General features: G+C 58.6%; 54 protein-coding genes, 1 tRNA gene and 2 pseudogenes (2 of these 57 cut by a window edge). 37 read left to right on the top strand and 20 right to left on the bottom strand.

Annotated features, from left to right (window positions below; genetic code table 11):
- From EKM04_RS19780 to EKM04_RS19765, 4 genes are all read left to right on the top strand, one after another.
- Positions 1 to 230, top strand: the 3' end of a protein-coding gene (locus EKM04_RS19780) for a tripartite tricarboxylate transporter TctB family protein (protein WP_174151715.1). It extends 232 nt beyond the left edge of the window; 230 of the gene's 462 nt are visible here — the last part of the coding sequence; its start codon lies beyond the left edge, outside the window; it ends in the stop codon at positions 228 to 230.
- Positions 231 to 238: 8 nt separating this feature from the next.
- Positions 239 to 1,744 (top strand): tripartite tricarboxylate transporter permease, encoded by a 1,506-nt coding sequence (locus tag EKM04_RS19775; protein ID WP_183896775.1) that lies wholly within the window; start codon positions 239 to 241, stop codon positions 1,742 to 1,744.
- A gap of 106 nt (positions 1,745 to 1,850) precedes the next feature.
- Entirely contained in the window at positions 1,851 to 2,063 is a 213-nt protein-coding gene (locus EKM04_RS19770; protein ID WP_042616170.1) for a SlyX family protein, read from the top strand.
- Between the two features lie 31 nt (positions 2,064 to 2,094).
- On the top strand, positions 2,095 to 2,628 hold the full coding sequence (locus tag EKM04_RS19765; protein WP_183896815.1) for a DUF924 family protein: 534 nt from the start codon (positions 2,095 to 2,097) through the stop codon (positions 2,626 to 2,628).
- Positions 2,629 to 2,704: 76 nt separating this feature from the next.
- Here the strand turns inward: EKM04_RS19765 and dnaJ are convergent, their stop codons facing one another.
- Both dnaJ and dnaK read right to left on the bottom strand, forming a co-directional pair.
- Positions 2,705 to 3,838, bottom strand: a complete 1,134-nt coding sequence (gene dnaJ / locus EKM04_RS19760) for a molecular chaperone DnaJ (RefSeq protein WP_183896774.1) — start codon at positions 3,836 to 3,838, stop codon at positions 2,705 to 2,707.
- A 133-nt stretch (positions 3,839 to 3,971) separates the two neighbouring features.
- A complete protein-coding gene (gene dnaK, locus EKM04_RS19755; RefSeq protein ID WP_174151719.1) occupies positions 3,972 to 5,876 on the bottom strand; it encodes a molecular chaperone DnaK in 1,905 nt (634 codons plus the stop codon).
- Between the two features lie 316 nt (positions 5,877 to 6,192).
- Between dnaK and EKM04_RS19750 the strand changes: the two are divergent.
- Positions 6,193 to 7,163 (top strand): annotated as a pseudogene (locus tag EKM04_RS19750) (alkaline phosphatase); the annotation flags it as partial.
- A pseudogene (locus tag EKM04_RS19745) lies at positions 7,153 to 7,422 on the top strand (FtsX-like permease family protein); the annotation flags it as partial. The pseudogenes EKM04_RS19750 and EKM04_RS19745, both read left to right, overlap by 11 nt.
- 17 nt (positions 7,423 to 7,439) lie before the next feature.
- On the opposite strand, the gene EKM04_RS19740 reads toward EKM04_RS19745, so the two are convergent.
- Positions 7,440 to 9,068, bottom strand: a complete 1,629-nt coding sequence (locus tag EKM04_RS19740) for an MFS transporter (protein WP_183896773.1) — start codon at positions 9,066 to 9,068, stop codon at positions 7,440 to 7,442.
- Between the two features lie 282 nt (positions 9,069 to 9,350).
- On the opposite strand from EKM04_RS19740, the gene rimP reads away from it, so the two are divergent.
- The 9 genes from rimP to EKM04_RS19695 all read left to right on the top strand — a co-directional run bounded on the left by rimP (position 9,351) and on the right by EKM04_RS19695 (position 20,625).
- A complete protein-coding gene (gene rimP / locus EKM04_RS19735) occupies positions 9,351 to 9,935 on the top strand; it encodes a ribosome maturation factor RimP (RefSeq protein ID WP_174151722.1) in 585 nt (194 codons plus the stop codon).
- A gap of 54 nt (positions 9,936 to 9,989) precedes the next feature.
- Positions 9,990 to 11,600, top strand: coding sequence for a transcription termination factor NusA (nusA, locus tag EKM04_RS19730; RefSeq protein ID WP_174151723.1), 1,611 nt, complete (start codon positions 9,990 to 9,992; stop codon positions 11,598 to 11,600).
- The gene (locus EKM04_RS19725) at positions 11,597 to 12,292 is read left to right on the top strand and encodes an RNA-binding protein (RefSeq protein ID WP_174151724.1); all 696 of its coding nucleotides are present in this window, start codon (positions 11,597 to 11,599) and stop codon (positions 12,290 to 12,292) included. Before nusA ends, EKM04_RS19725 begins: the two co-directional genes overlap by 4 nt.
- 102 nt (positions 12,293 to 12,394) lie before the next feature.
- The gene (gene infB, locus EKM04_RS19720) at positions 12,395 to 15,115 is read left to right on the top strand and encodes a translation initiation factor IF-2 (protein WP_183896772.1); all 2,721 of its coding nucleotides are present in this window, start codon (positions 12,395 to 12,397) and stop codon (positions 15,113 to 15,115) included.
- Between the two features lie 73 nt (positions 15,116 to 15,188).
- Entirely contained in the window at positions 15,189 to 15,605 is a 417-nt protein-coding gene (rbfA, locus tag EKM04_RS19715) for a 30S ribosome-binding factor RbfA (protein ID WP_183896771.1), read from the top strand.
- A gap of 3 nt (positions 15,606 to 15,608) precedes the next feature.
- Positions 15,609 to 16,556 (top strand): tRNA pseudouridine(55) synthase TruB, encoded by a 948-nt coding sequence (truB, locus tag EKM04_RS19710; protein WP_174151727.1) that lies wholly within the window; start codon positions 15,609 to 15,611, stop codon positions 16,554 to 16,556.
- Positions 16,557 to 16,732: 176 nt separating this feature from the next.
- Positions 16,733 to 17,002, top strand: coding sequence for a 30S ribosomal protein S15 (rpsO, locus tag EKM04_RS19705; RefSeq protein WP_067649741.1), 270 nt, complete (start codon positions 16,733 to 16,735; stop codon positions 17,000 to 17,002).
- 282 nt (positions 17,003 to 17,284) lie between these two features.
- Positions 17,285 to 19,426 carry a polyribonucleotide nucleotidyltransferase gene (gene pnp / locus EKM04_RS19700; RefSeq protein WP_183896770.1) on the top strand — a complete coding sequence of 714 codons (2,142 nt, stop codon included), beginning with the start codon at positions 17,285 to 17,287 and terminating at the stop codon, positions 19,424 to 19,426.
- A 179-nt stretch (positions 19,427 to 19,605) separates the two neighbouring features.
- Positions 19,606 to 20,625, top strand: a complete 1,020-nt coding sequence (locus tag EKM04_RS19695) for a class I SAM-dependent methyltransferase (protein ID WP_183896769.1) — start codon at positions 19,606 to 19,608, stop codon at positions 20,623 to 20,625.
- Here the strand turns inward: EKM04_RS19695 and EKM04_RS19690 are convergent, their stop codons facing one another.
- Entirely contained in the window at positions 20,626 to 21,570 is a 945-nt protein-coding gene (locus EKM04_RS19690; RefSeq protein ID WP_183896768.1) for an AEC family transporter, read from the bottom strand.
- 318 nt (positions 21,571 to 21,888) lie between these two features.
- Here EKM04_RS19690 and EKM04_RS19685 point away from each other — a divergent pair, with 318 nt between their 5' ends.
- Positions 21,889 to 22,881 carry an adenosine kinase gene (locus EKM04_RS19685; RefSeq protein ID WP_183896767.1) on the top strand — a complete coding sequence of 331 codons (993 nt, stop codon included), beginning with the start codon at positions 21,889 to 21,891 and terminating at the stop codon, positions 22,879 to 22,881.
- Between the two features lie 10 nt (positions 22,882 to 22,891).
- On the opposite strand, the gene EKM04_RS19680 is transcribed toward EKM04_RS19685, so the two are convergent.
- Entirely contained in the window at positions 22,892 to 23,428 is a 537-nt protein-coding gene (locus EKM04_RS19680) for an SH3 domain-containing protein (RefSeq protein WP_183896766.1), read from the bottom strand.
- 184 nt (positions 23,429 to 23,612) lie between these two features.
- Between EKM04_RS19680 and EKM04_RS19675 the strand changes: the two genes are divergently transcribed.
- Complete coding sequence (locus EKM04_RS19675) at positions 23,613 to 24,617, top strand: 2-hydroxyacid dehydrogenase (protein ID WP_183896765.1); 1,005 nt, start codon at positions 23,613 to 23,615, stop codon at positions 24,615 to 24,617.
- Positions 24,618 to 24,623: 6 nt separating this feature from the next.
- Here EKM04_RS19675 and EKM04_RS19670 read toward each other — a convergent pair whose 3' ends face one another.
- The 7 genes from EKM04_RS19670 to EKM04_RS19640 all read right to left on the bottom strand — a co-directional run bounded on the left by EKM04_RS19670 (position 24,624) and on the right by EKM04_RS19640 (position 30,765).
- On the bottom strand, positions 24,624 to 25,097 hold the full coding sequence (locus tag EKM04_RS19670) for a GNAT family N-acetyltransferase (protein ID WP_183896764.1): 474 nt from the start codon (positions 25,095 to 25,097) through the stop codon (positions 24,624 to 24,626).
- Entirely contained in the window at positions 25,094 to 25,855 is a 762-nt protein-coding gene (locus EKM04_RS19665) for a molybdopterin-synthase adenylyltransferase MoeB (protein WP_183896763.1), read from the bottom strand. Before EKM04_RS19665 ends, EKM04_RS19670 begins: the two co-directional genes overlap by 4 nt.
- A 40-nt stretch (positions 25,856 to 25,895) precedes the next feature.
- Positions 25,896 to 27,020: a DNA replication/repair protein RecF gene (recF, locus tag EKM04_RS19660; protein ID WP_183896762.1), complete on the bottom strand. Its 1,125-nt coding sequence runs from the start codon at positions 27,018 to 27,020 to the stop codon at positions 25,896 to 25,898.
- Between the two features lie 99 nt (positions 27,021 to 27,119).
- On the bottom strand, positions 27,120 to 27,749 hold the full coding sequence (locus EKM04_RS19655) for a nucleoside triphosphate hydrolase (protein ID WP_183896761.1): 630 nt from the start codon (positions 27,747 to 27,749) through the stop codon (positions 27,120 to 27,122).
- Positions 27,746 to 28,540 carry an ATP-binding cassette domain-containing protein gene (locus tag EKM04_RS19650; protein ID WP_234900134.1) on the bottom strand — a complete coding sequence of 265 codons (795 nt, stop codon included), beginning with the start codon at positions 28,538 to 28,540 and terminating at the stop codon, positions 27,746 to 27,748. Before EKM04_RS19650 ends, EKM04_RS19655 begins: the two co-directional genes overlap by 4 nt.
- Positions 28,540 to 29,604 (bottom strand): ABC transporter permease, encoded by a 1,065-nt coding sequence (locus tag EKM04_RS19645; protein WP_183896760.1) that lies wholly within the window; start codon positions 29,602 to 29,604, stop codon positions 28,540 to 28,542. Before EKM04_RS19645 ends, EKM04_RS19650 begins: the two co-directional genes overlap by 1 nt.
- A 138-nt stretch (positions 29,605 to 29,742) precedes the next feature.
- Positions 29,743 to 30,765, bottom strand: coding sequence for a sugar ABC transporter substrate-binding protein (locus EKM04_RS19640; protein WP_183896759.1), 1,023 nt, complete (start codon positions 30,763 to 30,765; stop codon positions 29,743 to 29,745).
- A 271-nt stretch (positions 30,766 to 31,036) separates the two neighbouring features.
- Here EKM04_RS19640 and EKM04_RS19635 point away from each other — a divergent pair, with 271 nt between their 5' ends.
- On the top strand, positions 31,037 to 32,269 hold the full coding sequence (locus tag EKM04_RS19635) for an ROK family transcriptional regulator (RefSeq protein ID WP_183896758.1): 1,233 nt from the start codon (positions 31,037 to 31,039) through the stop codon (positions 32,267 to 32,269).
- A 36-nt stretch (positions 32,270 to 32,305) separates the two neighbouring features.
- Here the strand turns inward: EKM04_RS19635 and EKM04_RS19630 are convergent.
- Positions 32,306 to 32,395, bottom strand: a tRNA-Ser gene (locus tag EKM04_RS19630).
- 240 nt (positions 32,396 to 32,635) lie between these two features.
- Between EKM04_RS19630 and EKM04_RS19625 the strand changes: the two genes are divergently transcribed.
- From EKM04_RS19625 to EKM04_RS19565, 13 genes are all read left to right on the top strand, one after another.
- Positions 32,636 to 32,953 carry a hypothetical protein gene (locus EKM04_RS19625; RefSeq protein WP_183896757.1) on the top strand — a complete coding sequence of 106 codons (318 nt, stop codon included), beginning with the start codon at positions 32,636 to 32,638 and terminating at the stop codon, positions 32,951 to 32,953.
- Between the two features lie 69 nt (positions 32,954 to 33,022).
- Positions 33,023 to 33,673 (top strand): peptide-methionine (S)-S-oxide reductase MsrA, encoded by a 651-nt coding sequence (msrA, locus tag EKM04_RS19620; RefSeq protein WP_183896756.1) that lies wholly within the window; start codon positions 33,023 to 33,025, stop codon positions 33,671 to 33,673.
- 272 nt (positions 33,674 to 33,945) lie between these two features.
- Positions 33,946 to 34,938, top strand: a complete 993-nt coding sequence (locus EKM04_RS19615; protein ID WP_174151744.1) for a BMP family lipoprotein — start codon at positions 33,946 to 33,948, stop codon at positions 34,936 to 34,938.
- An 83-nt stretch (positions 34,939 to 35,021) separates the two neighbouring features.
- Positions 35,022 to 36,527 carry an ABC transporter ATP-binding protein gene (locus tag EKM04_RS19610; RefSeq protein WP_183896814.1) on the top strand — a complete coding sequence of 502 codons (1,506 nt, stop codon included), beginning with the start codon at positions 35,022 to 35,024 and terminating at the stop codon, positions 36,525 to 36,527.
- Between the two features lie 19 nt (positions 36,528 to 36,546).
- Positions 36,547 to 37,650: an ABC transporter permease gene (locus EKM04_RS19605; RefSeq protein ID WP_183896755.1), complete on the top strand. Its 1,104-nt coding sequence runs from the start codon at positions 36,547 to 36,549 to the stop codon at positions 37,648 to 37,650.
- 5 nt (positions 37,651 to 37,655) lie between these two features.
- Complete coding sequence (locus EKM04_RS19600) at positions 37,656 to 38,627, top strand: ABC transporter permease (RefSeq protein ID WP_183896754.1); 972 nt, start codon at positions 37,656 to 37,658, stop codon at positions 38,625 to 38,627.
- A 3-nt stretch (positions 38,628 to 38,630) separates the two neighbouring features.
- Positions 38,631 to 39,020: a cytidine deaminase gene (locus EKM04_RS19595; RefSeq protein WP_174151747.1), complete on the top strand. Its 390-nt coding sequence runs from the start codon at positions 38,631 to 38,633 to the stop codon at positions 39,018 to 39,020.
- Positions 39,020 to 39,820 (top strand): purine-nucleoside phosphorylase, encoded by an 801-nt coding sequence (locus tag EKM04_RS19590; protein ID WP_174151748.1) that lies wholly within the window; start codon positions 39,020 to 39,022, stop codon positions 39,818 to 39,820. Before EKM04_RS19595 ends, EKM04_RS19590 begins: the two co-directional genes overlap by 1 nt.
- Positions 39,821 to 39,822: 2 nt before the next feature.
- Positions 39,823 to 40,596: a deoxyribose-phosphate aldolase gene (gene deoC / locus EKM04_RS19585; protein ID WP_174151749.1), complete on the top strand. Its 774-nt coding sequence runs from the start codon at positions 39,823 to 39,825 to the stop codon at positions 40,594 to 40,596.
- A gap of 6 nt (positions 40,597 to 40,602) precedes the next feature.
- Entirely contained in the window at positions 40,603 to 41,913 is a 1,311-nt protein-coding gene (gene deoA, locus EKM04_RS19580; protein WP_183896753.1) for a thymidine phosphorylase, read from the top strand.
- Between the two features lie 196 nt (positions 41,914 to 42,109).
- Complete coding sequence (locus EKM04_RS19575) at positions 42,110 to 42,421, top strand: hypothetical protein (protein ID WP_183896752.1); 312 nt, start codon at positions 42,110 to 42,112, stop codon at positions 42,419 to 42,421.
- A 47-nt stretch (positions 42,422 to 42,468) separates the two neighbouring features.
- A complete protein-coding gene (gene coaBC, locus EKM04_RS19570; protein WP_183896751.1) occupies positions 42,469 to 43,674 on the top strand; it encodes a bifunctional phosphopantothenoylcysteine decarboxylase/phosphopantothenate--cysteine ligase CoaBC in 1,206 nt (401 codons plus the stop codon).
- Complete coding sequence (locus EKM04_RS19565; protein ID WP_183896750.1) at positions 43,671 to 44,030, top strand: MmcQ/YjbR family DNA-binding protein; 360 nt, start codon at positions 43,671 to 43,673, stop codon at positions 44,028 to 44,030. The genes coaBC and EKM04_RS19565 overlap by 4 nt, the downstream gene beginning before the upstream one ends.
- 15 nt (positions 44,031 to 44,045) lie before the next feature.
- On the opposite strand, the gene ubiB is transcribed toward EKM04_RS19565, so the two are convergent.
- Positions 44,046 to 45,620 (bottom strand): 2-polyprenylphenol 6-hydroxylase, encoded by a 1,575-nt coding sequence (gene ubiB / locus EKM04_RS19560; protein WP_174151754.1) that lies wholly within the window; start codon positions 45,618 to 45,620, stop codon positions 44,046 to 44,048.
- A 37-nt stretch (positions 45,621 to 45,657) separates the two neighbouring features.
- On the bottom strand, positions 45,658 to 46,434 hold the full coding sequence (gene ubiE / locus EKM04_RS19555) for a bifunctional demethylmenaquinone methyltransferase/2-methoxy-6-polyprenyl-1,4-benzoquinol methylase UbiE (RefSeq protein WP_174151755.1): 777 nt from the start codon (positions 46,432 to 46,434) through the stop codon (positions 45,658 to 45,660).
- A gap of 143 nt (positions 46,435 to 46,577) precedes the next feature.
- Between ubiE and mutM the strand changes: the two genes are divergently transcribed.
- The 4 genes from mutM to dnaA all read left to right on the top strand — a co-directional run bounded on the left by mutM (position 46,578) and on the right by dnaA (position 51,156).
- A complete protein-coding gene (gene mutM, locus EKM04_RS19550; protein ID WP_174151756.1) occupies positions 46,578 to 47,474 on the top strand; it encodes a bifunctional DNA-formamidopyrimidine glycosylase/DNA-(apurinic or apyrimidinic site) lyase in 897 nt (298 codons plus the stop codon).
- A gap of 17 nt (positions 47,475 to 47,491) precedes the next feature.
- Positions 47,492 to 48,265 (top strand): enoyl-CoA hydratase, encoded by a 774-nt coding sequence (locus EKM04_RS19545; protein WP_183896749.1) that lies wholly within the window; start codon positions 47,492 to 47,494, stop codon positions 48,263 to 48,265.
- 288 nt (positions 48,266 to 48,553) lie between these two features.
- Positions 48,554 to 48,820 carry a 30S ribosomal protein S20 gene (gene rpsT / locus EKM04_RS19540; protein ID WP_045230155.1) on the top strand — a complete coding sequence of 89 codons (267 nt, stop codon included), beginning with the start codon at positions 48,554 to 48,556 and terminating at the stop codon, positions 48,818 to 48,820.
- 866 nt (positions 48,821 to 49,686) lie between these two features.
- Entirely contained in the window at positions 49,687 to 51,156 is a 1,470-nt protein-coding gene (gene dnaA, locus EKM04_RS19535) for a chromosomal replication initiator protein DnaA (RefSeq protein ID WP_412762980.1), read from the top strand.
- A gap of 278 nt (positions 51,157 to 51,434) precedes the next feature.
- On the opposite strand, the gene EKM04_RS19530 is transcribed toward dnaA, so the two are convergent.
- Together EKM04_RS19530 and EKM04_RS19525 are read right to left on the bottom strand one after the other, a co-directional pair.
- Positions 51,435 to 51,980, bottom strand: a complete 546-nt coding sequence (locus EKM04_RS19530; protein ID WP_183896748.1) for a hypothetical protein — start codon at positions 51,978 to 51,980, stop codon at positions 51,435 to 51,437.
- Positions 51,977 to 52,471, bottom strand: a complete 495-nt coding sequence (locus EKM04_RS19525; protein ID WP_183896747.1) for an SRPBCC family protein — start codon at positions 52,469 to 52,471, stop codon at positions 51,977 to 51,979. The genes EKM04_RS19530 and EKM04_RS19525 overlap by 4 nt, the downstream gene beginning before the upstream one ends.
- A 97-nt stretch (positions 52,472 to 52,568) precedes the next feature.
- On the opposite strand from EKM04_RS19525, the gene EKM04_RS19520 reads away from it, so the two are divergent.
- Positions 52,569 to 52,958 carry a metalloregulator ArsR/SmtB family transcription factor gene (locus tag EKM04_RS19520; protein ID WP_327786323.1) on the top strand — a complete coding sequence of 130 codons (390 nt, stop codon included), beginning with the start codon at positions 52,569 to 52,571 and terminating at the stop codon, positions 52,956 to 52,958.
- Here EKM04_RS19520 and hemW read toward each other — a convergent pair.
- From hemW to rph, 3 genes are read right to left on the bottom strand one after another with little or no spacing between them, the layout of a single operon-like run.
- On the bottom strand, positions 52,921 to 54,126 hold the full coding sequence (gene hemW / locus EKM04_RS19515; RefSeq protein WP_183896746.1) for a radical SAM family heme chaperone HemW: 1,206 nt from the start codon (positions 54,124 to 54,126) through the stop codon (positions 52,921 to 52,923). The genes EKM04_RS19520 and hemW overlap by 38 nt on opposite strands.
- Positions 54,126 to 54,770 (bottom strand): RdgB/HAM1 family non-canonical purine NTP pyrophosphatase, encoded by a 645-nt coding sequence (gene rdgB / locus EKM04_RS19510; RefSeq protein ID WP_174151762.1) that lies wholly within the window; start codon positions 54,768 to 54,770, stop codon positions 54,126 to 54,128. Before rdgB ends, hemW begins: the two co-directional genes overlap by 1 nt.
- Before the next feature lie 18 nt (positions 54,771 to 54,788).
- Complete coding sequence (gene rph / locus EKM04_RS19505) at positions 54,789 to 55,505, bottom strand: ribonuclease PH (RefSeq protein ID WP_174151763.1); 717 nt, start codon at positions 55,503 to 55,505, stop codon at positions 54,789 to 54,791.
- Between the two features lie 161 nt (positions 55,506 to 55,666).
- On the opposite strand from rph, the gene hrcA reads away from it, so the two are divergent.
- On the top strand, positions 55,667 to 56,432 hold the 5' portion of the coding sequence (gene hrcA, locus EKM04_RS19500; RefSeq protein ID WP_174151764.1) for a heat-inducible transcriptional repressor HrcA. It continues 326 nt past the right edge of the window; only the first 766 of its 1,092 coding nucleotides appear in the window; it begins with the start codon at positions 55,667 to 55,669; its stop codon lies off the right edge, out of view.

The following is a 56,432-nucleotide window of genomic DNA, read 5'->3' as shown; positions in this document are numbered from 1 at the left end:
GCATCTTTCTCATTCTGCCGGCACCCATCTTCTTCGGCTTGACCGTGCGGGGCCTTGGCTTCGTGCCAGCGCTTTTCATCAGCGCACTCATCGCATCCTTTGCATCGCATAAGATGAAGCCGGCAATGGCCGTCCTCTTGTCCATTGGCATTACGATCTTTTCCGTCGCAGTCTTCGACTATGGTCTTGGTCTGCCCTTCCAGCGCTTCGGCCCCTGGCTCAATTTCTGAGGTGCATGATGGACCTGTTCAATAATCTGGCGCTGGGTTTTTCCACCGCAACCTCACTCGACAACCTGTTCTTCTGCCTTATCGGCGTGATTCTCGGCACGTTGATCGGCGTGTTGCCGGGCATCGGTGCCACGGCAACCATCGCGATGCTGCTGCCAATTACCTTCCAGCTGGAACCGGTATCGTCGCTCATCATGCTGGCCGGTATCTATTACGGCGCGCAATATGGCGGTTCGACCACGGCCATCCTCATCAATATGCCGGGCGAATCCTCATCCGCCGTCACCGCCATCGATGGCTATCAGATGGCGCGCAAGGGCAAGGCGGGCGTGGCACTGTCGGTTGCAGCGATCGGTTCGTTCTTCGCGGGTACGGTCTCGACATTCCTCGTGGCGATTTTCGCACCACCGCTGACAGCCATCGCGCTGCAATTCGGCGCTGCCGAATATTTCTCTCTGATGGTGGTCGGCCTCGTGTCGTCCATCGCGCTCGCCCACGGCTCCATCATCAAAGCCTTGGCCATGGTGGTTCTGGGTTTGCTTCTGGGTCTCGTCGGCACAGATATCTATAGCGGTACGCCGCGCTTCACGTTGGGCATCCGCGAATATGCGGATGGTTTGAATTTCGTGGCCGTTGCCGTCGGTGTCTTCGGCATTGCCGAAATTCTGCGCAACCTCGAAAACGAAAAGACACGCTCCGTCTTGATGGCCAAGGTCAGTGGCCTCCTGCCCAGCAAGGAAGACTTCAAGCAGATGATCGGCCCCGTTCTGCGCGGTACGGCCATCGGTTCGGCTCTTGGCATTTTGCCAGGCGGCGGTGCCATCCTTGCGGCTTTTGCGTCCTACACAGTCGAAAAGCGTGTTTCGAAACATCCGGAAGAGTTTGGCTATGGCGCCATCGCCGGTGTGGCTGGCCCTGAGTCAGCCAACAACGCCGGTGCGCAGACCTCGTTCATTCCGCTTCTGACGCTTGGTATTCCTGCCAATCCCGTCATGGCATTGATGATCGGCGCCATGATCATTCAGGGCATCGTTCCCGGTCCGAATGTTGCAACCGAGCAGCCCGCGCTGTTCTGGGGCATCATCGCCTCGATGTGGATCGGCAACCTGATGCTGGTCATTCTCAACCTGCCGCTCATCGGGCTGTGGGTGAAGCTTCTGACCATCCCATACTATGTATTGTTCCCGATCATCATGGCCTTCTGCGCCATCGGGGTCTACAGCGTCAACTCCAATGTCTACGACTTATACGCCGTCGCCTTCTTCGGGCTCATCGGCTATGCGCTGGTCAAGCTGCGGTGCGAACCGGCGCCGCTTCTGCTCGGCTTCGTGCTGGGGCCGCTTCTGGAGGAAAACCTGCGGCGGGCGATGATCCTGTCGCGTGGTGACGCAACCACCTTCGTGACGCGTCCCATCAGCGCGACACTGCTGCTGATCGCTCTGGCGGTTTTGGTCGTGGTCTTCCTGCCAAGCGTCAAGAAAAAGCGCGAAGAGGTTTTTCAGGAAGAAGATTGATCGCCTGTTTGATCTTCAAAATTTCAGGGGCCGGGCATCTTGCTCGGCCTTTGTCTTGTTTGTGAGATGCAAAGCTGGCAAAGCAGGCCATGGACAGGAGATCCCGATGGCCGACGACAGCGAAAACCGTATCATTGCGCTCGAAGAAACCGTGGCGCATCAGGCAAAAACCATCGAAGAGCTTTCAGACCAGCTGACCGAGCAATGGAAGGTGGTCGAGCAGACCCGCGCCAAGCTGGACCGGCTGACCGACCGTTTCCTGAACCTCGAGGAACAGTCTCTCGAAGCGCCCGCGATTACCAAGCCGCCGCATTATTGAGGAGAGCATCTTGGGTGTAACTCAAACCGCTATGTCGGCGCCAGAAGTCCTGAATTTCTGGAAAGAGGCCGGGCCGGAAAAATGGTTCGACAAGGACGCCCAATTCGACACGGCGTTTCACGATCGTTTCAGGGAGCTGCATTTTTCTGCGGCAAGACGCGAGTTGGGAACATGGCTTGACGCTGCCGATAGCAGTCTGGCCCTCCTGTTGCTGCTCGACCAGTTTCCGCGCAACTGTTTCAGAGGCACGGCGCATATGTACGCGACCGATCCTCTTGCCCGGTACTATACGCAGGAATGCCTGCGGCGCGGTCATGACATGGCTGTCGATGCGCAGCTTCGCATCTTCGTCTATCTTCCCCTGATGCATTCGGAAGAGCTGCAAGACCAGCACCTGTGCTGCACACTGTGCGAACCGTTGGGCGACCGCTATTTTCCCTTCGCAATCGAACATCGCGATATCATCGAACGCTTCGGTCGCTTCCCACATCGCAACGATGTTCTGTTGCGGCAGAGCACGGCGGAAGAAAACACGTTTCTGGAAGAGGGCGGATTTTCGGGCTGACCGATCCAGCACCTTCATATAAAAAAAGCCGCGCATTCTACCGAAGCGCGGCTTTGTCTTGGAAATCAAGAATGGATCAACCGTCGAAGAATTCCTTCATCCGGGCAAAGAAGCCGGTGGATTCGGGGTTGTTGTCCTTGGAAGACAGTTCATCGAATTCCTGTAGCAGTTCGCGCTGCCGTTTCGTCAGCTTCTGCGGAGTTTCGATCTGGATCTGGATATAGAGGTCGCCTTGCTGCGCAGACCGCAGCACGGGCATGCCCTTACCCTTTAGACGAAACTGCTTGCCGGCCTGTGTACCCTCGGGCACGGTCACGCGCGACTTCGTGCCGTCCAGCGTCGTCACATCGAACGTGCCGCCCAGCGCCGCCGTCGTCATCGAGATGGGAACTGCGCAGTAGAGATCTGCACCATCGCGCTGGAAGAACTCGTGCGGTCGAACCGACAGGAAGATGTAGAGGTCGCCGGATGGACCACCCCTCATACCGGCCTCGCCCTCGCCCTGAAGGCGAATACGAGTGCCGTCTTCGATGCCGGCGGGAATATTGACCGACAGCGAGCGCTCTTCCGTCACACGGCCCTGACCGTTACACTTGGTGCACGGATCCGTGATCGTCTGGCCACGACCGTGACAGGTCGGGCAGGTACGCTCCACCGAGAAGAAACCTTGCGCTGCACGCACGCGGCCCGAACCCTGGCAGGTCGCGCAGGTTTTCGGCTGCGTACCAGGCTTTGCGCCCGAACCGGTGCAGACATCACAGGTGATGGAGGTTGGAACACGGATCTGCGCCGTTTTGCCGGCGAAGGCCTCCTCCAGAGAGATTTCCATGTTGTAGCGAAGATCGGCACCGCGTTCGCGGCCACCGCTGGAGCGCCGCGCACGTCCGCCACCCATCATCTCGCCGAAGATATCTTCGAAGATGTCCGAGAAACCGCCGCTGGCCCCACCGCCAAAGCCGCCGCCTGCATTGCCCATGCCGCCCTGCTCGAAGGCCGCGTGACCGAAGCGGTCATAGGCAGCCCGCTTCTGCGGGTCTTTCAGTGTCTCATAGGCTTCGTTGAGTTCTTTGAATTTTTTCTCAGACTCGGCGTCACCAGGATTCTTGTCCGGATGATACTTCATCGCGAGTTTGCGGAAGGCGCTTTTCAGCTCTTTTTCGTCAGCTGCCCTGCCAACGCCAAGTGTTTCGTAAAAGTCTGCTTTCGCCATGAATCAACACGCCCCGGAAATGGATTTCCGGCTGCCAGACAAAGATGATTTAAGATTGAAACACCTTAAAATCATCAAAGACTTGGGGCAGCCGGATTTCAGTCAAGCATCAATTGGGTTTCAAGAGCCACACTTATGCGGACTTCTTGTCGTCCTTGATTTCCTCATAGTCGGCATCGACGATATCGTCCTTGCCGCCTTCGGCAGAGCCTTCGCCGCCTTCAGCCTGCTGCGCTTCATAGATCGCCTGACCAAGCTTCATGGAGACTTCCATGAGGGTCTGTGTCTTGGCCTGAATGTCGTCTGCATCCGGCTCGGAAGCTTCGACAGACGTCTTCAGCGCGGCAATGGCATCTTCGATGGCCTTGCGGTCCGTCTCGGAAACCTTGTCGCCATACTCCTTAACCGACTTTTCGGTAGAGTGGATCAGGCTTTCGGCCTGGTTCTTGGCTTCAACACCGGCGCGACGCTTCTTGTCGGTCTCGGCGTTGGCCTCGGCATCCTTGACCATCTTTTCGATGTCGGCGTCCGACAGGCCACCAGATGCCTGGATACGGATCTGCTGCTCCTTGCCGGTACCCTTGTCCTTTGCAGAAACCTGCACGATGCCGTTGGCGTCGATATCGAAGGTGACTTCGATCTGCGGAACGCCGCGGGGTGCTGGCGGCAGCCCAACGAGGTCGAACTGACCAAGCGACTTGTTGTCGGCAGCCATTTCGCGCTCGCCCTGGCTGACGCGGATGGTGACGGCAGACTGGCTGTCTTCGGCTGTCGAGAAGGTTTGGCTCTTCTTGGTCGGGATCGTCGTGTTACGGTCGATCAGACGTGTGAACACGCCACCCAGCGTCTCGATGCCCAGCGACAGAGGCGTCACGTCGAGAAGCAGGACGTCCTTGACGTCACCCTGCAGAACGCCAGCCTGAATGGCCGCACCCATCGCAACCACCTCATCCGGGTTCACACCCTTATGCGGCTCCTTGCCAAACAGCTGCTTGACGATTTCCTGCACCTTCGGCATGCGGCTCATGCCGCCGACGAGAACCACTTCTTCGATCTCGGCTGCGGTCAGACCAGCATCCTTCAGCGCTGCCTTGCACGGTGCAACGGTGCGCTGGACCAGATCGTCAACCAGGCTTTCGAACTTGGCGCGGGTCAGTTTCAGTGTCAGGTGCTTGGGACCGGTCGCGTCAGCTGTGATGAACGGCAGGTTGATTTCCGTCTGCTGAGAAGATGACAGTTCGATCTTTGCCTTTTCAGCGGCTTCCTTCAGGCGCTGAAGCGCAAGCTTGTCGCCCTTCAGATCGATGCCCTGATCCTTCTTGAATTCACCAGCCAGATATTCGACCAGACGCATGTCGAAGTCTTCACCGCCAAGGAACGTATCGCCATTGGTGGATTTTACTTCGAAAACGCCGTCACCGATTTCCAGAACGGAGATATCGAAGGTACCGCCGCCCAAGTCGTACACGGCAATCGTCTTGCCTTCCTTCTTGTCGAGGCCATAGGCCAGGGCAGCAGCGGTCGGCTCGTTGATAATGCGCAGAACCTCAAGACCGGCGATGCGGCCTGCGTCCTTGGTTGCCTGACGCTGTGCGTCGTTGAAGTAGGCAGGAACGGTGATGACGGCCTTTTCGACCTTTTCACCGAGATAGGATTCGGCTGTTTCCTTCATTTTCTGAAGAATCATGGCGGAAATCTGGGAAGGAGAATAGCCCTTGCCCTGTGCCTGAACCCAGGCGTCGCCGTTGTCACCCTTGACGATCTCGAACGGGACGAGGCCCTTGTCTTTCTCGACGGTAGGGTCTTCGTAGCGGCGACCGATCAGACGCTTCACGGCAAACAGAGTGTTGGTTGGGTTGGTGACGGCCTGACGCTTTGCAGGCTGGCCGACCAGACGCTCGCCATCGTCGCTGAATGCAACCATGGAAGGGGTCGTGCGTGCACCTTCCGCGTTTTCAATAACTCTAATGTCCTTGCCGTCCATCACTGCAACGCAGGAATTGGTCGTGCCAAGGTCGATACCGATTACTTTTGCCATTTTTCTTCTCTCCTTGAAGCGAGTCGTCGGAACCCCGGGAGGCATTCCATTGACAACTCCTTGACTTGGATGGGTCTTCCGGTTTTGTCAGCATTTCTGCTGGTCTGCGGGGTATATAAGGAGCGATTTTTCAGGCTGCAAGGCGATAGCGCTGCTGAGAGGTGCAAAAAAAAGAAATGAAGCCCTCATATGCGTATGAAGTCCCTCCGCGTGCAGGCGCTCCATCCGAATGCAGGAAACTTTGGACCTTTGGGTATCGAAGCCAAATCCCTGAAAACCGTCACGTGTCTGTCACGCACAGTTCCTACAGGCGAATATATCTTCGACCCAATACCCATCCCGCGAGGTTGCCAAGCGCAAATTTCTCGCGCTGCTTGTCGCAACCGCCATTCTCGCAGGTGCCGCACAGGCTGCGCCCGTCTATCCCCTCGACCGTGCGGCGATCCTCATAGGCTCGCCTTTTGTTTTCAAGGTCGGGTTCAAGGGCGTCGTCAAACCTGAAGACGTCAAGCTCATGTCCAAGGGCATGATCGGCCACAAGACGGCCGTAAATGCACTTGGCGTCTATGGCGACCGCACACCCGCAAGCCTCGACGACCCGCGCGTCGAGACGATGGCAGTGGCTCTGCGCCGCCGGACAAGGAAGTCCATCGGCATCGGGACGACCGCCGAATTGCAGGACGCGACGTCTGCGGCCGTCGTGTCACACGCTCGCAAACGCGCCGACAAGGCCGAGATCACCGGCATGATGTACGACGTCAAGCCATAGGTTGTTCTGGGTGGTGGCTCCGCCGGCTTCCTCGGCGAGAACGACAAGGATGACATCAAGCTATTCAAGGACGCCGGTTAGACACTGGCAACCGACAGGAGCGAACTGGAAAAGCCGAAGGGTCCAACACCGGAAAGCTTCTGGTCTCTCCCATCCCTCCAATATGGATACGGTTCTTGATCGCAACGTCCTCAAAAAGGGTGCCGTCGACAAGTTTCCGAATCAGCCTGGTCTCGTTGACATGTTCAAGGCCGCTCTTCGTTAGCTTTCGAAAAACCAGGCCGGCTTCGTCCTGACGGTCGAAGCGGTAAACATCGACAAGATGTCCCACCCGCTGGACTGGGGCCGCGCCGTGATGGAGACCATCGAATTCGACAAAGCCCTTGGCGTTGCCAGTGAATTCGCGGCCAAGAACCCGGATACGGCTGATCGTCGTTACAGGTGACCAGACCCATGGCGTTTCCATCGTCGGCACGGTCGATGACGACAAGCCGGGCGGTGAAACGCGCGCCACGATCATTCATCTCGCTCATCGTATGGACGGAGTTGTTCGCATTGTTTGCACCAGGCATCGCGCTGGGCTTTGCCCTCGGTTTTGCCGCCGCAAACATCATCACCGGCATGCTCGTCGCCAAAAGTGGCGTGGTCATGCCGGTGGAATTTGCGCGGGCTGATGCGACCCAGGCTGCTCTGTTGCTTGTCGTCGCAGCGGTTCTGGCCATCCTGCCTGCACGGCTGGCCTACCGCCAGTCACCGGCCGAAGCGCTTCGCGGATAAGCGCTACCGGTCGGGCTTCAGTGTGGCTCGATATGCGCCTTGTGGAAGATGTCGTCCTGCGACGGTATCGCCTGACGCTCGATCATACGGTGAACGCGTGGGCGTGTCGAACCGCGGTGAAGCCTTAAAATACTGTCCCAGCTTTCCGCATCGGCCTGGGTCCGGCGGTGATTGTGGCGCACATATTCCACCCATGTCGGAACGTGGTAAATCTCGGTCCAGACGTCGGGGTTCTCCAGATCGCGCATCAGCGTCCAGTTCTGCGCGCCGTCTCGCAGACGAATGCGCCGCCGCTCCACCATGATCGCCATGAACTCCGGCAAATCGCTGTCGTCGATTTCGTAATCGACCAGAATAGCGATAGGGCCGCTGCGGGGCTTGATATCGAGGCGCAGGTTCGGCTCCACGAAGCGGTTGAGCGGATCGAGATTGAGCGATGCGAAGGCGGGCATAGTGAGCTTGAAACCAACGAGAACGCCGAGCAGCATCAGCACGCACGAACAGAGCAAGGAGTAGGTCAGGCCGTAATCTTCCGCCAGCGAGCCCCACAACCAGCTACCCACTGCGATGCCACCGAACGTCAGCGTCTGGTAGAGCGACAGCGCGCGCCCCACCACCCAGCGCGGCGTCGACAGCTGCACGATGGTGTTGAACAGCGAAAGCGCCAGCACCCAGCTTGCACCCGAGACGGTAAGAACGAGGGCCGTCAGTATGGCATTGGTGCTGATGGCCGTCACACCGGCGCTGAAGGCAAAGCCGAGGAAGGCGACGCGAACGATCCATTCGCTGCTCAGCGTTTCACGCAGACGGGCGCTGATCAGCGCTCCACCGATGGCGCCGACCCCGAACGCGCCGAGCATGATGCCGTAGGTAAGTGGCCCGCCCTGCACGAGATCGCGGGCGACCAGTGGCATGAGGGCTAAAATCGCGCTGGCCGACAGGCCGAACAGAAAGCCACGGACCAGAACCTTGCCGATATTCGGCGACATCGCCACGTAGCGCATCCCCGCCGAAATCGCGGCCAACAGATGCTCGCGTGGCAAGGTCGACGTATTTTTCGGCGGCTGCCATTTGATGAGGGCATAGATCAGCGTGAAATAACTGAAGGTGTTGACGAGAAATGCTGCCGCCGCCCCCGCAATCGCGACGATGACGCCGCCGATGGCGGGCCCGACGCTGCGGGTGATGTTGAAGCCGACGCTGTTGAGGGTCACGGCCGCGGGCAGGTCTTCACGCGGCACCATTTCGCCGACGGACGCCTGCCATGACGGATTGTTGAGAGCCGTGCCGCAACCGATCATGAAGGTGAAAAACAAAAGCAACCAAGGCGACAGCCAGCCAAACCAGGCGAAAACGGTCAGCATGACGGAGGCGGTCAACATCAGGAACTGAGCCGAAATCATGATACGGCGGCGGTCGAGACTGTCCGCAAGTGCGCCTGACACAAGGGAGAACAGCATGATGGGAAGGGAGGTCGATGCCTGCACCAGCGCGATCATGTTTTCCGACGAGGACAGCGCCGTCATCATCCATGCAGCACCCACTGCCTGGATGAGCCCGCCAAAATTGGAGGCGATGCTCGCAAACCAGATCGTTCTGTAGGTTTGATGCTTGAGCGGCGTGAGGGGAGATTTTCTATCGGGCACGGGCAGTCCAATGGATGCAATTGCTGGTGATGAGGCGGACACTATAGACGCCGTTTGAGAGGATGCTACTGTTTCAGGCTCTCCCAAGGTAAAATTGTGACGATAGCCAATTTCGCAGCGCTTGCGCCTTATCCTTGCATTATCGGCGTTAAGGGTTTATACGGACCTTCAAATTCTTGATCGTCTGATGAAGAGTGGGGTCGCAAGGCCCCGCTCTTTTTCGTTAGGCGCCCTGAAAACCGGCATGAACGCCGGTTTTGGACATGAGACCGGAAGGCCACGATGGCAGAAGCCGAACCAAGACTGATAACCGAAACGGGTGTGGACCAGCGCATCGCCGAGATCATCGAGCCGGTGCTGACAGGCATGGGATACCTGCTGGTCAGGGTTCGCCTGTCCAGCCAGAATGGCTCCACCTTGCAGGTGATGGCTGAGCGCGAAGACGGAACCATGACCGTTCAGGACTGCGAAGCGGTGTCTTTGGCGATTTCTCCGGTTCTGGATGTAGAAGATCCCGTTCAAACGGCGTATCATCTGGAAGTGTCGTCGCCTGGCATCGACAGGCCGATGGTGCGTAAGATAGATTTTGCGCGCTGGCAGGGCCATATCGTCAAGGTCGAGACATCGATCCTGGTGGACAACCGCAAGCGCTTTCGTGGCAAGATTGCGGGTGTCGAAGAAGACGGTTTCAAGCTCGAGCGCGATCAGATTGCTTACGGCGAGGAGCCGGTGGTGATGATACCGTTCAACACGCTGTCCGACGCAAAGCTGATCCTGACGGATGAACTCATTCGCGACGCGCTGAAGGCGGACAAGCAGGCCAAGGCCGCTGCTGCCAACCAGAACGAAGAAGCAGACGAAGACTAATTCCAACGTATAAGCCCTCATAACCCGGGCAAAACGACATACGGAGACATGAAAATGGCAGTCAGTGCTAACAGGCTTGAGCTTCTGCAGATCGCCGATGCTGTGGCGCGCGAAAAGGTCATCGACCGCGAAATCGTGCTGGCCGCAATGGCCGATGCCATCCAGAAGGCTGCCCGCTCGCGTTACGGTTCTGAGACCAATATTCGCGCAGACATCAACTCCAAGACCGGCGAGATCCGCTTGCAGCGTCTGCTCGAAGTGGTCGAGAAGGCTGAAGACTACGGCACGCAGATTCCGCTGGAACTGGCCCGTGACCGCAACGTCGATGCCAAGATCGGTGACTACATCGCCGATCCGCTGCCGCCGATGGATTTCGGCCGCATCGCAGCTCAGTCCGCCAAGCAGGTCATCGTCCAGAAGGTTCGTGAAGCCGAGCGTGACCGTCAGTATGACGAATTCAAGGATCGCATCGGTGAGATCATCAACGGCACCGTCAAGCGCGTCGAATACGGCAACGTCATCGTCGATCTGGGCCGTGGTGAAGGCATCATTCGTCGCGACGAGATGATCCCGCGCGAAAACCTGCGTTATGGCGACCGCGTTCGTGCCTTCGTCTACGACGTGCGCCGCGAACAGCGTGGCCCGCAGATTTTCCTGTCACGCACGCACCCGCAATTCATGGTCAAGCTTTTCACCATGGAAGTGCCTGAAATCTACGACGGCATCATCCAGATCAAGTCCGTTGCCCGTGACCCGGGTTCACGTGCCAAGATCGCGGTTATCTCCAACGATTCGTCGATCGATCCGGTCGGCGCCTGCGTCGGTATGCGCGGCTCGCGCGTTCAGGCTGTCGTGGGTGAGCTTCAGGGCGAAAAGATCGACATCATTCCCTGGTCGCAGGACCCGGCATCCTTCATCGTCAACGCCCTTCAGCCCGCTGAAGTGTCCAAGGTTGTTCTCGACGAAGAAGCCGAGCGTATCGAAGTCGTCGTGCCCGATGAGCAGCTGTCGCTCGCTATCGGTCGTCGCGGACAGAACGTACGTCTCGCGTCGCAACTGACCGGCTGGGACATCGACATCATGACGGAAGCCGAAGAGTCGGAGCGTCGTCAGAAGGAATTCAACGAACGCACCGGCATTTTCATGGAAGCGCTGGATGTGGACGAAATGGTTGGCCAGGTTCTGGCGTCCGAAGGCTTCGCGCAGGTCGAAGAACTCGCCTATGTGGACTTGAGCGAAATTTCCTCCATTGACGGTTTCGACGAAGATACGGCTGTCGAAATCCAGACGCGCGCCAAGGAATATCTGGAACGCATCGAGACTGAAATGGACGCAAAGCGCAAGGAACTCGGCGTTACCGACGAGCTTCTCCAGATCGATGGTTTGACATCACAGATGTTGGTTGCGCTGGGTGAGGAAGGTGTCAAGACCATCGAAGACTTTGCAGGTTGCGCCGCCGACGATCTGGTCGGCTGGAGCGAACGCAAGGATGGCGAGACCAAGAAGTTTGAAGGCACCTTCTCAAAGCTCGACGTTTCGCGTGTCGAAGCTGAGAACATGATCGTTCAGGCCCGCCTTCTGGCTGGCTGGATTACGCAAGAGGATCTTGCGGCTCAGCAGGAAGACCTTGGCATCGAGGAGGCGGATACCGCCGATCAGGAATGATTTCGCAATCGCATGAGCCGGACGAATTGGTCGATGACGACCAGTTCGAAGGCACCGCAAGTGAGCGGATGTGCATTGTGACGCGACAAATCGGAACACCGGATGAGTTGATCCGTTTTGTCGCAGGCCCGGACCAGAGTGTTGTTCCGGACCTGAAACGCCAATTGCCGGGGCGCGGTTGCTGGGTCACACCCGAGCGCGCCCTGATCGAAAAGGCCATTGCGAAGAAACTCTTTGCACGGGCCTTGAAGACGGATGTGAAAGCCGGACCGGACCTTCTGGATATGATGGACCGGTTGATGGCGCAGCAGCTGGCCGGGATGATGAACATGGCTCGAAAGGCGGGCCAGTTCATTTCCGGCGCAACGAAGGTCGATGCCTCCGTACGATCGGGAAAGGCGCTTGCCGTCTTTCACGCAACCGATGCAGCGCCTGATGGCGTGAGAAAGATAAATCAGGCCCGCAAGGCCTGGACACTCGGCTCAGGCGCCGAGACGGAAATACCGTCCTTTCAGCTCTTCAGTGAGCAGGAAATGGACGACCTGATGGGCCAGAATGCTTTTATCCATGCCTGCGCGCTTGCAGGACAGGCGGGTGAGGGTGTAGTGAAGCGCGCAAAGATGCTCGAGCGGTATCGCCATGGCGAAAAACCTCGGGAAGAAATTGACGCTGCCCGGATGGAAACACAATGACGCGGTTATCGGACATGACCGTCTACCGCGTTCGGATACAGCAATTGTAGAGACAGGGTCTGGTGACGTCATCCGGCTCTCGTCTGAAGGAACGGGAACGGAATGACCGACAACAACGACGACAAGACACAGAATGCACCAGCCAAGAAGACCCTGACACTCAAGCCGAGTGGGGCGTCTCAAGGTACTGTGCGTCAAGATATGGGTCGAGGTCGCACGAACGCGGTTGTGGTGGAAACACGCAAGCGCCGCCCTTTGCGTCCCGAAGACGAAAAGCATGTGATTGCACCGATTGCCGCACGCCCGGCCGCACCGGCTGCCGCTGCTCCAGCCGCGCCGCGCCCGCAGCAGCCTCAGCAGCGCAGTCACCAGTCCGGTAATCAGCAACGTCCAGCTCCGTCGTCGCAGCCACAGCGCCAGCCGGATCGTCCACGCGGCAACGTGTTGCACGATCTCTCGGCCGGTGAAATGGATGCACGCCGTCGTGCCCTTGCGGAGGCGCAGGCCCGCGACATCGTGGAAGCCAAGCAGCGCGCTGAAGAAGAAGCCCGCCGCAAGGTAGAAGAAGAAGCCCGCCTCATCGCGGAAAAAGAAGAAGCTATCGTTCGCGCCAGGGAAGAGGCTGCCGCCGCCAAGATCGCGGCCTCTCAGCCGGCGCCGGTTGCCCCCGTGGAAACTCCGGCCGATACCTCGGCACAGCCCGCGGGTCAGGATGCGCGTTCGCAACCGACACGGAATGTTGCGCCTGCCGCGGCACCTGCTCCCGGCTTGACGCCGGCACGCGGCACGCCAGGCGCGCGCCGGACCGAAAAAGAGGAAGAGGACGAGCGCAGCAACCAGCGCCGTGGCAATCTGCCTGTTCGCGGCAAGGTCGCGACACCGGTTCCTGCCAAGCCTGCCGCACGCCTCAAGACGGAAGAAGAACGCCGTCGTGGCAAGCTGACGGTGACATCCAATCTGGAAGAAGATGGTCAGGCCCGTGGCCGTTCGCTGTCTGCCATGCGTCGTCGTCAGGAGAAGTTCCGTCGCGGCCAGATGCAGGAAACCCGCGAAAAGGTCATGCGCGAAGTTATCTTGCCTGAGACCATCACCATTCAGGAACTGTCGCAGCGTATGTCCGAACGGGCCGTCGATGTGATCAAGTATCTGATGAAGGAAGGTCAGATGATGAAGCCGGGCGACGTCATCGACGCCGATCTGGCCGAGCTGATCGCAGGCGAATTCGGTCATACGGTCAAGCGCGTCTCGGAATCCGACATCGAAGAAGGCATCTTCAACGTGTCTGACGAAGATGGCGGCGGTGAACTGGTTTCGCGTCCTCCTGTCGTCACCATCATGGGTCACGTCGACCACGGCAAGACATCGCTTCTCGACGCAATCCGTCAGACCAGCGTCGTTTCCGGTGAAGCCGGTGGCATCACCCAGCATATCGGTGCTTACCAGGTCGAGAAGAACGGTCACAAGATCACCTTCATCGATACCCCTGGCCACGCCGCCTTTACGGCCATGCGTGCCCGTGGTGCGCAGGCAACCGATATCGCGATCCTTGTCGTTGCAGCCGACGACAGCGTGATGCCGCAAACGATTGAATCGATCAACCATGCGAAAGCCGCTGGCGTGCCGATCATCGTGGCGATCAACAAGATCGACAAGCACGAGGCAAATCCTGAAAAGGTTCGCCAACAGCTCCTGCAGCACGAAGTCTTCGTGGAATCCATGGGCGGTGAAGTTCTCGACGTCGAGGTTTCGGCCAAAAACAGGCTCAACCTCGACAAGCTTCTCGAAGCTGTTCTGCTTCAGGCCGAAATTCTCGATCTGAAGGCAAACATGAACCGTACTGCCGAAGGTACGGTCATCGAGGCTCAGCTCGATCGTGGTCGTGGCTCCGTGGCAACGGTTCTGGTCCAGAAGGGCGTCCTGCGTCCAGGTCAGATCATCGTTGCTGGCGACCAGTGGGGCCGTGTTCGCGCTCTGGTCAACGACAAGGGTGATCACGTCAAGGAAGCTGGTCCGGCCATGCCGGTCGAAGTTCTCGGTCTGTCGGGTACACCATCTGCCGGTGATCGCTTCGCGGTTGTCGAGAACGAGGGACGTGCCCGCGAAATTTCCGAGTACCGCCAGCGTTTGACGCGCGATAAGGCTGTCGCACGTCAGACCGGTCAGCGTGGTTCCCTGGAACAGATGATGACGCAGCTGCAGTCGACAGGCCGCAAGGACTTCCCACTGCTCATCAAGGGCGACGTGCAGGGCTCGATCGAAGCCATTGCCGGAGCGCTGGACAAGCTTGGAACGGACGAAGTTCGCGCTCGCATCATCCATTCGGGTGCCGGTGGTATCACCGAGTCCGATATCTCGCTGGCAGAAGCATCGAACGCCGCCATCATCGGCTTCAACGTTCGTGCCAATGTTCAGGCGCGTCAGGCTGCCGAACGGGCTGGTATCGAAATTCGCTACTACAACATCATCTACGATCTGGTGGATGACGTGAAGTCTGCGATGTCGGGCCTCCTGTCGCCGGAACGTCGCGAGACCTTCCTCGGCAACGCCGAAATCCTGGAAGTCTTCAACATCACCAAGGTCGGCAAGGTTGCCGGTTGCCGTGTGGTCGAAGGCAAGGTGGAACGTGGTGCAGGCGTTCGTCTGGTGCGCGACAATGTCGTTATCCACGAAGGCAAACTCAAGACGCTTAAGCGCTTCAAGGACGAAGTCGGCGAAGTGCCGGTCGGTCAGGAGTGCGGTATGGCATTCGAAAACTACGAAGACATCCGCGCTGGCGACACCATCGAGTGCTTCCGCGTAGAGCACATCACCAGAACGCTCTAAGCGTTTCGCCACACGAAATAAAACTGTCGGGCGCCGGCTTAACCGGCGCTCGCTCTGTTTGAGGCTTGATAAAATGGCAAAAGTAACATCATCCGCCCCTTCGCAACGCATGCTGCGCGTTGGCGAACAGGTCCGCGCTGCGGTGACCCGGATCCTGCAACGCGGAGAGGTGAACGACGATCTGATCGAAAAGACGGTGATTTCCATTTCGGAAGTGCGCATGTCCACCGATCTCAAGATCGCCACCGCTTACGTGACGCCGATTGGCGTGGACGATCACACCGATACGATCACGGCATTGAACCGTCACGCCAAATTTCTGCGCGGCCGCTTGGGTCCGCATCTGCGACAGCTGAAATATGTGCCGGAGCTGCGGTTCCGCGACGATACCAGCTTCGACAATTACAAGAAGATTGACGCACTGCTGCGCTCGCCGGAGGTTCAGCGCGATCTGGTACCTTCAACTGAAAAAGACGACGAACAGAACTGAAGCATGTCCAAACCACGCAAACAGCAGAACCGTAAGCCCAAGGGCCGGGCTATCTCCGGCTGGCTCATTCTCGACAAACCTTTCGATTTTGGCTCGACCGAAGCCGTCTCGAAGATCAAATGGCTCTTCAATGCCCAAAAGGCTGGCCACGCCGGAACACTCGATCCGCTCGCCTCCGGCATGCTGCCGATTGCGCTGGGTGATGCGACCAAGACCGTCCCTTATGTGATGGATGGCCGCAAGATCTATGAATTCACGGTCTCGTGGGGCGAAGAGCGTACCACCGATGATATGGAAGGCGACGTGCTCAACACCTCGACCGACCGTCCGGACGAGCAGGCGATCCGTGACCTGCTGCCGAATTACACCGGCACCATCATGCAGATACCACCGCAGTTTTCGGCCATCAAGATTGCCGGTGAACGCGCCTACGATATCGCACGCGGCGGTGAAGCCGTCGAAATCCCCGCCCGCGAAGTCATCATCCATCGCATAACGCTGTTGGCCTGCCCGGATGCCAACACGGCGCATTTCGAAGTCGAGTGCGGCAAGGGCACCTATGTGCGCGCGCTCGCCCGTGACCTGGGTCGCGATCTCGGCTGCTACGGCTTCATTTCGCAGCTGCGCCGCTCCATGGTGGCGCCCTTCGCGGAAGACACCATGGTTTCCTTGGAAAAGCTGATCGAATTCGAAGCCATCGAAGACCGCGACGAGAGAGCAGCAGCGCTTGACGCCTATCTTATTGACACATCGGAAGCCCTGTCGTCTCTACCGCATCTCATCATCAACGATGATCAGGCGCATCGTCTGAAGATGGGGAATGCAATCCTGTTGCGCGGCCGCGATGCGCCGACCCAGGAAATGGAAGCCTATGCCACGGCACGCGGCAAACTGATTGCCATTGGCGAGATTGCCGAAGGCGAGTTCCGCCCTAAGCGCGTTTTCGGTTGAACGCTCAGACATCCGGTCATCCCAAAGAGGCGGTTCCAATCGCCTCTTTCCTTTATGGACCAATTGGTTTATAGGCAGCGGCAGCTTGGGCAGCGCCCGCGCTAATGAATGGCCAGTGCTGGACGACATCCCGGTACTTGGCGTCCCGTTTTTCCTTAAATAGAAAGGATCGTCCGATGTCGATTACTGCAGAGCGCAAAGCCGCCCTCATCAAGGAATATGCCATCAAGGAAGGTGATACCGGTTCGCCGGAAGTTCAGGTCGCAATTTTGACCGAACGGATCAACAACCTGACAGGCCACTTCAAGGATCACAAGAAGGACAACCACTCGCGTCGTGGCCTTCTGACCATGGTTTCCAGCCGCCGTTCGCTTCTTGACTACGTCAAGAAGAAGGACGAAAGCCGTTACACCAAGCTGATCGGTGCCCTCGGTATCCGCCGCTAAAAACATGACACCGGCGGGGTTCATTCAGAAGTCCCGCCGGTTTCTTTATCCGCAGTCTTTTCAAGACGCGAAAACGAAGATGGGCCGGATGGGCCGGTGCCGTCTGACATAAACCGATGACCTGTCATGGGGCAGGATTGCCGGATGCTTTTGCAGCGCTTGAAGCGTTGCCGCATGTTTCTCGTACATGCCTTTGAGCCTCCCGCTGTCTTGCCCGTGACCTGTTAAAGCCTCCGTGTTTTCCTTCAATGTGAGAACCGGGGCTACATTTGAGGACAAGATATGTTCAATCAACATTCCGTCGAAATCGAGTGGGCAGGCCGCCCCTTAAGACTTGAGACAGGCAAAGTTGCCCGTCAGGCTGATGGCGCGGTTATCGCAACCTACGGCGAAACAATGGTTCTCGCGACCGTCGTTTCCGCCAAGTCGCCAAAGCCTGGTCAGGACTTCTTTCCGCTGACCGTCAACTACCAGGAAAAGACATATGCAGCCGGCAAGATCCCCGGTGGCTATTTCAAGCGCGAAGGTCGTCCTTCCGAAAAGGAAACGCTGGTTTCCCGCCTGATCGACCGTCCTATCCGCCCGCTGTTTCCTGAAGGCTACAAGAACGACACACAGGTTGTCGTCACCGTCATTCAGCACGATCTCGAAAATGACCCGGACGTCTTGTCCATGGTTGCCGCTTCTGCCGCCCTGACGCTCTCGGGCGTGCCTTTCATGGGCCCCGTCGGCGGCGCGCGCGTCGGCTATATCAACGGCGAATATGTTCTGAACCCGCATCTCGACGAGATGGACGAGTCTGTTCTCGACCTCGTCGTTGCCGGTACGCAGGACGCCGTCCTGATGGTTGAGTCCGAAGCCAAGGAACTTAACGAAGAAGTCATGCTCGGTGCCGTCATGTTCGGTCATCGCGGTTTCCAGCCGGTCATCGACGCCATCATCAAGCTGGCTGAAGTTGCTGCCAAGGAACCCCGCGAATTCGAGCCGGAAGATTTCTCCGCTCTCGAAGCTGAAATGCTCGGCGTTGCCGAAGCTGAACTGCGCGATGCTTACAAGATCACCGAAAAGGCTGCCCGTTACGCAGCCGTTGACGTCGCCAAGTCCAAGGTCAAGGCCCACTTCTTCCCAGAAGGTGCCGAGCCGAAGTACACCAACGAAGTCATCGGCGCTGTCTTCAAGCACCTTCAGGCGAAGATCGTTCGCTGGAACATTCTGGACACCAAGAGCCGCATCGACGGTCGCGACCTGTCCACTGTTCGTCCGATCGTATCTGAAGTCGGCATGCTGCCACGCACCCACGGTTCGGCGCTCTTCACACGCGGCGAAACCCAGGCCATCGTTGTTGCCACACTCGGCACCGGCGAAGACGAGCAGTACGTGGACAGCCTGACCGGCATGTACAAGGAACGCTTCCTTCTGCATTACAACTTCCCTCCCTACTCGGTTGGTGAAACCGGCCGCATGGGCTCCCCGGGCCGCCGCGAAATCGGTCACGGCAAGCTGGCGTGGCGCGCCATTCGTCCAATGCTGCCATCGCCTGAGCAGTTCCCTTACACGCTGCGCGTCGTCTCCGAGATCACCGAGTCGAACGGCTCGTCCTCGATGGCAACCGTTTGCGGCACATCGCTTGCTCTGATGGATGCAGGCGTTCCGCTTGCCAAGCCGGTTGCCGGTATTGCCATGGGCCTTATCCTTGAAGGCGAACGCTTTGCCGTTCTGTCGGACATCCTGGGTGACGAAGATCACCTCGGCGACATGGACTTCAAGGTTGCCGGTACAGCTGACGGCATCACCTCGCTGCAGATGGACATCAAGATCGCCGGTATCACCGAAGAGATCATGAAGGTCGCTCTGGAGCAGGCAAAGGGCGGTCGCACGCACATTCTCGGCGAAATGGCCAACGCCATCACCGAAGGACGTTCGCAGCTCGGCGAATTTGCACCACGCATCGAAGTCATGAACATTCCGGTCGACAAGATCCGTGAAGTCATCGGTTCCGGTGGTAAGGTCATCCGCGAAATCGTCGAAAAGACCGGCGCCAAGATCAACATCGAAGACGACGGTACCGTCAAGATCGCCTCGTCCTCGGGCAAGGAAATCGAAGCGGCCCGCAAGTGGATCCACTCCATCGTGGCAGAGCCTGAAGTTGGCATGATCTACGAAGGTACGGTCGTCAAGACTGCTGACTTCGGCGCATTCGTCAACTTCTTCGGCGCACGCGACGGTCTCGTCCACATCTCGCAGCTGGCATCCGATCGTGTTGCCAAGACCTCCGACGTCGTCAAGGAAGGCGACAAGGTTTGGGTCAAGCTGATGGGCTTTGACGAGCGTGGCAAGGTTCGCCTGTCCATGAAGGTTGTCGATCAGGCAACCGGCAAGGAAGCCGTTGCTGAAAAGAAGAGCGAAGGCGAAGCTGCCGAGTAAGGCTGCACGCGCTGAGCAATATCGAGGCGCGGGATATGTCCCGCGCCTTTTTTCTAGAGCGTTTCCGGTGAACACATGTTCACCGGAAACGCTCTATCTGTTTGTTTTACGCAATTCCGGACGCAAAACCGGTTCCCACTTTTGCTGGAATTGCTCTATTTGAACTTAGGACCGACCCCATGAGCCGCGACGCCGTCAAAACCCTGTTCCACCCTTTTGCTGCGCAGATGCTGGATGTGCCCGGCCAGGGAGAGCGCGTGCTGTTTCTGGGCGCGGAAGCAGGCGCCCCGCGCCTGGAGGGCTTCGATGCCACCATCACCGCTGTTCAGAACCTTCGCCCACTCTACCGTGCACTGCATGCGCAGGGCGTCGAGGTAACGCCGGAGATTTCGGGCGAAGACTACGACGTGGCACTTCTGATCGGCGGCAAACACCGGGGCGAAAACGAAAACCGCCTTGCAGAGGCGCTCATCCGCGTCAAGGCGGGCGGTCTGATCGTCGCTGCCGGTTCCAAGGAAGACGGCATCGTCACGCTGCGCAAGACCCTGTCGAAGCTGGGCATAGAGGCGGAATCGACACCGAAATATCACGGCGTCGCCATCTGGTTCAGACGTCCCGACGATGTTTCGGCAGCTGTTTCGAAGCTCCAGCAGGGTGCTGCCACCATCGATGGCCGCTTTACCGCGATGCCCGGCATGTTCTCGCACGACCGCGTGGACGGCGGCTCCGAACTTCTGGCATCACGCCTGCCGACAGACTTCGATGGCAACGCTGCCGATTTTGGCGCTGGCTGGGGTTATCTCTCCGTCATGCTGGCTGAAAAGTCCGCGCGCACTGCCCGCATCGATCTGTTCGAAGCCGATTGGAACGCGCTGGAATTGGCAAAAACCAATATGCTGGAAAACTGCCCGCGTCTGACCGCCCGCTTCTTCTGGCAGGATCTGGTGGCAGAGCCGCCAAAGGAAAAATACGACCTCATCATCATGAACCCGCCCTTCCATGCCAATGGTCAGGCGTCAGAGCCGGCCCTCGGACAGGCCATGATCAAGACGGCGGCGACGGCACTGCGCAGCGGCGGAAAGCTGCTGATGGTCGCCAATCGCGGCATGCCCTATGAGACGATCCTGTCCACCGAATTCCGCTCCAGCCAGGAAGTCTGCCGCAATTCCCGCTTCAAGGTCTTGAGCGCGCAGAAGTAATCAGCTCAGGAGCCACGCCCAGAACGACACGGTCAGCACACCGAACAGGGTAGAAATGCTGATCGTGGAAGCTGCAATGCTGTGGCCGATGCCGAAGCGGTTGGCCAAAAGCCAGGAATTGATGCCGGTCGGCACACAGGATGTCAGAACCAGTGCGGCGGTCCATGCCGGGCTCAAGCCCAGAGCATGGGCGGTGACCCACACACACGCCGGTAGCAAAATCAGCTTCAATGCGGTCATCGTCACCGCAATACGCAAATTGCCGCGAATGGGATATTTGGTCAGTGCCATGCCCAGCGAAATCAGTGCCGCAGGTCCTGCCATGCTGGCGATTTGATCGATGACGGTCGTCATGACCTCAGGCATGGTGAAGCCCGTCATATTGAAGCCCAAGCCCAGCAAAAGCGCGATCACCAGGGGGTTTTGCGCCAGATTTCGTCCCACCTGCTTTAGAACGGCAAACGCATTGCGCTTTTCTCCGCCCAGAACCTTATGGGTGGCATTTTCCATGAGGATCGTTCCGGCAATCATCATGATCGGCAGGTGTATCACCAGCAGAATGGAAATCGCCACGATGCCGTCGCTCCCGATGGAGCGACCGACAAGCGGCAGGCCGATGAAGATGTTGTTGGCAAAGGCCGATGATATGCCGGCGACGACGCTGATACGCAAATCCTGCTTGAAGACGTGCCGCGTCACCAGCTGTCCCACGGTCCAGGTCACTGCGACACCGGCAAAATAAGTGACCCACAGCTTGAACGGCGAGGCGCCGTGAAAATCGGCAGACGCCAGCGTGCGAAAAATCAGTGTGGGAACGGCGATCTTGAACACGAAGTCGCTGAGAACATCGCTGGCGTCCACCTTGAAAAGCTTGACCTTGACCGTCATCCAGCCAATGAGAATCAGAAGGAAGATCGGCGCGACATTGATGGCGACAGCATACATTGCGGAGGTACTTTCGCAGGCCCTTGGCAGAAGGCTTCCGGTCTAGCGCATCTCTTGCGACCGAACAACGTCAACGGTCCGTACAAAAGAAAAAAGCGAGGTCGCCCCCGCTTTCATCCGCTTGCGTCACCAGTACATCCGTGATGACGCAATGGGCATTCTATAACAACGCTGCATGACAGACACATGACGCGTTTCTTTTTTCGTAGCAGCTGTTCTGGCAGGAGTCGCAACTGTTTTGGCTTTTCTTGTCGCCAAAATTCTTTAAGACCTGATGGCAGGTAACGCATCCACTGATGCATCTCGGATAAGAGGCTCATGACAAAATTCGACGTACTGACAGTTGGCAACGCCATCGTGGATATCATTTCCCGCTGCAATGATCAGTTTCTGGAAGAGACCAAGATCACCAAGGGCGCGATGAACCTCATCGATGCCGAGCGCGCCGAACTGCTCTATTCGTTGATGGGCCCGGCACTGGAGGCGTCTGGCGGCAGCGCTGGCAACACGGCGGCTGGCATCGCCAATTTCGGCGGACGTGCCGCCTATTTCGGCAAGGTGGCGGAAGATCAGCTCGGCGAAATCTTCCAGCACGATATTCGCGCCCAGGGCGTCCACTTCGAAACCAAGCCGCAAGGAACCTTTCCGCCAACGGCCCGCTCGATGATCTTCGTCACCGAAGACGGAGAGCGCTCCATGAACACCTATCTCGGCGCCTGTGTCGATCTCGGTCCTGAAGACGTCGAGCCATCGGTCGTTGCCGAATCGCAGGTCACTTATTTCGAAGGCTATCTCTGGGACCCGCCACGCGCCAAGGATGCGATCCGCGATTGCGCTCGCATTGCCCATGAAAATGGCCGCGAAGTGTCCATGACGCTGTCCGACAGTTTCTGCGTCGGTCGTTACCGCGATGAATTTCTCGATCTCATGCGCTCCGGCACGGTCGATATCGTGTTCGCCAACAAGCAGGAGGCGCTCTCGCTCTATGAGACCGATGACTTCGATCTGGCGCTGACAAAGATTGCCGCCGATTGCAAGATCGCGGCGGTGACCATGAGCGAGGAGGGGGCCACCATCGTTCGTGGCACAGAACGCATCAAGGTCGAGGCCTACCCGGTTTTCGACGTGGTCGATACGACGGGTGCAGGCGACCTTTTCGCCGCCGGTTTCTTGTATGGCTATACACAGGGGCGTTCGCTGGAAGATAGCGGCAAGCTCGGTTGCCTGGCGGCGGCTGCCGTCATCCAGCAGGTCGGCCCACGTCCCATGTCATCGCTGCAGGCGCTGGCGGAAAAGCATGGCCTCATCTGAAAGCCATCGCTTACTTGAAGGCTTCTCCGGGATAGGCACCCCAGATTTCGCCCTGAGACACCCAGCCGGTCACCTGACCGGCTTCGGCCTTGCACCAGTCGCCGTTGCATTCGCCGATCCTGATTTGTACACCGGGCTCCAGCTTGGCCATAATAGCCGCGCCGGATTGTGGTTCGCGGCGCAGGTTGACATAGACGTCTTTTCCCTTGCCGCGCATCCATGGCGCTGCGACAGCGGTTCGCTCGCCTGAGAGCAGCGCCTGATTGACCCAGCCCTCGGTGCCATCGGCGTCGCGTATTCGCCGCCAGTTTTCATATTCCTGAATGATTTCCACCGGCATGCCGGACTTCATGTACATCCACGATACGGCATAATCGGTGCTCGGGCCGATGCGCATGTTGACGCGTTTTGATTTCAGGCTGACGAAGCGTGGCAAGGGAAGACCACTTGCGCCCTTGGCAGCACCTTGTGCCATCACAGGCGCGCTTGCAGCGTCGAGAAAACCCAGCGACAATGCCATGCAGACAATAAGGACAATGCTACGCATGCCGGTTTCCGTTTCCTTGCGTTTCAGCAATCGAGATGACGATCGGGCCTACCATTTCAACAGTCGATGACGGCAACATGCGAGATTTGTTTGTCTTCGCCGATGGGTCTGGTAGAAACGCCCGTGGTGAAAGAAATTATCGCTCTTTTTGGTTAACGACCTCTGAACAAGGTGCCATCGGACAATGACGAATAAGAAGAGACCGACCGTCTATTTGACACGCAAATTGCCGGATCTGGTCGAAACCCGCATGCGAGAGCTGTTCGACGCGGAGCTGAACATCGAAGATGCCCCACGCACGAAGGCTGAGCTGATTGCCGCCATGCAGACCGTGGACGTTCTGGTGCCGACCGTCACTGACCGCATCACAGCCGATATGATCGAGCAGGCAGGCCCTCAACTGAAATTGATCGCCGGGTTTTCAAACGGCATCGATCATATCGATGTGGATGCCGCCGCCCGCAAGGGCATCACCGTCACCAATACACCGAATGTCTTGACCGAAGACAGCGCTGATATGACCATGGCCCTGGTCCTGGCCGTCCCGCGCCGTCTGGTGGAAGGAACCCGTGTTCTTGCCAATGGCTCGGATGAATGGCTGGGCTGGTCGCCCACATGGATGCTGGGACGCCGTCTGTCGGGCAAGCGCATCGGCATCGTCGGCATGGGGCGCATCGGCACGGCGGTTGCCCGTCGCGCCAAAGCCTTCGGCCTCTCGATCCATTATCATAACCGCAAGCGCGTCAATCCGGCCACCGAAGCCGAGCTCGAAGCGACCTATTGGGACAGCCTCGACCAGATGCTGGCTCGCGTGGACATCGTCTCGGTCAACTGCCCGTCGACGCCTGCCACCTATCACCTGATATCGGCCCGTCATCTGGCGCTGATGCAGCCTACGAGCTACATCGTCAATACCGCACGTGGCGATATCATCGACGAGGCGGCGCTGATCCGATGCCTGATGGACGGCAAGATCGCGGGCGCCGGCCTCGACGTTTTCGAAAATGAACCGGTTGTGAACCCCAAGCTCATCAAGCTTGCCAAAGAGGGCAAGGTCGTTCTGTTGCCGCATATGAGCTCGGCCACCATCGAAGGCCGAATCGACATGGGTGATAAGGTCATCATCAACATCCGCGCCTTTTACGATGGTCACCGTCCCCCAAACCGGGTTCTGCCGGGGCGGGCCTAGACGATATCAGGCAAGACGCTTCGTCATCTCAATAAAGGTCACCCGTGTGTAGCCGGGATGGGAATTTTCCGCCGTCCTCACAAAACCCCATGCCGCAAAGCGACGATGGTTGCCAGCAAGCTCGATGCGTGTTTCCAGCCGCAGCGCCGTAAGTCCCAAACCAACGGCTACCTCTTGCGCTTTACCCAGAAGAGCAAAGCCTACGCCTTTGCCCTGCGCCACCGGGGGAACCGCGAGTTTTCCGATATAAAGGCTGGTTGCTTCCGGCCTCAAGAATATGCACCCCAGCAGGGTCTCGTCCTGGAGCGCAACGAAAGCCATCTCGTCGCGTGCTTTCTGCGCCAGTGTCTCGGGCGTCAGTCGGTGCGCTGAGGACGGTGGATCGATGACGCCGTCCATATAGGCAAAGGACGAGAGGATCAGCGCCAGCAACTCGGAAAACCGTGAGAAGTCGCCGTCGATCTTGACGATATCGATCATGCTTTGGATGCGCGCCGCTTGTACCGCACGGTGTCGAAACGCGCGGCCAGCGCGTCGTAGAGGAGCAGCCGTCCGATCAACGGCTCTCCGGTCCGGGTTATCAGCTTGATGGCTTCCATCGCCATGATCGTGCCGATGACCCCGGTTAAGGCACCGACGATGCCGGTTTCCGCGCAGGATGGCACCACGCCCTCCGGTGGGGGGGCAGGGAAGAGATCGCGGTAACCGGGCCATAACATGCCGTTGGGTCCGGTCTCATAGGGTTTCAGGACGGTCACGGACCCATCGAAGCGACCGACGGCGCCAGTCACCAGCGGCACGCGAGCGGTCTCTGCTGCGTCGGCTGCGGCGTAGCGCGTGTCGAAATTGTCGGAACCATCGATCACCAGATCGAAGGATTTCAGATGGTCATGCGCCCAGACAAGCGAGAATCGTTCTTCGAAATTCTGCGTCCGCACATGCGGGTTTAACTGCGCGATGGCGCGGCGGGCGCTCTGCGTCTTCCGCTCGCCGATGGTGCCCGTATCGTGGATGATCTGGCGCTGAAGATTGGACAGGGATACCACGTCGTCATCGATAAGACCGAGCGTACCCACGCCGGCCGCTGCCAGATAATACAGCACCGGCGCGCCGAGGCCCCCGGCGCCGATCACCAGCACTTTGGCAGCCTTCAGACGCTGCTGGCCCGTACCGCCGATCTCCGGCAGCAGGATATGACGCTTGTAGCGTTCGATTTCCTCGGGCGTCAGCGGATCCAAGGTCTACTCTCCAGACAATATGAAGCGGATTTAAGAACTATCACCCGATGCTTCCATGGGAAACATCGAAAAACTGGGCGCGCTCACCGAGCCCCGCAAACATCGACACGTCCGTGCCGGTCATGAAGCTCTGCCCACCCAGCGCATGGATGAGATCGAACAGTGCAGCCCGTCGCCCTTCATCCAGATGAGCGGCAATCTCATCCAGAAGCAGCACCGGCGCGTGGCCGGTCATGTTGGCCGTGAGTTGCGCATGCGCCAGAACCAGCCCGACGAGGAGTGCCTTCTGCTCGCCTGTCGAACAGCGGCCCGCATCCATGTCCTTCTCTGCGTGGCGCACGAAGAGGTCAGCCCGGTGCGGACCTTCCAGCGTTCGCCCGGCGCTAGCATCGCGGTAGCGGTTGTCCTTGAGCGTCGCCAGATAGGCGTCTTCCAGATCGACCGCAGGACGATGAAACTCGCCGTCCATGAAGCCAGACAGCGTCAGCGATGCGGTCGGAAAATTTGCGTCGTTGCTGCGACTGTCGATCAGCGCTTTCAGCAGGCCCAGCATTTCGTGGCGTGCGACCGCCATGGAAATCCCAAGCTCCGCCATCTGCTTCTCGATGCCTTCGAGCCAGACCGGATCGAAACGACCGTCCGACAAAAGACGGTTGCGGCCGCGCATGGCTTTTTCGAAATCGCTCGCCCTGCGTCCATGGCTTGGGTCGAGCGACAAAACCAATCGGTCGAGAAAGCGGCGGCGGTCGGAAGACGAGCCTGTAAACAGGCCGTCCATCGCAGGCGTGAGCCACAAGACGCGAAGATGATCGGTCAACTCATCGACGGATTTAACCGGCGTGCCGTTCAACCGCAGCCGGCGCGACAGGGTCTCGCCTTCTCCCTCGACCCCTGTGCCGATGGCAACCTCGCCATCCATGCCATCAACCTCGGCAAAGATGGAAAAGCCCGCATGTTCGGCCCCCACCCGCGTGACGTCGGAAAGGATGGCACGTCGCAATCCGCGCCCGGGCGATAGAAAGGAGACGGCCTCCAGCAGATTTGTCTTGCCCGATCCATTGTCGCCCGTCAGCACCACATGGCGCGCGTCGAGGCGCAGCGACACCTCCGCATAATTGCGAAACTCGCTCAGTTTCAGTCGTGAGAGAAAAACCTTGGCAGTCATGCCGCATCCAGAATCGTCATGGGATCATGACCTACAACATGCGCTCGAAAATCGGAATGGATTTTCAGACAAAGCGCATATTGATTGCTGGTCTGGGCGCTACTCCCAGATATCGATGCTGATATCGGCGCCCACAGAGTTCTCGACCACGCGTTTGCCGTTGGGCAGGTCGTTTTCATAAAGCTTGGCGATAATGCCCGCTTCGTCCAGCCCATAGCCGATCCAGCGATCGCGCAGTCGCTGTTCCAGAACCTTAACGGACGGACCCACGAAAATCGAAAAATCGTAGCTGCTTTTCAGATGCACCCAGGGCTCTTCGTTGAGAAGAAGATAATTGCCCTCGGCCACAATGAACCGTGTATCCGGCGCAATGGCCCGGGCGGAGGCGATGGCGATTTCTCTGGAACGGTCGAACACCGGCACGAGCACCTCCTGATCCGCCTTGCGTACGGCGGCGACGATATCGGCAAAGCCCCTGACATCGAAGGTTTCGGGTGCACCCTTGCGCGCAAACAGTCCGCACGCTTGCAAAATGCCATTGTCCAAATGAAAGCCGTCCATGGGCAGGACTTCGGCTTTTTCTCCGCGTCTGGTCAGCTCGCCGTGAAGCGCGTCCGCCAACGTGGACTTGCCGGCCCCGGGGGGGCCGGCAATGGCGACGATGAAGCGGGTATGGTCTGACGCGCGTTTGACGATGTCGTCAGCCATCGCATCCAGTGTCATCGTCATGCCGCGAGCGTCTCTTTCGGAGGTTCCTTGGCACCCGTCATGAAGGCCACGGCGTCAGACATGGTGTATTCCTTCGGGTTGATGACGCAAAGGCGCTTGCCCAGCCGGTGAATGTGAATGCGGTCTGCGACCTCAAACACATGCGGCATGTTGTGGGAGATGAGCACGATCGGCATGCCACGGGCGCGCACATCGAGGATGAGTTCCAGCACGCGACGGCTTTCCTTCACACCCAGCGCAGCCGTCGGTTCGTCCAGAATGACGACCTTGGAACCGAAGGCGGCTGCTCTGGCCACGGCCACGCCCTGACGCTGACCACCCGACAGGGTTTCCACCGACTGGTTGATGTTCTGAATGGTCATCAGGCCCAGCTCGGAGAGCTTGTTGCGGGCAAACTTGTCCATGGCGGAATGATCGAGCTTGCGCAGGACTGTGCCCATGAACCCAGGCTTTCTCAGTTCTCGCCCGAGGAACATATTGTCGGTGATCGACAGGGCAGGCGAGAGCGCAAGGTTCTGATAGACGGTCTCGATCCCGGCATCGCGGGCTTCGAGCGGCGTTTTGAACTGCACGGCCTTGCCATCCAGCCTGATCTCGCCTTCGTCGGGACGGACGGCCCCTGACAGAGCTTTGATCAGAGAGGACTTGCCCGCGCCGTTGTCACCGATGACAGCCAGGATTTCACCTGGATAGAGATCGAAGTCTGCATTGTCGAGAGCGGTCACGCGCCCGTAACGCTTGACCAGACCATGGGCGGAAAGAATGGGTTGCTTTGTGGTGTCTGTGGTCATCACGCGCCTGCCTTTCGGATCCATTGGTCAATTGCGACGGCGGCGATGATGAGCCAGCCGGTCAACATGACTTTCCATTGCGGGTCTGCACCGAGCATGTTGAGGCCCATCGACACCACACCCACCAGCATCGCACCAAACAGAGTGCCGAGAATGGAGCCGCGTCCGCCAAACAGCGAAATGCCGCCAATCACGGTCGCCGTAATGGCTTGCAGGTTATAGTCTGTCACTGCAGCAGAGGGTGAAATCGAGCCGTTACGGCCAATCGCCACCCAGGCTGCAAAGGCTGCGATGATGCCGGCAACAGTGTAGACGCTGAGAAGGACTTTGCGCGTCTGGATACCGGAGAGCTTTGCGGCTTCTGGATCGTCCCCCACGGCATAGACGTGACGGCCCCAGGCCGTGTGGTTGAGAATGTACCAGAGAAGGCCAACCAGAAGCACCATGGCGATGACGCCAAGTGTGAAAATGGCGCTGCCAATGCGGAAATTGGTGGCAAAGACCTGAAGAAGGGGTGCGTTCTGGGACACATCCGTATCGCGAATCGTCTGGTTGGCGGAATAGATGAAATTTGTCGCCATGACGATATTCCATGAGCCGAGAGTCACGATGAACGGCGGTAGTTTGACCACGGCGACCAGAAAGCCGTTGAAGAGCCCACACAATCCGCCGACCACGAAACCGGCCAGAACGGCAACACCGCTTGGCAATCCATAGGTCACAGCCACGTTGCCCATCACGACGGATGAGATCACCATGACGACACCGATCGACAGATCGATACCGGCCGTCAGGATGATGAGCGTCTGCGCCGAGCCAAGAATGCCGACGACGGCAATCTGCTGAAGGATCAGGGTCAATGTATAGGATGAAAAGAAACGACCGCCGATGGTCAGACCGAAAATCGCGATCGACATCACCAGAACGATCAGCGGCACGGCCGCCGGTGTCGAGTGCAGAAAATTCTGCGCACGTTTCAAAAGTGAGATATTTTGCTGTTCGAACGAGGCGACATTCTTGTCGCTGCCATCGAGCACCTGCTCGAATTCCTGAATTCCGCTCATGTTTCCTCCTCCCGCTCGCCAGCGTAAGCCCGCTGCGGGGCTTGATCCTTAGCCGGATAATCTGACTGCGAAAACTTCCGGGCAATGCCAGCCGGAACGGGGGTTCCGGCTGGCCTGATGCTTGTCATAAGCTGGAGATCAGCCCCAGCACTTGGCAAGACCTTCCTTGACGCTGATCGAAGGTACGCCTTCAACCGGCTTGTCAGTTACCAGCGAAACGCCTGTGTCGAAGAAGGATTTTCCTTCGGTTGGCTTTGGCTTTTCGCCTGTGTCCGCGAACTTCTTGATCGCTTCCACGCCAAGAGCTGCCATCATCAGCGGGTACTGCTGCGATGTTGCGCCGATGACGCCATCCTGAACAGACTTCACGCCCGGGCAACCGCCATCAACCGATACGATCAGCACGTTCTGTTCCATGCCGACAGCCTTGAGTGCCTGGTAGGCACCAACAGCGGCAGGTTCGTTGATCGTGTGGATGACGTTGATGTCGGGGTCCTTCTGAAGAAGGTTTTCCATGGCCTTGCGGCCACCTTCTTCGTTGCCGTTCGTCACGTCGTGGCCAACGATGCGCGGATCGACTTCATCGCCGATCTTGTTCGGGTCTTTCGGGTCGATGCCGAAGCCGATCATGAAGCCCTGGTCGCGCAGAACGTCGACGCTTGGCTGGTCAGGCGTGAGGTCGAGAAAGCCGACCTTGGCATCCTTGGCCTTTTCGCCCATCGTGCCCTTGGCCCATTCGCCGATCAGCTTGCCAGCAAGCAGGTTGTCGGTGGCGAAGGTCGCATCAGCCGAATCAACAGGATCGAGAGGCGTGTCAAGCGCGATGACCAGAACGCCAGCGTCGCGTGCCTTCTTGACAGAGGGAACGATGCCCTTTGTGTCGGAAGCGGTGATGAGAATGCCCTTGGCACCGTCGGCGATGCAGGATTCGATGGCGGCAACCTGGCTTTCGGAATCGCCATCGATCTTACCGGCATAGGACTTCAGCGTCACGCCGACTTCCTTGGCCTTGGCGGTCGCGCCTTCCTTCATCTTGACGAAGAAGGGGTTGGTGTCGGTCTTGGTGATGAGGCAAACCGACGTGTCGGCAGCCGATGCGACGGATGCAAAAGAAACGCCAAGCGCAAGCGCGCCGAGAATGGCGGAAACAGTGCTTTTCATGTAGTCCTCCCTGATGAGACAAGTGCTTCTGTTGAAGCGACTGTTGCGGCCCTTCTCCTCCAAGAGCGGAGCCACTGCGACAGATGGAAGCACCAAAACAGACGGCTGTCAATAAATAAATCCAATTGAATTATTAATTCCATATGGCATGTTAAGCCTTCCTCAGCTGAGGGAAACGGGGTGAGAGGACGCCACTTTTTCCAAGCAAATCAAGGCTGGGGAGAGCATATGCAGGCGGCTGAAAACGCCGCTGGCAGGGAGGAAATGCCATATGAGACGCTCAAGCGAGCTTCAACAGCACGCGCCAGCAACCGCACCGGATGTGAGCGGGGGCGCCAATCAGGTGCGCGTTCGCGCCTATAATGAACGTCTCGTCCTGTCGCTGGTGAGACGGCACAGCGGCCTGTCGAAAGCCGAGATTGCCCGCCGAAGCGGCCTGTCGGCCCAGACCGTGTCCGTCATCATGCGCTCGCTTGAAAGCGACGGACTGCTGATCCGTGGAGAACCTCTGCGCGGCAAGGTTGGGCAGCCCTCCACGCCCATGCGACTGAACCCGGACGCCGTGTTCTCCTTCGGTGTGAAAATCGGTCGTCGAAGCGTGGATCTGGTGCTGATGGATTTCGTCGGGCACATCCGCTTGAAGCTGCGCAACACCTACCCCTATCCCATGCCGGAATGGATCATTCCTTTCGTGGTCGATGGCATTGCCGAACTGGAAGCGCAACTCACAGCCACCCAGCGCCAGCGTATTGCGGGCATCGGCATCGCAGCCCCGTTCGAATTGTGGAGCTGGGCGCAGGAAGTGGGTGCTCCGCAGGTGGAAATGGACCGCTGGCGCAGTGTCGATCTGCGGGCGGGAGTAGCCGAAAAGGTTGATTATCCGGTATTCCTCCAGAACGATGCGACAAGCGCCTGTGGCGCAGAACTTGTTTTCGGTGCCGGTCAGAATTACCCGGATTTTCTCTATGTCTTCATCGGCTCCTTCATCGGCGGCGGTGTCGTGCTGAATTCCGCCCTGTTTTCCGGACGTACGGGCGCTGCGGGCGCCATCGGTCCGCTTCCGGTGCAGGGACGAGATGGCTCCACCGTACCGCTTCTCAAGATCGCTTCGATCTTTGTGCTGGAAGACATGCTGCGCGAAAACGACATAGACCCGAAACCGCTCTGGTTCTCGCCGGATGAATGGGTCGATTTCGGCGAACCTCTGGAACGCTGGATCCAGAACACCGCTGCAGCACTTGCCCAGGCTGTTCTCGCCGCAGCCTCGATCATCGATTTCGCCTCCGTCATCATCGACGGCGGTTTTCCAGAATGGGTCCGCGCGCGCATCACCGCCGCCACCCGCAAGGCGCTCGATCTCCACGACCTCCAGGGCGTCGTCGTCCCCGAAATCCGAGAAGGGGCTGTCGGCAGCCAGGCCCGCGCCATCGGCGGCGCAAGCCTGCCGCTGTTCTCGCGTTATTTGCTCGACCAGAACGTGCTGTTCAAGGAAACGACAGGTTGATCGTGCTGACGTGTCTGAAGGTTTTGATGAAGAGGATGGCGGACAGGGTGGGATTCGAACCCACGGTACGCTTTCACGCACACACGCGTTCCAGGCGTGCGCCTTAAACCACTCGGCCACCTGTCCGTCTAAACGTCTGCATGTTTGGAAAACTGCAAATCACTGGAACGGCGCGATATATACCGATGAATTCGCTGGGATCAACCTGAATCTGACAGTTTTTTCATTTGCCGGCCAATTCCTTTCCGTCGCCGCGATTGCAAAGGGGTGTTGGCACCTTTATCCAGTGGGGAAACAGGCCCATAAAAATGCGCCGGTCCATCAAGGGCGGCGCGGTCCTGAACAGCCATCGGCAGAGGTTTTTTCGTGAAAGCGATTTTCCGGTTCATTAGTTTTGTGTGTCTGGCAGCGGCCGTGGGCGTTGGCGTGTTTGATTCGATCCGCTCCGTTTCCACCTCATCGGTAGACCTGATGAGTGCGCGGGATGTCTGGTTTGAGTTTTTTCCCGCCTCGCTCGCCATGGCACAAACGGGTGTCGCGCACTATATTCATCCTGAAGCGTGGCGATGGTTCGAAAATGGCCTTTCGATGGTCCCTGCCTTTGCGGTTCTTCTTGCCCTGTCCCTCCTGTTCTGGATGGCGGGATACAGGAAGCGCAGGGCACTGGGCCGCTTTTCCGCCTAGAGGCGGGTTCGCCACGACCATGACTGCACAAACCAAATGGCGGCATGTGTGCGCGCTAAGGAGAATGCAATGTTCGGGTTTGATACCAAGTCCAAGAAAACCACGATGCCGACGCCAGAGACGGCCTATCCCGGTCGCGATGAAGAAGTCACCGTGCCGGAGCACCACTTCGTCAACGGAAACCCCCTCAAAGGTCCCTATCCCGATCACCTCGAAACGGTCTACCTCGGCATGGGGTGTTTCTGGGGTGCAGAACGTCTGTTCTGGAAAACGCCGGGCGTTTGGGTCACCGCGGTCGGCTATTCCGGCGGCTTGACCCGCAATCCGCATTATCAGGAAACCACAACCGGGCTGACCGGTCATGCCGAAGTCGTCAAGGTGGTCTATGATCCGGCAAAAGTCTCGCTCGGTGCCCTGCTGAAGATTTTCTTCGAGGAACACGACCCGACGCAGGGCATGCGTCAGGGCAACGACATCGGCACGACCTATCGCTCCGTCATTTACACGACGAGCGACGAGCAGCTGACGCAGGCCAAGGCTGCGCGCGATACGTTCCAGCAGGCGTTGAAGGCCGCCGGGCACGATCAGTCGATCACGACGGAAATCGAGCCGCTGGATATCTTCTATTACGCCGAGGATTATCATCAGCAATATCTCGCCAAGAACCCCGGCGGATATTGTGGCCTGCGCGGAACCGGTGTGAGCTGCAACATCGGTTGATCCGAAATTGAGTTGATCGAGAGCGCCTTCTGACGTCATCAAACGTCGAGAGGCGCTTTTCTTTTTGGCAAATGCCTGTTGTAAGGGATGAAAATATCGGCAGTTAACGGTTTTTCCATCGGGTCAAAAAAAGCGGATGAATTTTTCTTGAAGGCGTGCAAGTATCGCCGCGCACAGTCTAGAAAAGGCTGGCGGTTCCGCAGACATGCCCGCTTCAACGGGTTTGCGGGAGGACCCTTTAAAAAACCAAACTGTAACAACAGGGCTGCACAATGAAAAAATCCCTTCTGACGCTTTTCGCGCTGGCCGCGATGTCGGCTTCCGCTTTGGCTGCGGACATCAAGCCTGCGCTGGTCTATGGCACGGGCGGCAAATTCGACAAGTCGTTCAACGAAGCCGCTGCCGCAGGCGCTGAAAAGTTCAAGGCCGAAACCGGTACCGAATACCGCGATTTCGAGCCGACCAGCGACACGCAGGGCGAGCAGGCCATTCGCAACTTCGCCAGCCGCGGGTTCAACCCCGTTGTTGCGGTGTCGTTTGCATGGACATCAGCCATGGAAAAGGTTGCAGCCGAGTTCCCGGACACGAAATTCGCCATCATCGACTCCGTCGTTGAGCTGCCGAATGTGCGCTCTGTCGTCTACAAGGAAGAGGAAGGGTCCTACCTCGTCGGTCTCCTGGCTGGCATGGCTTCCAAGAGCGGCAAGGTCGGCTTTATCGGCGGCATGGACATTCCATTGATCCGCAAATTCGCCTGCGGCTACGCCCAGGGCGCAAAGGCCGCCAACGACAAGATCGAAGTCTTCCAGAACATGACCGGAACCACCGGTGCCGCCTGGAACGATCCGGTTCGTGGTGGCGAGCTGACCAAGAACCAGCTCGATCAGGGCGCGGACGTGATTTACGCGGCAGCTGGCGCAACAGGTCTCGGCGTTCTCCAGACCGCAGCCGATAACAAGAAATACTCCATCGGCGTGGATTCAAACCAGAACCACCTGCATCCCGGTTCCGTTTTGACCTCCATGGTCAAGCGCGTCGATCTGGCCGTCTATAACGCCTTCAAAGACACCAAGGACGACAAGTTCACCGCTGGTGTAACGTCGCTTGGCGTCAAGGAAGATGGCGTGGCCTACGCTCTGGACGACAACAACAAGGCTCTGATCACGCCGGAAATGACGGCAGCTGTGGACAAGGCGAAGGCCGACATCATTGCTGGCACCGTCAAGGTTCACGACTATATGTCTGACAATTCCTGCCCGAAGTGATGTGATCATTTTAACAGGGGCGCATCGCGGCATTCGCGTTGCGCCCTTTTCATATCCAGCCTCCGGAGACATTTGGGTTGACGATGGAACCTGCGATCGAGCTTGTCGGTATCGATAAAAAATTCGGCACCGTGCACGCCAACAAGAATATCAATCTTACCGTTGCCAAGGGCACCATCCACGGCATCATCGGGGAAAACGGCGCGGGAAAATCGACATTGATGTCGATCCTTTACGGCTTCTATTCCGCAGATTCCGGGGAAATCCGTATCGATGGCAAGCCCGTCAACATTCGGGATAGCCAGGCGGCCATCGATGTCGGTATCGGCATGGTGCATCAGCACTTCATGCTGGTCGAGAATTTCTCGGTGCTGGAAAACATCATGCTGGGCGCTGAAGGCGGCATGCTCTTGGCCCAGGGCACGGCGGCAACCCGCAAGGAGTTGAAGCGGCTGGAAAGCGAATACGGTCTCGAGGTCAATCCCGATGCGATCATCGAGGACTTGCCGGTGGGCCTGCAACAGCGCGTCGAAATCTTGAAGGCCATGTATCGCGGCGCCGAAATCCTCATCCTCGATGAGCCGACCGGCGTGCTGACACCGGCAGAAGCCGATCACCTGTTCAAAATCCTCGGCGTTCTCAGGGATCAGGGCAAGACCGTTATCCTCATCACCCACAAGCTGCGCGAAATCATGGCGATCACCGATGAGGTCTCGGTCATGCGCCGTGGCGAGATGGTGGCGACACGCAAGACCTCGGAAACCACGGTCGAGGAACTGGCCGAACTCATGGTTGGCCGTCGCGTGCTTCTGCGGGTTGAGAAGGGCGAAGCCAATCCGGGCGAGGTCCTGTTTTCGGTTCGCAATCTCACCGTCAAGGACAGCCGTGGCGTGACCATGGTGGACGATGTCTCGTTTGATGTGCGCGCGGGGGAAATCGTCGGCATTGCCGGTGTGGCCGGCAACGGCCAGTCGGAATTGCTGGAAGCCATCGCCGGCATTCGCAAGCCCCATTCCGGTGAAATCCTGATGGGCGGCAAGACCGTGGATAGGGTCGACCCGGCTGTCTTGCGCAAGCTGGGTCTGGCGCACATTCCAGAAGACCGCCACCATATGGGGCTCGTCCTGAAGTTCGAGGAGTATGAGAACTCCATTCTCGGCTATCACCGCGATGAGAAATACGGCAAGGGCATGTTCCTGAACCCGGAAGCCATCCGTAAGGATGCCATCGAAAAGATCGAGAAATACGACATCCGCCCACCGAACGCGAATTTGAAGACCGCCAATTTCTCGGGCGGCAATCAGCAGAAGATCGTCGTTGCGCGCGAGATCGAGCGCGATCCGAAAATGCTGATCATCGGCCAGCCGACGCGAGGCGTGGATATCGGCGCCATCGAATTCATCCACCGGCGCATTATCGAAATGCGCGATGCAGGCAAGGCTATTCTTCTGGTGTCGGTGGAGCTGGATGAAATCCGCTCTCTGTCGGACCGCATTCTGGTGATGTTTGCGGGCCGGGTTGTCGGAGAAAAAACGGCGCAAGCTGAAGAACAGACACTGGGCCTGATGATGGCCGGCATCGCCGCATAAGGCAAAGGCTTTAAAGCTCATGAGTACAGCTTCCGTTCCCCTTCCCAGCTGGATGTCCTACGGCCTCCTGCCGTTCCTCAACCTCGCCACCGCCTTTTTCATCTCCGGGCTCGTCGTCTGGGGCATTGGCGAAGACCCGTTCGCGGCGCTGCGGCTTTTGATCGAAGGCGCGCTGGGTCGTGGTGACGCCATTGGTTTCACCCTGTTTTACACCACCAGCTTCATCTTCACCGGCCTGTCCGTTGCCGTCGCCTTCCATGCGGGTCTCTTCAACATCGGTTCGGAAGGACAGGCTTATATTGGTGGGCTGGGTGCTGCCTTGGTCGCGCTCGCGCTGGATCGCTACGTGCCCTGGTATGTCACCATGCCGTTTGCCATCATCGGTGCCGCCGTGTTCGGTGCTGCCTGGGCCTTCATTCCCGGCTGGCTTCAGGCAAAGCGTGGCAGCCACGTCGTCATCACCACCATCATGTTCAACTTCATCGCCGCCGCGCTGATGGTCTACCTGCTGGTCAACGTTTTCATCGTGCCGGGCAAGATGGCGCCGGAAACCCGCACGTTCCTGCCAGGTGGCCAATTGCCGAAGCTGGACTGGCTGATGGCGATGTTCGGCCTGAAACTTGGGCCTGCGCCCTTCAACGTGTCCTTTCTCATCGCGCTGGTTGCCGCTTTCCTGGTCTGGGTGCTGATCTGGCGTACCAAGCTGGGCTATGAAATGCGCACGCTTGGCATCAGCCCCTCGGCGGCCGTTTATGCAGGCATTCCCTATTCGCGCACCGTCATTATCGCCATGCTGATTTCGGGCGGTCTGGCGGGAATGATGGCGCTCAACCCTGTCATGGGCGCATCCGCCCGGTTGCAGGTTGAGTTTGTTGGCGGCGCCGGTTTCGTCGGCATCGCCGTATCGTTGATGGGGCGAAGTCATCCACTCGGCATCGTCTTCGCCGCGCTGTTGTTTGGCATCCTCTACCAGGGCGGGGCTGATCTGTCGTTTGAAATGCCCAATATCACCCGAGAGATGATCATCGTCATTCAGGGTCTCGTCATCCTGTTTGCAGGCGCGCTAGAATATATGTATCGCCCCGCGCTTGTGCGCATCTACCAACAATTCGTGAAGAGGTAAGGCCCATGGAAACCTTCGATATGCTGGTCAGCATTCTCGGTTCGACCGTTCGCCTGACCATTCCGCTGTTGTTTACGGCGCTGGCAGGCCTGTTTTCAGAGCGCGCCGGTGTTTTCGATATCGGGCTTGAGGGCAAGATGCTGGCCGCTGCCTTCGCATCCGCCTGCGTCGCCTATATCACGTCCGACCCCTGGGCGGGTCTCGCCGCCGGTATCGGCGTCTCGATCTTCTTTTCGCTGGTGCACGGCTTTGCGGTCATCACCAACCGCGGAAACCAGATCGTGTCGGGCGTCGCGCTCAACTTTGTGGCTGCCGGTCTGACGGTGGTCTTGGGGCAGGCCTGGTTCGGGCAGGGGGGGCGCACGCCGCAAATTCCCGGTGAAGGTCGTTTCACCCCCATCATCCTGCCAGGCGTGGATATGGTGCGCGACATACCCTTCATCGGCCCGCTCTATGCCAATGTCATCTCCGGCAACAATATTCTCACCTATCTCGCCTTCATCGCCGTGCCGATTTCCTGGTGGGTTCTTTACCGCACCCGCTTCGGTTTGCGCCTGCGTGCGGTCGGTGAAAACCCCGGTGCTGTCGATACGGCTGGCATCTCCGTGACATGGATGCGTTTCCGCGCCGTCATCGTCGCCGGTTTCCTCTGCGGCTTTGCCGGCACCTATCTCGCCGTCGCGCAGTCGGCAGCCTTCATCGCCAACATGTCGGCGGGCAAGGGTTATATCGCACTGGCAGCCCTGATTTTCGCCAAATGGAAGCCGGTACCGGTCATGTTCGCCTGCCTGCTGTTCGGCTTCCTGGATGCGGTCGCAAACTTCATGCAGGGCAAGGCCATTCCGGGCATTGGCGAAGTGCCGGTCCAGATTTTCCAGGCGCTGCCCTATATTCTCACCTGCATTCTGCTAGCCGGTTTCATCGGCATCGCCAAGCCGCCGAAGGCCGGTGGCGTGGCCTATTCCAAGGAGCGTTAAACCATGTCGCACGCATTGTTCGAGGCAGCCCGCGAGGCCATGGCCTTCGCCCACGCTCCCTATTCGAAGTTTCCCGTCGGTGCCGCCATCCGCGCGGAAGATGGCAAGATCTACAAGGGCGCCAATATCGAGAACCTGTCCTTTCCACAGGGCTGGTGCGCGGAGCCTTCCGCCATCAGTGCCATGATCATGGGTGGGGCAAAGAAGATCACCGAAATCGCCGTCATCGCTGAAAAGCTGGCGCTCTGCCCGCCCTGCGGCGGTTGTCGCCAGAAGATCGCAGAATTCGCCTCTGCCGATACGAAGATTTATCTCTGCGATGAGGCCGGTGTTCAAAAGGTCATGACCATGGAAGAGCTTTTGCCCTTCAGCTTCAAGACAGAGTTGGATTGATGGATCACGCGATCATCGACGTCCTCGTGGACAGGCTGAGTGGGCTGATGCCACGCACCGCCGTGGTTCTCGGCTCGGGCCTGGGCTCTCTGGTGGACGAGGTGACCGACGCTGTTCGCATTCCTTACGCCGACATCCCCGGCTTTCCTGAAAGTGCCGTTTCGGGCCATGCAGGTGAACTGGTGGCCGGCTATCTTGGCGGGCAACCCATCATCATGCTGGCGGGCCGTGTGCATTATTACGAGCGGGGTAATGCGAGCGCCATGCGTCCGGCCATCGAGGCTCTCTCAGGCATCGGCGTGCAAGCGCTCATCCTCACCAATGCGGCAGGCTCCGTGCGTCAGGACATGCCACCCGGATCGGTCATGCAGATCACCGATCACATCAATTATTCCGGCATGAACCCGTTGATTGGTGAAGACAGTGATGGCCGCTTCGTTGGCATGACCAGCGCCTATGACGCCGATCTGTCGATTGCCATGCGCAATGCCGCCATTCGCGCCACCGTGCCCTTGTTTTCGGGGGTCTATATGTGGTTTTCAGGCCCGAGTTTCGAAACGCCAGCGGAAATTCGCATGGCGCGCACGCTCGGGGCCGATGCCGTTGGCATGTCCACGGTGCCGGAAGTCATCCTTGCGCGCTTTTTCGGGATGCGCGTTGCCGCCGCTTCCGTTATTACAAATTACGGTGCCGGAATGACCGGCGCGGAATTGAGCCATGAAGAGACCAAAGACATGGCACCCATAGGCGGCGCACGACTGGCCGCGATTTTAACGGAAATGATTTCAGGAGGAAATTGAGCATGGAACTTCAGCGCCCGCGCGAAGCCGCCGCTCTCGCCCTGTCCTTGCTGGACCTCACCAATCTCAAGGAAGACTGCACGCCGGAGCAGATCGCTGCGCTGTGCCAGAAGGCCCGTACGCCATATGGCACGACGGCCGCCATCTGCATCTGGCCACGTTTCGTCGCACAGGCCCGCGCCGCCTTCGGCAAGGATACGTCTATCCGTATCGCAACCGTCGTCAACTTTCCCTCCGGCGATCTGGATGTCGCAACGGTCGTGAGCGAAACAGACCGCGCCATTCGCGATGGTGCCGATGAAATCGATCTGGTCATTCCCTACAAAAAATTCATTGCAGGCGATGAACATGCCGTAACCGAGATGGTCGCCGCTGTGCGCGCGGCATGCGTTTCGCCGGTTCTGCTCAAGGTTATCATCGAGACCGGTGAATTGAAGGACAAGACGTTGATCCGCCGCGCCTCCGAAATCGCCATTGCCGAGGGTGCGGACTTCATCAAGACCTCTACAGGCAAGGTCACCGTCAACGCCACGCTGGAAGCCGCCGACATCATGTTGCAGTCGATCAGAGACAGCAAGAAGAAGGTCGGCTTCAAGCCCGCCGGTGGCATCGGCACGGTGGAAGATGCAACGCTTTATCTGCGTCTGGCAGAAACGATCATGCAGCCCAACTGGGCCATGCCCTCCACCTTCCGCTTCGGCGCATCCGGCATTCTGGACGATATCCTGAATGTTCTGGGTGGTGGCGAACCGGCGAAATCTGCCAGCGGATACTGATATCAGATGATCCCGCAGGAAATCATCCGCCGCAAACGCGATGGTCAGGTGCTGACGGCGGATGATATCTCCGCCTTCATCTCCGGCCTGTCCACGGGCAAGATTTCCGAAGGCCAAGCGGCAGCCTTCGCCATGGCCGTGTTCTTTCGCGGCATGAGCCGGGATGAAACCGTGGCGCTGACGCTGGCGATGCGCGACAGCGGCGATGTCCTCTCCTGGGCCGATATCGGCAAGCCGATCGCCGACAAGCACTCCACCGGCGGCGTGGGCGATAACGTATCGCTGATGCTCGCCCCCATCGTTGCGGCCTGCGGTCTCGCCGTGCCGATGATTTCGGGAAGGGGTCTTGGCCACACCGGTGGCACGCTGGACAAGCTCGAATCGATTCCCGGCTACGATGTCATGCCGGACGAGGCCCAGTTTCGCCGCACGGTCAGCAGTGTCGGCTGCGCCATCATCGGCCAGACCGGCGATCTCGCCCCTGCCGACAAACGGCTCTATGCCATCAGAGACGTGACGGCGACGGTGGATTCCGTACCGTTGATCACCGCTTCCATCCTGTCGAAGAAACTCGCCGCCGGGCTTGAAACGCTGGTACTCGACGTGAAATTCGGCAGTGGCGCCTTCATGCAAAGCTCTGATGAAGCCGAGCAATTGGCGCGCTCCCTGGTAGACGTTGCCAATGGCGCAGGCGTCAAAACCTCAGCCCATATCACGGATATGAACGAGCCTCTGGCCGACACCGCAGGCAACGCGCTGGAAATTATTCACTGTCTGGATTTTCTCGCTGGCAAGAAAGCCGGGACCCGCATCGACACACTGGTTTTTGCCTTTGCCGCTGAAATGCTGGTGCAGTCAGCTGTCGTTTCCAGCCTCGCCGAAGGCGAACAGCAGGCGCGTCAGGCATTGAACTCCGGTCAGGCCCTGGAGCGTTTCGGGCAGATGATTTTCGCACTGGGTGGCCCCGCTGATTTCGTGGAGAGACCGAACACCTATCTCATTCAGGCACCCTATATTGTGCCGGTGCTGGCCAATGAGGCGGGCTGGCTATCGTCCTGCCAGACGCGCGATCTTGGCATGGTCGTCGTCGAACTGGGTGGCGGTCGTCGCCATCCCGGCGATGCGATCGATCATCGTGTCGGCGTATCGGCGATCCTTCCTTTGGGAACACGCGTGGAAAAAGACCAGCCGATTGCCATGGTGCATGCCTCAACGCAAGAGGATGCGCGACGTGCCGGAGCAACTGTGCTCGGGGCTTATGCGATCTCGCAAGAACCGGTATCGGCCATGCCAATCATTTCGGGGCGTGTTGGCTGATCGCACTGCAAAAACGCAGATATCAGCGTTTAAAAAAACTCTCCGAAAACCAAAAAAAGTCAAAAAACTTTTCTCCACGGCTTCCGAACCCATGCCTACAATCCTCCCACTTTCGCCGCGGAGATGTTTCGCGAGCCATCAAGGCGGTGAGGGCTGGTGGGTGAACGCAGACGTGCGGCCAGGCATCAGGAATACCATGTCAGGGCAAGCCCGGTGGACCCGATTTCCGCGACGCGAAAGACCATTCACGGCTTTCGGACAGGGCGAGGCGAAACGGTCTGTCGGACACTGCCTGTCACGCTCAGGCCGGTATCTTTCCGGCCCGGTCTGGGCAAGACATGGCTGCAAGAACGAAAAGACCGATGGCCACGCACATGCGCACGCCAACGACGACACCATACCAGAGACATCCGCGCATGTGCGTGGGCTCTCCGGGTTGAAACGAAACAGAGCACGGGCGCTTGCGCCGCGTGAACGCATCACTTTGTCCGGCGCGATTGCACTTTGAAAGCCAAGGGCTTAGTTTCCCACCCAAACGGGAATTCGGTCGGCATCATGGCACTTTCAGGCAAGCATATTCTTCTCATCATCTCCGGCGGCATCGCGGCCTATAAAAGCCTCGATCTCATTCGTCGATTGAAGGAACGCGGCGCCAGGGTGACACCTGTCATGACCAGGGGCGCTCAGGAATTCATCACCCCGCTCGTCGTCGGAGCGTTGTCGGCCACCCATGTCTTTACGGACCTGTTTTCGCGCAAGGACGAGCAGGATGTCGGCCACATCCGGCTGGCGCGCGATTGCGATCTCGTTCTGGTCGCACCCGCCACGGCCGATCTCATGGCAAAGATGGCAAACGGTCTGGCCGATGATCTGGCATCCACGGTGCTGCTGGCAACCGACCGCAGGGTGCTCATCGCACCCGCCATGAACCCCAAAATGTGGATGGCCAAAGCCACGCAACGCAACATTGAAACGCTGAAAGGCGATGGCATCGGCTTCATCGGGCCGATGGCAGGCGAAATGGCCGAGAAAGGCGAGGTGGGTCTAGGCCGAATGGCTGAGCCCCTGCAGATTGTCGAGGCCGTCGAAGCGCTATTGGAGCATGGACCAAAACCACTGGCGGGAAAAAAAGCCATCGTCACCTCAGGCCCGACCCATGAGCCGATCGATCCGGTGCGCTATATTGCCAACCGCTCCTCCGGCAAGCAAGGCCATGCCATTGCAAAGGCCTTGGCCGCGCTGGGTGCGGAGGTTACGCTGGTCTCCGGTCCGGTCACGATTGCAGATCCCGCTGGTGTCACCACGGTGCATGTCGAGCGCGCCGAGCAGATGCTGGCTGCGGTCGTCTCCCACCTTCCGACCGATATCGCCGTGATGGTTGCGGCAGTGGCCGACTGGCGTGTGGCGACATCGCTCGATCAGAAGATCAAGAAACAACAGGGAGACCAGCCCCCGGCACTGCAACTGGTGGAAAATCCCGATATTCTCAAGACCATCGGCCATCACGCGAGCAGGCCGAAAATCGTCGTCGGTTTTGCAGCCGAAACCGAGAACGTCGAAGCCAATGGACGCGCCAAGCTCACGCGCAAGGGTGCCGATCTCATCGTTGCCAACGATGTTTCTGCCGAAACCGGCATCATGGGCGGAGATCGCAACAGCGTGAAGATCATCTCGGCAGATGGCATCGACGCATGGCCCGATCTCGACAAGGCCGAAGTGGCAAGACGTCTGGCGGCGCTGATTGCGGACAGGCTCGCATGAGCTTTTTCGAACGCCACTCTTTCGATACGACCCTTGAAGCATGGCCGGGCGTCAGCTTCGTTGACCAGTGGGAATCGCATGTCGCCAAGGTCGGCCCCAAGGTTTTTGCCGTTCTGGGCCAACGCGAGGACTGGCGCTTGGTCATCAAATGTGCGGAAGAAAGCTTTGAAATCCTCACCGCGCTGGATGGCATTTCGCAGGCACCCTATTTCGCCAGGCGAAAATGGATTTCCATTTCAGACGATTCGCCCCTGGATGCACAGGACCTAGAGCACTATGTGCGCCGGTCCTACGAACTGGTGGCAAAGGGACTGACGCGCAAGCTGCGGGCCGAGCTGGGCATCGCGCTAGGGTGAGGTCGGTATGCCGCCTTACCCTAGCCTTACCGCAATATAGACCATCACCAGCGCAATCACCCAAAGCGCAATCCTGCCCCAGCGCGTGTGTTTCGCTTCCGCCTTGCCGATGGCTTCGGCCGTGCTGGCATCGAAGCGCAGGCCGTGTTCGCTCATATAGACCAGATCAGCATGAAGCTTTTCGGTCTTGGCCGCGATTTCCGGTGCCGCTTCGGCAAGCTTGATGGCGGCTTTCAGGCCATCCTTCATGTCGGTCACAATGCGTTTGGGACCAAGATTGTCCCGGATCCAGCCGCTGACGACGGGGTCTGCCGCCTTCCACATATTGAAGCGCGGATTGAGAATGCGCGAGACGCCTTCCACCACCACCATGGTCTTTTGCAGCATCACCAGTTCGGGCCGCGTTTCCATGTCGAACAGTTCCGTCACTTCAAACAGAAGCGTCAGCAGCTTGCCCATGGAGATGGTTTCGGCTGGCTGACCATGGATCGGCTCGCCTATGGCGCGGATCGCCTGGGCGAAGCTTGCAATGTCATGGTGGCCGGGAACGTAACCCGCTTCGAAATGCACCTCCGCCACGCGCATGTAGTCGCGGGTGATGAAGCCGTAGAGAATTTCGGCCAGGAAACGGCGTTCCTTCTTGCCCAGCCGACCGGCAATGCCCATGTCCACGGCAACGATCATGCCCTGTGGATCGACGAAGAGGTTACCCGGATGCATGTCGGCGTGGAAGAAGCCGTCCCGCAATGTGTGGCGCAGGAAGGACTGGATGAGCGTATCGGCCAGCGCATCGAGATCGTGCCCGGCAGCCCGCAGGCCCGCCACATCCGACATCTTGACGCCGTCGATCCATTCCATGGTGACGACATCGCGGCCCGTGCGCTCCCAGTCCACCTCCGGCACGCGAAAGCCGGGATCGCCCTTGGTGTTTTCAGCGATTTCAGAGAGCGCCGCCGCTTCCAGCCGCAAATCCATCTCGATCTTGGTCGTCTGTTCCAGCGCGCGCGTCACCTCCACCGGGCGAAGGCGCCGGGCGGAACGGACGAAACGCTGCTGAAGATCGGCAATCAGATACATCGCCTCCAGATCGTTCTGGAAGCGCTGACGCACGCCGGGGCGGATGACCTTCACGGCCACCCTCTTCTGCCCCGTGGAGGTGCGCACGATGGCCGGGTGCACTTGAGCAATCGAGGCGGCGGCAATCGGGTCACGGAACTCCAGATAAAGATCGGACACCGGACGTCCGAGCGATCCCTCGATATTGGCCTTCGCCGCAGCGTTGGGGAAAAAGGCCATCCTGTCCTGCAAGCGTGACAGGTCTTCGGCAAAATCGGCACCGACCACATCCGGGCGTGTCGCCAGAAACTGGCCCATCTTCACATAGGAAGGACCGAGCCTTTCCACGGCGGTCGCCAGCCGGTCGCGGCGGTCGGCATGTTTTGCACGGTTGCGGGCAAAGGGCTTGAGCAGCGCCTTGGCGAGTTTGGCGGATGCGGGAAGATCCTCTGATGGCAGGGCCAGCACCACGCCTTCGCGCACCAGAACCCAGCCGACCTTTGCAAGGCGAAAATATGCGCCGGGAGTGCTCATGCGAATGCCTTCTTCTTGCTGCAAGCCATCATGTCGATCAAAGCTTCCAGCCCGAATGCAGTGCGGCGATGCCACCGGTATAATTGGTATAGCTGACGCGCGAGAAACCGGCGGTGCGGATCATCGCGGCGAAATCGTCCTGATTGGGGAATTTGCGGATCGATTCCACCAGATACTGATAGGGCTCGGCATCGCCGGTAATCATCTTGCCGAACCGGGGAATGGCATTGAACGACCAGGCATCGTACACCTTGTCGAGAAGCGGCATATCGACTTCCGAAAACTCCAGCACCAGCAGACGCCCGCCCCGCTTCAGAACCCGGTGGGCTTCCTTCAGAGCCACATCGATGCGCGGCACATTGCGAATGCCGAACGCCACGGTGTAGGCGTCGAAGCTGTTGGCCTCGAACGGCAATTCTTCCGCATTGGCCTCCACAAAGGTCAGATTGTCGGAGAGTTTCTTCTTGGCAGCCCGTTCTTCGCCCACCGCCAGCATCGAGCCGTTGATATCCAGAACGGTGGAATGCGCCAGGTGGTTGGAGGCTTCAATGATGCGAAACGCGATATCACCCGTGCCGCCAGCTACATCCAGCGTCTTGTAGGACGGGTCCTTGCGTGGATTGAGCGCTGAGATCATGGCATCTTTCCACACCCGATGCATGCCCGCTGACATCACGTCGTTCATGATGTCGTAGCGCTTGGCGACCTTGTGGAAGACCTCGTTGACCATGCCCTGCTTCTGGCCTTCGTCGACCCTGTGAAAGCCGTAGGAGGTTTCCATGCCGCCATCTGCGGTGGTGCGGGCTTCGGTCATGAGCGGTCTCCATCTTTAATTGCGGTGCCGACCATAGCGGAAACGGGAATGCGGCGCTATCTGTTGCGGCATGAGATGCCTGCGACATGTATGTCCGCAGGTTTGAGATCACAAGACCGTTGCGGTAAACATGTGAGATAGTCATGCCAGAACTGCCCGAAGTGGAAACCGTCAGACGCGGCCTTGCGCCGACCATGGAAGGTGCGCGCGTCGAAAAGCTGACGCTGGCGAGACCAGACCTGCGATTTCCCTTCCCGCCAGACTTTTCGGCGCTGGTGGAAGGCAAGCGCATCGTGTCGCTCGGACGCCGGGCGAAGTATCTGCTGATCGAGCTGGAAGACGGCCTGACCATCATCTCGCATCTGGGCATGTCCGGCTCCTTCCGGATCGAAGAGCAGGATACAGAAGCGGACACACCCGGCGAGTTCCACTATGCGCGCTCCAAGGATGGCAAGCACGACCATGTGATCTTCCATCTGCACGGCGATGACGGCTCGTCCAAGCAGGTCATCTATAATGACCCGCGCCGTTTCGGCTTCATGCATCTGGTGGAGCGCGCCCATATCGATCTCTACCCCGCCTTTGCCGAGCTGGGCCCGGAACCCACGGGGAATGCGCTGAGCGCGGACGATCTGGCAAGCCGTTTCGCTGGCAAGAGCCAGCCGCTGAAAAGCACGTTGCTGGACCAGAAGGTCATTGCCGGACTTGGCAATATCTATGTCTGCGAGGCGCTGTGGCGGTCGCATCTGTCGCCTTTGAGAGCCGCTGGCACGCTGGTGACGAAAACCGGCAAACCCAGGGCGCAACTCGTCGAGCTGACCCAGAAAATCCGCGAGGTGATTGCCGACGCCATCGCAGCCGGCGGCTCGTCCTTGAGAGATCATATTCAGACGGACGGCACACTTGGTTATTTCCAGCATTCCTTTTCGGTCTATGACCGGCAGGGTCATGCTTGCCCCACACCCGGTTGCGGGGGTACGATCGAACGGATCGTCCAGGCGGGACGCTCCACCTTCTATTGCGCCGCCTGCCAGAAATGACGCGAGAGGACCTCATCATGGATTATGAAACGCTCATCGTTGAAAAGCGCGACAATGTCGGCGTCATCACACTCAACCGCCCGCAGGCATTGAACGCGCTGAACGCCGCCTTGCTGAAAGAGCTGCGGCATATATTGGCGTCGTTTTCGAGCGATGATTCCATTGGCGCCATCGTTATTACCGGTTCGCAAAAGGCCTTTGCGGCAGGCGCCGATATAAAGGAGATGCAGTCGCTCGATTTCGTCGACGTCTATTTGGGCGATTTCCTGGGCGGTTGGGACGAGGTGGCGGCCTGCCGCAAACCCGTCATTGCGGCTGTTTCGGGCTTTGCTCTGGGCGGTGGGTGCGAACTGGCCATGATGTGCGATTTCATCATTGCGTCCGACAGTGCCAAATTCGGCCAGCCCGAGATTACGCTCGGCATCATTCCCGGAATGGGCGGCTCGCAACGCCTGACGCAGGCGGTGGGCAAGGCCAAGGCCATGGATATGGTGCTGACAGGCCGAAAGATGGATGCAGCGGAAGCCGAGCGGGCAGGCCTTGTCTCGCGCATCGTGCCGCAGGAGCGCCTGCTGGATGAGGCAGTGGATGCCGCCAGCACCATCGCATCGTTGTCGCGCGCCTCGGTGCTGATGGCCAAGGAAAGCGTCAACCGGTCCTTCGAAGTCTCTCTGAGCGAAGGGCTGCGGTTCGAGCGCCGCCTGTTCCAGTCGCTGTTTGCCACAAATGACCAGAAAGAGGGCATGGCGGCTTTCGCGGAGAAGAGAAAACCTGTCTTCGACAATCGCTAGAGCGTTTCCATTTAACAAGGAAACGCTCTAGGTTCTCCGCAGCTTCGCTCAGCGACCCAAAGCGCTTCATGCGTTTTGGGCTCAAAGGGTGCCAAGGATTCGGAATATCAGCGTTTTTGCTGTAAATGCGCGTTGACGGGCAGCTGCTTTAAGGTTATATGCCCGCCCACGGTTAGGAAAAGCCATCCGGCTTGTTCCAATTACTCCCGCACTCTTTGGAACGCGAGGTCTTTGAAGGACCTGATCCTGTGGTTGCGGATTTTGGTTTGAATTCGAAGAGAGGCATACATGGCCAATACAACTTCGGCGAAAAAGGCGACTCGCAAGATCGCTCGCCGTACGGAAGTCAACAAGGCTCGTCGTTCGCGCGTTCGCGGCTTCATTCGCAAGGTCGAAGAAGCCATTGCATCGGGTGATCTGGCAGTTGCAACAGAAGCGCTCAAAGTAGCACAGCCTGAGATCCAGCGCGCCGCCACCCGCGGTGTGATGCCAGGCAACACGGCAGACCGTAAGGTGTCCCGTTTGGCACAGCGCGTGAAGGCACTTTCCGCCTAATCTGCTATTTCGAAAATGTGATAAGAGCCTGGTCCTACGACCGGGCTTTTTTCGTTTCTAACGGTTCGTTAACCTGTTGGCGCATGGCATGACATTTATGCGTCAAAGCAATGACGGAAAATATCGTTATAAAACAGATACTTATAAAAGGTCCATAAAAGTGTAGCTGCCTGACCTTACGGAAGGTCGCCTCAATCATCGGTCAAGCGAAATTTAATTTTTCGGTTCTTGCGGCCTAAAAAAAAGCCATGAAATTGAATCTCATTGATTCATAAGAGATTCTCCAGATAGAGCCTCGGGCCATGCAAAACGGCCTGTATGAGTCAATGGCAGATCGCTCCCTTTGCAGAAAAAACGCGATTGATCTCCCCCCCTGATCCTGCCTAAATGCATCTCGACAAGGGGCAAGGAAGTCTATCCACAAGCTATCTCGATCCTGAGTTCGCAGATACAAGCTCCTTGCGGACGGGTCCTGTTCGGGTTCGTTTTTTCAAGTATTGGGGTCGGTTTGGCCGCAGCCTTTCAGGTTGCGGAAACGTGAAACCGTGTCTGGATCGACTGATATTGTGAAGGTGTTGTGGAAGCAACGTTGAGTCATCGCAGGCCTCTCCATGATGGAGAGGAAAATGGGATAACCGGCTCGCGTCTATAGACGGGGACTTGAGGACAACTTTCGAGGGGGCGTCCGAGAGGCAAGAATAAACGAGGGGTATCCCTGATGGACTTTTGTTCGTCAGGCTATGATTGGCAATTTGAAAGGCGGCAATATGCAATTGAATTTGGTGATGGGTGCGGTAGCAAATGGGGACCGCACGCCAAAGGCATGTGATGCAGCTGATACGGATATCTCAGGGGAAAAGCAGGATATGAAGCATGACGCGCTGTTTGAACGTTTTAGCGCGCGGTTGAAGGCACAGGTCGGACCGGAAGTTTATGCAAGCTGGTTCGCGCGTCTCAAGCTTCATTCTGTCTCCAAGAGCGTCGTGCGGTTTACCGTACCGACAACCTTTCTGAAATCCTGGATCAACAACCGTTATATCGATCTCATCACGACGCTCGTTCAGAGCGAGGATGCGGATGTGTTGAAGGTTGAAATCCTGGTGCGTTCGGCGAGCCGCCCGGCACGGGCTGCTCCAGTCGAAGAGCGGGTACAGCCCGTCTCCGAGGCTGCAACGACTGCGCAGCGTGCAAAGCCGTTCATTCCACCGCAGCCCTCGTCGAATGGCCAGATATCGGGCGCTTCGCAATCGGCCCACGCGACCCGTCATTCGGGTGCGGGTCCCCTGTTCGGATCGCCGCTCGACAGCCGCTTCACCTTCGACACCTTTGTCGAAGGATCATCAAACCGTGTGGCTCTGGCCGCCGCAAAGACCATTGCCGAGGCCGGTGCGGGTGCGGTGCGCTTCAATCCGCTGTTCATTCACGCGGGTGTGGGCCTTGGAAAGACGCATCTTCTCCAGGCCATCGCCAATGCCGCCATCGACAGCCCGCGGACCCCGCGTGTCGTCTATCTGACGGCCGAATATTTCATGTGGCGTTTCGCAACTGCGATCCGTGACAATGACGCACTGACCCTCAAGGACACGTTGCGCAACATCGATCTTCTTGTGATCGACGACATGCAGTTCCTGCAGGGCAAGATGATCCAGCACGAATTCTGCCACCTGCTCAACATGCTGCTCGACAGCGCCAAGCAGGTCGTTGTGGCTGCAGACCGCGCGCCCTGGGAGCTGGAATCGCTTGATCCACGGGTTCGCTCGCGCCTTCAGGGTGGCATGGCCATCGAAATCGAAGGTCCGGATTATGAGATGCGCCACGAAATGCTCACACAGCGGATCGCGACCGCCCGTCAGGACGATCCGAGCTTCGATATTCCAGAAGAGATCGTCTCTCACGTGGCCCGCAGCGTGACCGCGAGCGGCCGTGAACTGGAAGGCGCCTTCAACCAGCTGATCTTCCGTCGCTCCTTCGAGCCCAACCTGTCGATCGAGCGTGTCGATGAATTGCTGGCCCATCTGGTGGGCACGGGCGAAGCAAAGCGTGTGCGCATCGAGGACATCCAGCGCATCGTCGCACGGCACTACAACGTCTCGCGTCAGGAACTGGTCTCCAACCGTCGCACCCGTGTCATCGTCAAGCCGCGCCAGATCGCCATGTATCTTGCAAAAATGCTGACGCCGCGTTCCTTCCCGGAAATCGGCCGTCGCTTCGGCGGGCGCGATCATACAACCGTTCTGCATGCGGTACGCAAGATTGAGGAACTGATCGGCGGCGATACGAAACTCGGCCATGAGGTTGAGTTGCTGAAGCGCTTGATCAACGAAAACAACGCTTAAATGAGATGGTCGGGGAAACCCGGCGATCTCTGTCCCTTCTCATTGCTCCCGTCAGAGACCGGTACCGCCTTCAAACGGCGTGACCGGTCTTTCTACGTGTCGTTGTCGCTAGCGCGTCATGACGTCCGAGATCTTTAAATAGAGCGACCAGAAGGTGCGACGCGGGACGTTTGCGCTTTGGCGCAGCGGTCGGCATCAGCTCCTGTCGGATTTTGTCTCTGTCGGGCTGGTTGTTGTCATCAAACGTGACTGTACGGCGGGCCGGGACGAAACCGGATCTAGGCAAGGAGCGGCGTTTCGGTGCCTGCGCCGAGCTTTTCGCGAGCGTTGGGCATCGCCAGCCACAGATGGGCGACCGGGATGAGCAAGGTACCGCCGCCGATGATGGCAAAGGGCAGACTTGTCCAGCCGCCGTCGCTGACGGCAATCGCTGCCATGACCGTGGTGGTGAAAATGAGCGGCGCGAGACCGCAGAAGAGACCGATGCGGAGATCGCGGTGATGTTTCGACAGCGCTTCGGCACCCTTGAACATATAGATGTGGGAGAGCTTTGCCAGTTTCCACAGGGCGACCACACCAGTTAGGGACAATGCAGCGATGGCGATGACGATTGTTCCCACGAGAATGACCGGAGCGAACTCTCCATTTGCGTCCATCAGATAGGCCATCAACCAGGCTGGGCTGAACAGGATCAGCAGTCCCGCATAGGGGGCGCTGATGACGGCTAGAATTCCGTAGGTCAGGTAGAATGGTGCCGCGAAGACGAGAATTTCGACGAAATACACGATCCGGGCTATGGTTTGCGGTGTCTGACGATCCTTCATGGCGTGACCTCCCGTTGCTCTGCGGTTTGCGCCTCGCTGCTCAATCTGCGCCAGTTTTTCGAGGCGTAGCGATGGGCCTGTTTCAAGGCGATCCACAGCGCCAGTTGCCTGAGCGGGGCCAGCAATCCACGCGCGGTAAAATCGCTGCGGCGTTCGACGCGTGTCGTGTTGGGTCCAATCGGAACAAGAGTGAATTCATCCTCCAGAGTGCCGATCCAGTCCTTGCACCACACGGTGCTGTCGATCATGCGATAACGCAGTTTCCGGTTGGGGACGTAATCGAGAATGCGCTGGTCGATGGTGCCGCGATCCGTGGTGCACTGGCGGGTGTTGCCCAGTGCGCCATGGCCTTCCAGAACCTTGCAGCTGACAGGCTTGGGAATGCCAAGGCGGAACAGGAACGGCTTCGAGCTGTCCATCTTGGCATGCAAAAAATGCGGCCAGATGTGCTGAGGGGCGCAGTCGAAAATCCATTGCGAGTGTATCTGCATGATCAAGTCTCCATCATTTCTACAATTAGGTAATCGACGAAATGTAATTCTGTCAACAGTTAGTTGATTGGCTAATTGATTAATGGTAGAAAGCGCTATGTCCATACAGTTGATTTTCGAGGCGCTGGCCTCTCCCGTCCGACGCAAAATCCTCGCCTATGTCGCGCATCACGAGATGAACGCAGGCGATATCGCCGCGCGTTTCGATATGTCGAAACCGTCTATTTCCCAGCATTTACAATTGCTTGAGCATGCGGGGCTCGTCGCGTCGGAAAAACGGGGCAAGTATGTCTATTACCGGCAAGTATCGGACACGCTTGCCAACAGCCTGACGGGCTTCGTGCAGGATATCTGCCCGATCGGCGCACCGCTTCGCCGCGAAAGCGCGGAGAATGCGCGTAAGGCGCAGGAAAAAGATGGGGGTGCCGCGTCGGACCAAGGGAGCGACATCAACACGCCAGATCAGCCACCACCGAATCGAGGATGAGCATGCCCGACGGCGTGCAGCGCAGGCGTGAATTGCCCAGACGCTCGATGAAGCCGTGTTGGAGAAGAAAGTCTTCCTTGTCGGGGTCAAGATCGCGACCGGAGAGGTCGCTCCAGCGGGCAAGATCCACGCCTTCACGCAGGCGCAGGCCCATCAGCAGCAACTCGTCGGACTGTTCCTCGACACCCAGCATCTCCTGATCCAGAATGCCGTGACCATCGCGCTCGACGCTTTCGAGCCATGTTTCCGGGTGGCGCTGCGTGGCGGTCGCAAGTTTTGCGCCGCCCGTGGTCAGGCGTCCATGCGCGCCGGGGCCGATGCCGGCGTAATCGCCGTAACGCCAATAGGTCAGGTTATGGCGGCTTTCAGCACCCGGTATGGCGTGATTGGATACCTCATAGGCCGGCATGCCGTGACGGGCGGTGATGTCCTGCGTCGCCTCATAGAGAAGGGCCGACTGGTCGCCATCCGGTACGATCAGCTTGCCTGCCTTGTGCAGACCGTAAAAGGCCGTGCCTTCCTCGATGGTCAACTGGTAGAGCGACAGGTGATCGACCGCATAGGAGATGGCCTCGACAAGCTCTTTTTCCCATTCCTCCACCGTCTGGTTGGGCCGGGCATAGATGAGGTCGAAGGACATGCGTGGGAAGATTTCGCGGGCAAGCCGGATGGCTTTCAACGCATCTGCGACATCATGCAAACGGCCCAGAAACTTGAGGTCGCGGTCGTTGAGAGCCTGCACACCCATGGAGACACGGTTGATACCAGCGGCGCGGTAGCCGCGAAACCGCTCTGCCTCCACGCTGGACGGGTTGGCTTCCATGGTGATTTCGATGCCATCGGGCATATGCCAGAAACGGGCGATGCCATCCATGATGGCGCCGACCGTCTGCGGGTCCATGAGCGAGGGCGTGCCGCCGCCCAGGAAAACGCTGGTGACGACCTTTGCGCCGCTCAATTGGCGCATCGTTTCCATTTCCCGCAAGAAAGCAGCAACGAAACGCTCCTGATCCACGGGCTTGTGGCGGACATGGCTGTTGAAATCGCAATAGGGGCACTTGGCGGCGCAAAATGGCCAATGCACGTAGATGCCGAAACCCGGCTCACCGGTGTCAGGCAGCAGTGTCGCATCGGGGGCAGGGGAGAACCTGCTCCCAAGATCGATCATCATGCGTCCAGACAGGTTTCGACGAATGTCTTGAACGCGCGGGCGCGGTGCGAGAGCGCCTGGGGATCGCCCGGCTTCCAGCCGTGTTTCTCGTCGGATGTCATCTCGCCAAATGTCGTGTCATGGCCTTGCGGCTGGAAGATCGGATCATAGCCGAAGCCGCTGGTGCCGCGTGGAGGCCATGCGACGGTGCCCTCGATCTCGCCGCGGAAGAATTCGGTGTGGCCATCGGGCCAGGCCAGGCACAGGACGCTGACGAAGCGGCAGGTGCGGGCGGAAGGCTCGGTCGCGCCGCGTTCCTGCAAGGCGTCCTCCACCTTCTGCATCGCCATGTCGAAATCACGCGTGCCGTCAGCCGTTTCCGCCCAGTTGGCGGTGTAGACACCGGGATTGCCATCAAGCGCATCGATCACCAGACCGCTATCGTCGGACAGCGATGGCAATCCGGACGCCCGCGCAGAGGCCAGCGCCTTGATGGCGGCGTTTTCCTCGAATGTTGTGCCGGTTTCATCGGGCTCGGCGAAATTCAGCTCCGCCGCAGACTTGGCGGAAAAGCCTAAAGGGCCGATCAGATCGGCGATTTCGGCGATCTTGCCCTTGTTGTGGCTGGCAACGACGATGGTTCTGGTGTCGAGTTTGCGCATGGGTTTCGCGTTCCTGGCTCAGGCAATCGTCTGTTTTTGCAGCTCGACGAGGTCCGCACAGCCTGTCTTGGCAAGGCCCAGCAGCGTCAGGAACTCCTCCTCGCTGAACGGTGCGCCTTCGGCCGTGCCCTGAATTTCAACGATGCCACCCGAACCGGTGATGACGAAATTGGCGTCTGTTTCGGCCGAGGAATCTTCGAGATAATCGAGATCGATCACCGGCTGGCTGGCAAAGATGCCGCAGGATATCGCGGCGATATGGTCTTTCAAAACCTTCTCGACCTTGATCATGTTGCGGGTTTCCATCCACTTCAGGCAATCGTGAAGGGCAATCCATGCGCCGGTGATGGACGCCGTACGGGTTCCACCATCGGCCTGGATGACGTCGCAGTCGATGCTGATCTGGCGTTCGCCCAGCGCCTGAAGATCGACCACCGCTCTTAACGACCGTCCGATGAGGCGCTGGATTTCCTGCGTGCGGCCACCCTGCTTGCCGGACGCGGCCTCACGGCGCATGCGCTCGTTGGTGGAGCGGGGCAGCATGCCGTATTCGGCAGTGACCCAGCCCTTGCCGCTGTTGCGCAGCCATGGTGGCGTCTTTTCTTCAAGGCTGGCGGTCACGAGGACATGCGTGTCGCCGAATTTGACCAGACAGGAGCCCTCTGCATGCTTCGAGAAATTGCGCTCGAAAGACACTTTGCGCATCTGATCGGTTTTTCTGCCTGAAGGCCGCATCTGGTTCGTCTCCGTTTTGATCTCCGCCTTCTAAGGCCGCACCGGCCGTTTTGCAAAGGAAAAGCGGGTCGGTGCAGGGCATATGCGGAATTTCCGTTTTTACTTAAGCGCGCAAGCGACTATATTCCTGCCATGAACTGACGGGATGAAGAACGGACGTAATGAGCATTTCTCCTCCGATCGGAAAAGAACCGGGTGCGTTGCTGGATGATCGCTCGCGCGAAATCTTCCGGCGCATCGTGGAAGGCTATCTCGAAAATGGCGAGCCGCTGGGTTCGCGCAGTCTGTCGCGCGTTCTGCCCATGTCGCTGTCGCCCGCATCCGTTCGCAATGTGATGAGCGATCTGGAAGAACTCGGCCTGATCTATTCACCGCATATCAGCGCGGGCCGCCTGCCAACGCAGATCGGGTTGCGCTTTTTCGTGGACGCCTTCATGCAGGTGGGCGATCTGCCTGCCGAGCAGCGTGCCAGCATCGACCGCCAGATCGGCCCTGTCTCAGGCCGCGAGCAGCCGATCGAGGGCTTGCTGACGGAGGCCAGCCGCATGCTGTCCGGCATGTCGCGTGGCGCGGGTCTGGTGTTGACGACCAAGAGCGACGCGGTGCTGAAGCATGTGGAGTTCATTCGCCTCGAACCAACCAAGGGCTTGGCCATTCTGGTGGGCGACAACAACCAGGTCGAAAACCGCATCATCGAACTACCCGCCGGAATCACGTCGTCGCAATTGACGGAGGCCGCCAATTTCATCAACGCCCATCTGGCCGGACAAACGCTGCCGGAACTGCGCACCCAGCTGCTGGAACAGAAATCCGAGCTTCAGGCGGCGCTGAGCACGCTGGCGCAGGATCTCGTGACGCGCGGTCTTGCGGTTTGGTCCGGCGACAATGAGGAGGGTAAGCTGGGGCGGCTGATTGTTCGGGGACGCT

The sequence above is a fragment of the Rhizobium skierniewicense Ch11 genome (genome assembly GCF_023757665.1).
GTDB lineage: Bacteria > Pseudomonadota > Alphaproteobacteria > Rhizobiales > Rhizobiaceae > Agrobacterium > Agrobacterium skierniewicense.
Note: the sequence above shows the minus strand (reverse complement) of the source record. Positions and strands in the feature narration are given on the sequence as shown.

Coding starts and splice junctions, on each gene's coding strand:
- rbfA (WP_183896771.1), top strand. CDS start 15,189: ATGGCAAAAGTAACATCATCCGCCCCTTCGCAACGCATGCTGCGCGTT.
- EKM04_RS19695 (WP_183896769.1), top strand. CDS start 19,606: ATGAGCCGCGACGCCGTCAAAACCCTGTTCCACCCTTTTGCTGCGCAG.
- deoC (WP_174151749.1), top strand. CDS start 39,823: ATGGAACTTCAGCGCCCGCGCGAAGCCGCCGCTCTCGCCCTGTCCTTG.
- dnaA (WP_412762980.1), top strand. CDS start 49,687: ATGAAGCATGACGCGCTGTTTGAACGTTTTAGCGCGCGGTTGAAGGCA.
- rdgB (WP_174151762.1), bottom strand. CDS start 54,770: ATGCGCAAACTCGACACCAGAACCATCGTCGTTGCCAGCCACAACAAG.
- EKM04_RS19685 (WP_183896767.1), top strand. CDS start 21,889: ATGACAAAATTCGACGTACTGACAGTTGGCAACGCCATCGTGGATATC.
- EKM04_RS19635 (WP_183896758.1), top strand. CDS start 31,037: ATGAGACGCTCAAGCGAGCTTCAACAGCACGCGCCAGCAACCGCACCG.
- EKM04_RS19615 (WP_174151744.1), top strand. CDS start 33,946: ATGAAAAAATCCCTTCTGACGCTTTTCGCGCTGGCCGCGATGTCGGCT.
- EKM04_RS19545 (WP_183896749.1), top strand. CDS start 47,492: ATGGATTATGAAACGCTCATCGTTGAAAAGCGCGACAATGTCGGCGTC.
- EKM04_RS19775 (WP_183896775.1), top strand. CDS start 239: ATGGACCTGTTCAATAATCTGGCGCTGGGTTTTTCCACCGCAACCTCA.
- EKM04_RS19670 (WP_183896764.1), bottom strand. CDS start 25,097: ATGATCGATATCGTCAAGATCGACGGCGACTTCTCACGGTTTTCCGAG.
- EKM04_RS19725 (WP_174151724.1), top strand. CDS start 11,597: ATGATTTCGCAATCGCATGAGCCGGACGAATTGGTCGATGACGACCAG.
- EKM04_RS19530 (WP_183896748.1), bottom strand. CDS start 51,980: ATGAAGGATCGTCAGACACCGCAAACCATAGCCCGGATCGTGTATTTC.
- EKM04_RS19690 (WP_183896768.1), bottom strand. CDS start 21,570: ATGTATGCTGTCGCCATCAATGTCGCGCCGATCTTCCTTCTGATTCTC.
- infB (WP_183896772.1), top strand. CDS start 12,395: ATGACCGACAACAACGACGACAAGACACAGAATGCACCAGCCAAGAAG.
- EKM04_RS19640 (WP_183896759.1), bottom strand. CDS start 30,765: ATGAAAAGCACTGTTTCCGCCATTCTCGGCGCGCTTGCGCTTGGCGTT.
- ubiE (WP_174151755.1), bottom strand. CDS start 46,434: ATGACCGAAGCCCGCACCACCGCAGATGGCGGCATGGAAACCTCCTAC.
- dnaK (WP_174151719.1), bottom strand. CDS start 5,876: ATGGCAAAAGTAATCGGTATCGACCTTGGCACGACCAATTCCTGCGTT.
- ubiB (WP_174151754.1), bottom strand. CDS start 45,620: ATGAGCACTCCCGGCGCATATTTTCGCCTTGCAAAGGTCGGCTGGGTT.
- hemW (WP_183896746.1), bottom strand. CDS start 54,126: ATGATCGATCTTGGGAGCAGGTTCTCCCCTGCCCCCGATGCGACACTG.
- nusA (WP_174151723.1), top strand. CDS start 9,990: ATGGCAGTCAGTGCTAACAGGCTTGAGCTTCTGCAGATCGCCGATGCT.
- EKM04_RS19655 (WP_183896761.1), bottom strand. CDS start 27,749: ATGACGATGACACTGGATGCGATGGCTGACGACATCGTCAAACGCGCG.
- msrA (WP_183896756.1), top strand. CDS start 33,023: ATGTTCGGGTTTGATACCAAGTCCAAGAAAACCACGATGCCGACGCCA.
- EKM04_RS19525 (WP_183896747.1), bottom strand. CDS start 52,471: ATGCAGATACACTCGCAATGGATTTTCGACTGCGCCCCTCAGCACATC.
- truB (WP_174151727.1), top strand. CDS start 15,609: ATGTCCAAACCACGCAAACAGCAGAACCGTAAGCCCAAGGGCCGGGCT.
- EKM04_RS19645 (WP_183896760.1), bottom strand. CDS start 29,604: ATGAGCGGAATTCAGGAATTCGAGCAGGTGCTCGATGGCAGCGACAAG.
- dnaJ (WP_183896774.1), bottom strand. CDS start 3,838: ATGGCGAAAGCAGACTTTTACGAAACACTTGGCGTTGGCAGGGCAGCT.
- EKM04_RS19770 (WP_042616170.1), top strand. CDS start 1,851: ATGGCCGACGACAGCGAAAACCGTATCATTGCGCTCGAAGAAACCGTG.
- EKM04_RS19590 (WP_174151748.1), top strand. CDS start 39,020: ATGGATCACGCGATCATCGACGTCCTCGTGGACAGGCTGAGTGGGCTG.
- EKM04_RS19765 (WP_183896815.1), top strand. CDS start 2,095: ATGTCGGCGCCAGAAGTCCTGAATTTCTGGAAAGAGGCCGGGCCGGAA.
- recF (WP_183896762.1), bottom strand. CDS start 27,020: ATGACTGCCAAGGTTTTTCTCTCACGACTGAAACTGAGCGAGTTTCGC.
- EKM04_RS19650 (WP_234900134.1), bottom strand. CDS start 28,540: ATGACCACAGACACCACAAAGCAACCCATTCTTTCCGCCCATGGTCTG.
- deoA (WP_183896753.1), top strand. CDS start 40,603: ATGATCCCGCAGGAAATCATCCGCCGCAAACGCGATGGTCAGGTGCTG.
- EKM04_RS19600 (WP_183896754.1), top strand. CDS start 37,656: ATGGAAACCTTCGATATGCTGGTCAGCATTCTCGGTTCGACCGTTCGC.
- EKM04_RS19520 (WP_327786323.1), top strand. CDS start 52,569: ATGTCCATACAGTTGATTTTCGAGGCGCTGGCCTCTCCCGTCCGACGC.
- EKM04_RS19575 (WP_183896752.1), top strand. CDS start 42,110: ATGTCAGGGCAAGCCCGGTGGACCCGATTTCCGCGACGCGAAAGACCA.
- pnp (WP_183896770.1), top strand. CDS start 17,285: ATGTTCAATCAACATTCCGTCGAAATCGAGTGGGCAGGCCGCCCCTTA.
- EKM04_RS19595 (WP_174151747.1), top strand. CDS start 38,631: ATGTCGCACGCATTGTTCGAGGCAGCCCGCGAGGCCATGGCCTTCGCC.
- EKM04_RS19610 (WP_183896814.1), top strand. CDS start 35,022: ATGGAACCTGCGATCGAGCTTGTCGGTATCGATAAAAAATTCGGCACC.
- EKM04_RS19565 (WP_183896750.1), top strand. CDS start 43,671: ATGAGCTTTTTCGAACGCCACTCTTTCGATACGACCCTTGAAGCATGG.
- rimP (WP_174151722.1), top strand. CDS start 9,351: ATGGCAGAAGCCGAACCAAGACTGATAACCGAAACGGGTGTGGACCAG.
- EKM04_RS19680 (WP_183896766.1), bottom strand. CDS start 23,428: ATGCGTAGCATTGTCCTTATTGTCTGCATGGCATTGTCGCTGGGTTTT.
- rpsO (WP_067649741.1), top strand. CDS start 16,733: ATGTCGATTACTGCAGAGCGCAAAGCCGCCCTCATCAAGGAATATGCC.
- rph (WP_174151763.1), bottom strand. CDS start 55,505: ATGCGGCCTTCAGGCAGAAAAACCGATCAGATGCGCAAAGTGTCTTTC.
- coaBC (WP_183896751.1), top strand. CDS start 42,469: ATGGCACTTTCAGGCAAGCATATTCTTCTCATCATCTCCGGCGGCATC.
- rpsT (WP_045230155.1), top strand. CDS start 48,554: ATGGCCAATACAACTTCGGCGAAAAAGGCGACTCGCAAGATCGCTCGC.
- EKM04_RS19675 (WP_183896765.1), top strand. CDS start 23,613: ATGACGAATAAGAAGAGACCGACCGTCTATTTGACACGCAAATTGCCG.
- EKM04_RS19605 (WP_183896755.1), top strand. CDS start 36,547: ATGAGTACAGCTTCCGTTCCCCTTCCCAGCTGGATGTCCTACGGCCTC.
- mutM (WP_174151756.1), top strand. CDS start 46,578: ATGCCAGAACTGCCCGAAGTGGAAACCGTCAGACGCGGCCTTGCGCCG.